40 protein-coding genes and 1 pseudogene are annotated in these 43,677 nt (G+C 48.6%); 11 read left to right on the forward strand and 30 right to left on the reverse strand.

The features are described from left to right. Window positions 1–33 precede the first annotated feature (33 nt). Window positions 34–774, forward strand: coding sequence for an alpha/beta hydrolase (locus AB4Z33_RS09750; protein ID WP_442049752.1), 741 nt, complete (start codon window positions 34–36; stop codon window positions 772–774). 305 nt (window positions 775–1,079) lie between these two features. Here AB4Z33_RS09750 and AB4Z33_RS09755 read toward each other — a convergent pair whose 3' ends face one another. Together AB4Z33_RS09755 and AB4Z33_RS09760 are read right to left on the reverse strand one after the other, a co-directional pair. Further along, window positions 1,080–1,571 carry a low molecular weight protein-tyrosine-phosphatase gene (locus AB4Z33_RS09755; RefSeq protein WP_442049753.1) on the reverse strand — a complete coding sequence of 164 codons (492 nt, stop codon included), beginning with the start codon at window positions 1,569–1,571 and terminating at the stop codon, window positions 1,080–1,082. Further along, complete coding sequence (locus tag AB4Z33_RS09760; RefSeq protein WP_337101497.1) at window positions 1,558–2,196, reverse strand: trimeric intracellular cation channel family protein; 639 nt, start codon at window positions 2,194–2,196, stop codon at window positions 1,558–1,560. Before AB4Z33_RS09760 ends, AB4Z33_RS09755 begins: the two co-directional genes overlap by 14 nt. 228 nt (window positions 2,197–2,424) lie before the next feature. On the opposite strand from AB4Z33_RS09760, the gene AB4Z33_RS09765 reads away from it, so the two are divergent. The 6 genes and pseudogenes from AB4Z33_RS09765 (at window position 2,425) to AB4Z33_RS09790 (ending at window position 7,007) form a co-directional block, all read left to right on the forward strand. Continuing rightward, entirely contained in the window at window positions 2,425–3,063 is a 639-nt protein-coding gene (locus AB4Z33_RS09765; protein ID WP_442049754.1) for a thiamine diphosphokinase, read from the forward strand. A 158-nt stretch (window positions 3,064–3,221) separates the two neighbouring features. Then, a complete protein-coding gene (locus AB4Z33_RS09770) occupies window positions 3,222–4,805 on the forward strand; it encodes a plastocyanin/azurin family copper-binding protein (protein WP_442049755.1) in 1,584 nt (527 codons plus the stop codon). Window positions 4,806–4,822: 17 nt separating this feature from the next. After that, window positions 4,823–5,509 (forward strand): plastocyanin/azurin family copper-binding protein, encoded by a 687-nt coding sequence (locus tag AB4Z33_RS09775; protein ID WP_442049756.1) that lies wholly within the window; start codon window positions 4,823–4,825, stop codon window positions 5,507–5,509. A gap of 183 nt (window positions 5,510–5,692) precedes the next feature. Continuing rightward, window positions 5,693–6,271, forward strand: coding sequence for a sigma-70 family RNA polymerase sigma factor (locus AB4Z33_RS09780; RefSeq protein ID WP_442049757.1), 579 nt, complete (start codon window positions 5,693–5,695; stop codon window positions 6,269–6,271). Between the two features lie 25 nt (window positions 6,272–6,296). Then, window positions 6,297–6,371, forward strand: a pseudogene (locus tag AB4Z33_RS09785) (zf-HC2 domain-containing protein); the annotation flags it as partial. Window positions 6,372–6,431: 60 nt separating this feature from the next. Then, window positions 6,432–7,007 (forward strand): anti-sigma factor, encoded by a 576-nt coding sequence (locus AB4Z33_RS09790; protein WP_442049788.1) that lies wholly within the window; start codon window positions 6,432–6,434, stop codon window positions 7,005–7,007. Between the two features lie 78 nt (window positions 7,008–7,085). On the opposite strand, the gene AB4Z33_RS09795 is transcribed toward AB4Z33_RS09790, so the two are convergent. The 20 genes from AB4Z33_RS09795 to AB4Z33_RS09890 form a co-directional block, all read right to left on the reverse strand. Continuing rightward, a complete protein-coding gene (locus AB4Z33_RS09795; RefSeq protein WP_442049758.1) occupies window positions 7,086–9,071 on the reverse strand; it encodes an endonuclease MutS2 in 1,986 nt (661 codons plus the stop codon). Between the two features lie 430 nt (window positions 9,072–9,501). Continuing rightward, the gene (locus tag AB4Z33_RS09800; RefSeq protein WP_442049759.1) at window positions 9,502–10,278 is read right to left on the reverse strand and encodes an MBL fold metallo-hydrolase; all 777 of its coding nucleotides are present in this window, start codon (window positions 10,276–10,278) and stop codon (window positions 9,502–9,504) included. Then, complete coding sequence (locus AB4Z33_RS09805; protein WP_442049760.1) at window positions 10,275–10,949, reverse strand: GNAT family N-acetyltransferase; 675 nt, start codon at window positions 10,947–10,949, stop codon at window positions 10,275–10,277. Before AB4Z33_RS09805 ends, AB4Z33_RS09800 begins: the two co-directional genes overlap by 4 nt. Window positions 10,950–10,970: 21 nt before the next feature. Further along, the gene (locus AB4Z33_RS09810) at window positions 10,971–11,606 is read right to left on the reverse strand and encodes a GNAT family N-acetyltransferase (protein ID WP_442049789.1); all 636 of its coding nucleotides are present in this window, start codon (window positions 11,604–11,606) and stop codon (window positions 10,971–10,973) included. 51 nt (window positions 11,607–11,657) lie between these two features. Then, on the reverse strand, window positions 11,658–12,518 hold the full coding sequence (locus AB4Z33_RS09815; protein ID WP_442049761.1) for a carbon-nitrogen hydrolase family protein: 861 nt from the start codon (window positions 12,516–12,518) through the stop codon (window positions 11,658–11,660). A 73-nt stretch (window positions 12,519–12,591) separates the two neighbouring features. Continuing rightward, window positions 12,592–13,947, reverse strand: a complete 1,356-nt coding sequence (locus AB4Z33_RS09820) for a sensor histidine kinase (protein WP_442049762.1) — start codon at window positions 13,945–13,947, stop codon at window positions 12,592–12,594. Next, window positions 13,944–14,642 (reverse strand): response regulator transcription factor, encoded by a 699-nt coding sequence (locus tag AB4Z33_RS09825; protein WP_337101403.1) that lies wholly within the window; start codon window positions 14,640–14,642, stop codon window positions 13,944–13,946. Before AB4Z33_RS09825 ends, AB4Z33_RS09820 begins: the two co-directional genes overlap by 4 nt. Before the next feature lie 81 nt (window positions 14,643–14,723). Further along, window positions 14,724–16,274, reverse strand: a complete 1,551-nt coding sequence (locus tag AB4Z33_RS09830; protein ID WP_337101404.1) for an ABC-F family ATP-binding cassette domain-containing protein — start codon at window positions 16,272–16,274, stop codon at window positions 14,724–14,726. Between the two features lie 88 nt (window positions 16,275–16,362). Beyond that, window positions 16,363–17,982: a serine/threonine protein kinase gene (locus AB4Z33_RS09835; protein ID WP_442049763.1), complete on the reverse strand. Its 1,620-nt coding sequence runs from the start codon at window positions 17,980–17,982 to the stop codon at window positions 16,363–16,365. A 158-nt stretch (window positions 17,983–18,140) separates the two neighbouring features. Beyond that, the gene (locus AB4Z33_RS09840) at window positions 18,141–18,977 is read right to left on the reverse strand and encodes a carbohydrate ABC transporter permease (RefSeq protein ID WP_442049764.1); all 837 of its coding nucleotides are present in this window, start codon (window positions 18,975–18,977) and stop codon (window positions 18,141–18,143) included. Between the two features lie 4 nt (window positions 18,978–18,981). Continuing rightward, window positions 18,982–19,881 carry a carbohydrate ABC transporter permease gene (locus AB4Z33_RS09845; RefSeq protein WP_442049765.1) on the reverse strand — a complete coding sequence of 300 codons (900 nt, stop codon included), beginning with the start codon at window positions 19,879–19,881 and terminating at the stop codon, window positions 18,982–18,984. A 115-nt stretch (window positions 19,882–19,996) separates the two neighbouring features. Then, window positions 19,997–21,340: an ABC transporter substrate-binding protein gene (locus tag AB4Z33_RS09850; protein ID WP_442049766.1), complete on the reverse strand. Its 1,344-nt coding sequence runs from the start codon at window positions 21,338–21,340 to the stop codon at window positions 19,997–19,999. A gap of 115 nt (window positions 21,341–21,455) precedes the next feature. Then, on the reverse strand, window positions 21,456–23,012 hold the full coding sequence (locus AB4Z33_RS09855; RefSeq protein ID WP_442049767.1) for a response regulator transcription factor: 1,557 nt from the start codon (window positions 23,010–23,012) through the stop codon (window positions 21,456–21,458). After that, window positions 23,005–24,771 (reverse strand): histidine kinase, encoded by a 1,767-nt coding sequence (locus AB4Z33_RS09860; RefSeq protein ID WP_442049768.1) that lies wholly within the window; start codon window positions 24,769–24,771, stop codon window positions 23,005–23,007. Before AB4Z33_RS09860 ends, AB4Z33_RS09855 begins: the two co-directional genes overlap by 8 nt. Before the next feature lie 78 nt (window positions 24,772–24,849). Next, complete coding sequence (locus AB4Z33_RS09865; protein ID WP_442049769.1) at window positions 24,850–25,866, reverse strand: SAM-dependent methyltransferase; 1,017 nt, start codon at window positions 25,864–25,866, stop codon at window positions 24,850–24,852. A gap of 126 nt (window positions 25,867–25,992) precedes the next feature. Then, window positions 25,993–26,325 carry a cyclic-phosphate processing receiver domain-containing protein gene (locus tag AB4Z33_RS09870; RefSeq protein ID WP_442049770.1) on the reverse strand — a complete coding sequence of 111 codons (333 nt, stop codon included), beginning with the start codon at window positions 26,323–26,325 and terminating at the stop codon, window positions 25,993–25,995. A 42-nt stretch (window positions 26,326–26,367) separates the two neighbouring features. Further along, complete coding sequence (locus AB4Z33_RS09875) at window positions 26,368–27,183, reverse strand: Fpg/Nei family DNA glycosylase (RefSeq protein WP_442049771.1); 816 nt, start codon at window positions 27,181–27,183, stop codon at window positions 26,368–26,370. 38 nt (window positions 27,184–27,221) lie between these two features. After that, window positions 27,222–28,034, reverse strand: a complete 813-nt coding sequence (locus AB4Z33_RS09880; protein WP_442049772.1) for a TIGR01457 family HAD-type hydrolase — start codon at window positions 28,032–28,034, stop codon at window positions 27,222–27,224. Window positions 28,035–28,085: 51 nt separating this feature from the next. Then, complete coding sequence (locus AB4Z33_RS09885; protein WP_442049773.1) at window positions 28,086–29,432, reverse strand: ribonuclease H-like domain-containing protein; 1,347 nt, start codon at window positions 29,430–29,432, stop codon at window positions 28,086–28,088. Further along, a complete protein-coding gene (locus AB4Z33_RS09890; RefSeq protein ID WP_442049774.1) occupies window positions 29,429–31,714 on the reverse strand; it encodes a DEAD/DEAH box helicase in 2,286 nt (761 codons plus the stop codon). Before AB4Z33_RS09890 ends, AB4Z33_RS09885 begins: the two co-directional genes overlap by 4 nt. A 200-nt stretch (window positions 31,715–31,914) precedes the next feature. Here AB4Z33_RS09890 and AB4Z33_RS09895 point away from each other — a divergent pair, with 200 nt between their 5' ends. Both AB4Z33_RS09895 and AB4Z33_RS09900 read left to right on the forward strand, forming a co-directional pair. After that, window positions 31,915–32,193, forward strand: a complete 279-nt coding sequence (locus AB4Z33_RS09895) for an autorepressor SdpR family transcription factor (protein ID WP_442049775.1) — start codon at window positions 31,915–31,917, stop codon at window positions 32,191–32,193. Window positions 32,194–32,198: 5 nt separating this feature from the next. Further along, a complete protein-coding gene (locus AB4Z33_RS09900; RefSeq protein WP_442049776.1) occupies window positions 32,199–32,837 on the forward strand; it encodes an SdpI family protein in 639 nt (212 codons plus the stop codon). 89 nt (window positions 32,838–32,926) lie between these two features. Here the strand turns inward: AB4Z33_RS09900 and rnz are convergent, their stop codons facing one another. Further along, a complete protein-coding gene (rnz, locus tag AB4Z33_RS09905; protein WP_442049777.1) occupies window positions 32,927–33,865 on the reverse strand; it encodes a ribonuclease Z in 939 nt (312 codons plus the stop codon). Between the two features lie 115 nt (window positions 33,866–33,980). Next, window positions 33,981–37,445, reverse strand: a complete 3,465-nt coding sequence (gene metH, locus AB4Z33_RS09910) for a methionine synthase (RefSeq protein WP_442049778.1) — start codon at window positions 37,443–37,445, stop codon at window positions 33,981–33,983. 116 nt (window positions 37,446–37,561) lie between these two features. On the opposite strand from metH, the gene AB4Z33_RS09915 reads away from it, so the two are divergent. Continuing rightward, window positions 37,562–38,110 (forward strand): 1,2-dihydroxy-3-keto-5-methylthiopentene dioxygenase, encoded by a 549-nt coding sequence (locus AB4Z33_RS09915; protein ID WP_442049779.1) that lies wholly within the window; start codon window positions 37,562–37,564, stop codon window positions 38,108–38,110. A 78-nt stretch (window positions 38,111–38,188) separates the two neighbouring features. Here AB4Z33_RS09915 and AB4Z33_RS09920 read toward each other — a convergent pair whose 3' ends face one another. The 5 genes from AB4Z33_RS09920 to AB4Z33_RS09940 form a co-directional block, all read right to left on the reverse strand. Continuing rightward, the gene (locus AB4Z33_RS09920) at window positions 38,189–38,977 is read right to left on the reverse strand and encodes an HAD family hydrolase (RefSeq protein ID WP_442049780.1); all 789 of its coding nucleotides are present in this window, start codon (window positions 38,975–38,977) and stop codon (window positions 38,189–38,191) included. A gap of 24 nt (window positions 38,978–39,001) precedes the next feature. Beyond that, window positions 39,002–39,508: a hypothetical protein gene (locus AB4Z33_RS09925; RefSeq protein ID WP_337101420.1), complete on the reverse strand. Its 507-nt coding sequence runs from the start codon at window positions 39,506–39,508 to the stop codon at window positions 39,002–39,004. Between the two features lie 60 nt (window positions 39,509–39,568). Beyond that, entirely contained in the window at window positions 39,569–40,558 is a 990-nt protein-coding gene (locus AB4Z33_RS09930) for an aldo/keto reductase (RefSeq protein ID WP_442049781.1), read from the reverse strand. Window positions 40,559–40,647: 89 nt separating this feature from the next. Beyond that, on the reverse strand, window positions 40,648–40,839 hold the full coding sequence (locus AB4Z33_RS09935; protein ID WP_442049782.1) for a DUF896 domain-containing protein: 192 nt from the start codon (window positions 40,837–40,839) through the stop codon (window positions 40,648–40,650). 177 nt (window positions 40,840–41,016) lie between these two features. After that, the gene (locus AB4Z33_RS09940) at window positions 41,017–41,304 is read right to left on the reverse strand and encodes a LysM peptidoglycan-binding domain-containing protein (protein WP_442049783.1); all 288 of its coding nucleotides are present in this window, start codon (window positions 41,302–41,304) and stop codon (window positions 41,017–41,019) included. A 246-nt stretch (window positions 41,305–41,550) separates the two neighbouring features. On the opposite strand from AB4Z33_RS09940, the gene lexA reads away from it, so the two are divergent. Next, window positions 41,551–42,171 carry a transcriptional repressor LexA gene (gene lexA, locus AB4Z33_RS09945; protein ID WP_307201327.1) on the forward strand — a complete coding sequence of 207 codons (621 nt, stop codon included), beginning with the start codon at window positions 41,551–41,553 and terminating at the stop codon, window positions 42,169–42,171. 559 nt (window positions 42,172–42,730) lie between these two features. On the opposite strand, the gene glnA is transcribed toward lexA, so the two are convergent. Beyond that, window positions 42,731–43,677: type I glutamate--ammonia ligase (glnA, locus tag AB4Z33_RS09950; protein ID WP_442049784.1), on the reverse strand; the 947-nt coding region annotated here is incomplete at its 5' end.

The following is a 43,677-nucleotide window of genomic DNA, read 5'->3' on the forward strand; positions in this document are numbered from 1 at the left end:
GCCAGGCGATTAAATAAGGAGGAATTTATTACGATGACTGATGAACGTTATTTGAAGAGAACGATAGTGAAAGAAACGGTGGCAAGCCGCTACTTGCCCGAGCAAGCGCGCAATTTGCGCGTTTTTCTCCCGCCAGGCTATAACGAGCTGCTCAGCTACCCCGTCGTCTATTGCCAGGACGGCGAAGACTTCTTCAATTTCGGACGCATTGCGACAACTTCGACGCAGCTCATTCTCGATGAAGGTCTTGAACCGTTCATTATTGTAGGTGTTGATGTAGATAAGAAACAGCGCACGGAGGAATATTCGCCGGATGGCGAACGGTTCGCCGCGTACACGACATTTTTCGCAGAGGAGCTTGTCCCTTTCATCGAAGAGCGGTTCGCAGCGAGAAGAGATCGGGAAGCACGCATTCTAGCAGGCGATTCGCTTGGAGGTACGGTGTCTCTTCACTTGGCACTAAACTATCCTCATCTGTTCAATAAAGTCATTTCATTGTCCGGCGCCTATTACCCCTATTCCCAAAGCCTAATTGCGAACGAGACCGATCTTCGCGGATTATCCATATACATGATTGTCGGCCTGCAGGAAACCGCTTATGAAACGACGGATCGCGGCGTTTACGATTTCGTTGCGCTGAACCGTAATGCAAAGGCATTGTTGGAATCCAAGCAGGCATCTATCTCCTATGAGGAGAAGGACGGCAAGCATCAATGGGGATTCTGGCAGAAGGAAGTCGGTCAGGCGCTTAGTTATTTTATCGAAGTGGAATAGCGGATTGTTACGCGAAAAATGCTCGCTGTCAGTTACGACAACGAGCATTTTCTGTATCTATGAGACAGTCGATTCATTGTTGATCGTTCAATTCCCAAGTCCGAAGCACCTGAACTCTCTCCTATTGAAATAACATTTTGCCTGTATTTCATACAGTCTAATTGGTCCCATTGGTCTGTTAACCCTGATATTTTCTCGCTCCTAGATTTTTGACTGCACAAAATCCATTCATAAGGCTAGGACATCTCTAAGAGAGTGTACGATTGGGTAAGATTCGGATGACGAATGAGTGGACAGTCTATCCCTTACAATGAAAGATCAGTCTTTATTTTAGTAAGCAACTGTCGGCAGCCTGCCTCCACTAATTCATAGACATAATCGAAGTTTCCGCTGTAATATGGATCAGGCACATCGGCGAAGCCGCGTTCCGGCAACAGCTCCATGAATGTGAATAACTCCTTGCGTTCTTCCCGCTTCACTTCTGAACGTTCCAGCAACGCTCTAACGTCCCGAATATTATTATTGTCCATACAGACGATATAATCGAATTGACCGAAATCGTTATCATTCACGAGTCGGGCCTTCATGCCTTCATACGAGATACGATGGGCATCCAGCTGTTTTCTCGTTCCTTCATGCGGCGGATGGCCGATATGCCAATCCCCGGTGCCGGCTGAGTCTACTTCAATCACGCCGTCCAGTCCCGCTTCCTTTACTTGATGTCTCATAACCGCTTCGGCCATTGGAGACCTGCAAATATTGCCTAAGCATACGAACAATACGTTAACCTTCGTCATAAGTTCCCTCCTCGATGATTCTTGCCTTAAGCGAACGTCGCGGCAGTTTCCACTTGAAGTATACGGATAACATTCGGAATCCAATAATTATAACGAATAAGATCAGCAGTTCGAGTGTAGACTTGAACCAGCCAAGACCTATTGCAAGGCCCGCCAGCATAGCCCATACGGCATATATTTCATCCTTTAATACAAGCGGCTTGCGTCCTGCGAGCACGTCCCTAATGATTCCGCCGCCGATCCCTGTCATCATAGCAGCGACAAGCACTGCGCTAAGCGGATGCTTCATTTGAGTTGCATATAGCGCACCTTGAATAGCGAACGCTGACAATCCAATTGCGTCGAAAAACGCTTCGCTTTTCCGCCAATGCTGAATCCACTTAACGGGCAATAGGAAAGCAATCGTCATCGCTATGATCGCTATCTTAAGCAATGAGCCTTGATTCCATATCGCCGTAACCGGCATGCCGATCAACAGATTGCGGACAACGCCCCCTCCGAAAGCGGTCACCAATCCAAGAACGAATACGCCTAAGATGTCGTATTCCTCCTCCATCGCAACAATCGCGCCGCTGACTGCGAACGCAATCGTACCGATGATGCTGAATATGCCGAAAATATCCATATCCACTGCTATACGCCCCTCTTCCCGTCCATTGCACCGAGCCAGCTCGGTAGTTTCCTTCCCCATTTTAGCCCCGACCATTCCGTTACGCAACGACAAATTTCGCCTTTTGTCTAACTTTATGGTACAACCTATGCAATTTTGAGTAGTTTTTGCCCAGCACATAGCGATATACTGGTAAACGGGCTTATAATGTACGTATTCAGGCTTACGGAAAGGAAGAGCGAGATGAGTCATCGAATCATCATTTTTACGGGCGGCTTGCTGGGAGATTGGGCGCTTGAACATATAACTGAAGGCGATTTATTGATCGGGGCAGATAGCGGAGCCAGGTTTCTCGTTCAACACGGACTTCGACCGGATATTGCAATTGGCGATTTCGATTCCGTCAGCGATTCGGACTTAGCAGCCATTCGTGAACAAAGCACGAAGACGATTGCTTGCGACCCGATCGACAAAGATTTCACCGACACCGAAATGGCCTTTCGACTGGCGCTTGACTTAAAGCCGCAAGAGATTGTCTTGCTTGGCGCGCTTGGCACCAGATTCGACCATTCGCTGGCGAATGTACACTTGCTGGCGCTGGCTGATGAGCTCGGCATTCATGCCTCGATTATTGATCAGCATAATATCATTTACCTTGCGTCCACGGTGACAACGGTTCATAAAAGGAACTTCGCCAATGTGTCATTGTTGCCGCTGTCGATGGAGGTAACCGGCATTACGCTTCGCGGTTTCCAATACCCGCTTGCGGAAGCGACACTTTCAATCGGCATGTCACTCGGGATTAGTAACGTGCTACTGGATGAAACCGGCATCCTTTCGTTCAGAGAGGGCAAGTTGCTCATCATACAGAGCCGTGATTAAGTACTTGGGAGATAATTACAATCCATTATCAGCTACATCTTTTCCTCAATAAAAATATCAAATAAATGAGCTGACGATCAAACCGATTTGTCTCCTCGTTCGTTATTACCTATGGAAACGACAGTATTGCGCACTTAAAAACCATAGGAGGTATATTAATGAACGCAAAAAAAATGACACTCGCTTTATTTGTTCTGATCCTATGTATGAGCTCAATTCTCGCTTTGGGCGCATCAGCCGAAGAACAAACTGCAGGAACCGTACAGACCGATGCCGATACCGCCGCTGAGCTTGGTTTGCTACTAGGTGACGGGAATGGCGTGAATGAAACGTATTTAGCCAAAAAATCAACCAGACTGCAAGCCGCCATCATATCTCTTCGCCTTCAAGGTCTATTGGATGAGGCCATGGCCTATACCGGTATCGGCAACTTCTCTGACGCAAGCCAGGTCAGTAACAAAAATCAGGCTGTACTCGCATACCTGAAGAACCATCCGGAACTCGGTTGGTCAGGTATCGGCAACGGGAAATTCGATCCGGCCGCCAGCATCAGCTCCCAACAGCTGTACAAAGTTTTGCTCGAGATCGCGGGCTTCAAGGCGCAGATGAACTTCCCTTATGCAGAGACGGAGCAATTCGCTTCAATGAAGGGCTTGCAGCAAATCGCGGGCACGGCCTCCCTCACGAATGCCCATATCGCAACCGCGCTTGTCGAGGCGCTTAACGTAACTGCGACCGGCGGAACATCGTTGTTCGCAGAATTGAAGGCCAAAGGCGTTATCGCGGCAACCGCTGCGCTGCCCGACAATCAAATTCTGCTTGAACGCAGCGATAAGCTGGGAACGTTCTTCACCGACCAGAATGGGCGTACACTTTATTTCTTTACAAAGGATGCCGAGGACCCGAACTCCTGCTTGGATCAATGCCTTGTAAACTGGCCGATATTTTACGCTGATGATCTGCAAATTCCGGGTCAATTGAATCCGGATGACTTCTCGGTACTTACCCGTTCCGATGGAGCCAAGCAAACGACTTATAAAGGATGGCCTCTCTACTACTTTGTTAAGGATTTGGCTGCAGGTGACGTGAACGGCGAAGCTGTCGGCGGTGTATGGTTCGTGGCAAAATCCGACTATGCCGTCATGCTCGGCACCTCCTCGAAGCTTGGCAATTACTTAACGGACGATGAAGGACACACGCTGTATTACTTTGATAAAGATACGAAACAAACGAGCGCATGCGAAGGCGGTTGCCTCGCGAACTGGCCTGCCTATGAGGCAACGGGAGCAAGTACGATATCAACCTTTCCCGCTTCCGATATCGGCTCCATTACCCGCCCGGACGGATCGAAGCAAACGACGTATAAAGGCTATCCGCTGTATTATTTCGTCAAGGACATCAAGCACGGCGATATGCTGGGACAAGATGTTAACAAAGTGTGGTTTGTCGTTGACCCTGCCAAGTTTACAGGCACGACGGCACCGCAAGTAAAAACATACCGCATCGATATTAAAGAGTTTTCGTTCGGAACGGAGCCTCTGACGGTTGAAGTCGGATCCCAAATCATCTTCACAAATTTCGATGACATGAAGCATAACGCTGTTGCGCTTGACGGCATCTTCAAAACCCCGTTGCTTGCCAAAGGGGAATCCTTTACGATTAAGCTGGATAAAGCCGGAACGTACAATTATGTTTGTGAGCCGCATATGAAATTTATGACAGGCCAGATCATCGTAAAATGAGCGGAGTGAATAACAACATGCCAAAACATACCCGGGTATTAGCGCTCATCCTTCTCGGCTTGTTCAGTCTCATTCTCTTGTCTGCTTGCGGTTCGAATGAGCATGAAGAGCAGCAAGCGAATATGGCGACCACATCCCCTGTTATTTCTACGGAGCCGACGCCGGAAACGACGGACGAAGCAGAGCCGGAGCAGAACAGCAATACGGATGCCCCGAAGGAAACCGAGGCCCCTGCAGAAACGCAAGAAGCAACGATCGCGCCCGCTACGGAAATAGCGCCTTCGCCGAAAACCAAACCGTCCGACGATGCCCATGAAAGCGGACACTCGTCCGGCAAGGAAGACAACGCGGACAATAACGGGACAACACCCAAGCAAACCGCAACCCCGAAGCCAAAGCCAACAGCGACACAGCCGGCGAAGGAAACGCCAACCGATAAGCCAGCAGGACAGGTGCATATCGTAGAAATCGTGAATTTCGCCTTCTCGCCCGTAGAGCTAACCGTCAAAGTGGGAGACAGCGTGAAGTTCATCAATAAGGATGAAGTCGGCCACACAGCTACGGCCGATGACAAAACCTTCGATACCGGAAAACTCGACCTGGATCAAGCCAAGGAAATTACCTTCGCCAAAGAGGGTGAGTTTTCGTATTATTGCCTGCCGCATCCGGCGATGAAGGGGACGATCATCGTCGAAGCCGAATAATTAAGCGTAAACGGCTGACACCGTCCTCTGGCGGCAAAAGCAATCGTTTCGCAGAGAATTCTAAGGGAATATAGTGGTAAGACTTATAAATTCTTAGAATTTGAGCTGAGGGAAACCGTAAACGGTTTCCCTCTATTTTGGTAAGATGAAATTTATTTAAGCCTGTTCTGGAGGCCACCTGATATGCGGAATCAATCCGATTATGAGATTATGCTGCTCATCAAGAGAAAACAGCATAAAGCGCTCGCCATCTTATACGACCGATACGCTTCACTCATCTATTCCTTCACCATGAAGGCGCTAAAAGATGAGCAGGCCGCTAGAGATATCGTCCAATCGGTGTTCATACGATTGTGGACGACCGAATCAGACTATAATCCCGATAAGGGGCGGTTTTCCAGCTGGCTGCTCACCATAACCCGGAATCTGACGATTGACTATCAGCGGAAGGAAAGGCGAGATAATGCGGGGCTTGTCCCTCTCGAGCCTGAGCAGTTGGAGCAAATACCGGACGAGTTTGCGGTATCACCGGAAGAAAACCTCATGAGAGGCTCGCAGAAGGAGCAAATTCGCAACGCTTACCGGCATTTGTCCAAGCAGCAAATTATGCTTCTTGAGCATTTTTATTGGCAGGGCTTCAGCTTAAGCGAACTGGCAAAGATTTATAATCAGCCGCTCGGAACGGTCAAGAACCGACTGCATCAGGCTTTGAAAATATTACGAAGGCATCTTCTTGCGGAAAGGGAAGGATATGATGCGTGACAACGGGCAAAAACTAATCTGCGACATGTGCCTGGATTATATATCCGGCGCGTGCACGGATGAAGATAAACGAGCATTCGAACGCCATCTTCCCAACTGTGCCGACTGCCGGGCCGAAATCGATGAACTTCGTTTAGTATGGGAGGCGTTCCCCGATAGCATGGAAAGAATCGAACCGCCGAAAGATTTGAAGAAACAAGTGATGGATGCAGCATTAGCCGCGGACGGGGATCGAAAGCCGGCAAGCAGTCGTCCCTCTGCGAAGCGTTGGATTACCCGCGCCCTTGTCTCGGTCGCCGCTCTTGTCTTTATTGCAGGCTCAGTCTGGAATTACGGCTTGTACCGGGAACGGATGGCTGCCCCGCTTACTTTGGAGCAAGCATTGGACATTCCTGCAATGCAAATTGAGCAATTGGTTTCATTGAAACCGGAGGATTCGCAGGCAGAGCGTGCTTATGGCGTCGCCTGCATCGTCAATAACGGTCAGAGCAAGCAGTTCATCGTCTATGTATTCGGAGCGCAGGCTACGGCCGGCTCGCAAGCTTATCAGGTGTGGCTGTTACAGGACGGTCAAAGGAGAAGCGCAGGCACATTCCGCGTTGATGAGCAGGGCATTGGCGTATTGGCACTGCCGATCGCGTCAGACAGCCTGACCTTCGATTCGATCGGCATCACCCTTGAACCGGACGACCGAGGCGACCAGCCCCGCGGCAACAAAAAGTTCGGCTCCATTTAAAGGATAAGCACCTAATCGAAGAAAGCAGCCCCTTCAGGTTTATGACCTTAGGGGCTGCTTCTCTTTAATCGGACCGCTCTATTCCTCTGCCTGGGTAATAATCTCAAGTCCTTCAACATGCTTGCGATTCATCTGATGTCTCGCTTTTCGATTCTCCTTCGTGTCGAACACGATATCCATATCGTATTGTTCACCTGGATACAGCTTCTCCTTCGCGATATAAAGCCGGAGTCTCTTATGATTGAAGGTATGTTTCTTCCCTTGTACCTGAACGATGACTTCTCCCTTCTCGTTCGCAGGACGGAAGACAACTCCAGCCCGCTTAAGGGGATAAATCCATACCGCGTCGCCTTGTTGGAACGGCTGCATGGAAGGTTTGCTAGACGCATCGGCATGTTTAGTCTCTTTCACTTTCTCTTTAGACGCCGCACTAGAAGCTGCACTCTGCCCTGCTGCGTCAGCTCTGTTGCTTGCTTCCATCTGCAGCTTCTCTCTTAGGCCTGGTATAAAGTCATCACCCTGCTTTTGTCTTGAAGTCTCTTTCGAAGAAAGCAGCACCTCGGCCCGTTTCATCACTTTCTCCGGCAATCCAAACCGTCTGGCAATGGCGAAGGCATGGCTGTCCCCGGACTCCCCGATTTCCAAGCGATACAGCGGCTGCAGCGTTTCGGCGTCAAACGCCATCTTCCCGTTTTGGCAACCCGGCGTAACGGAAGCAAAGGTTTTGATTTCGTTAAAATGCGTCGTCGCAGCCGCAAGCGCACCACTCGCAATAAGTTCCTCCAATACGGCAATCGACAGGGCAATGCCCTCAGTCGGATCTGTCCCTGCCGCCAATTCGTCGAGCAGTAATATTGACCGCGGCGCTGCACATTTGAGCATTTCACTAAGCACCGTAATATGAGAAGAGAACGTGCTCAGCGACTGCTCTAGGCTCTGACCGTCTCCAACATCGGCCACGACGTGCCGGAAGATGCCGATCTCGCTTCCTTCCTCCGCAGGAACGAGCAGACCGGATTGAACCATTAGTACGAACAGACCGATTGTCTTCAAAGTTACGGTCTTGCCGCCGGTATTCGGTCCTGTAATAATGAGCTGCTTCCAGCCGTAGCCAAGCTCTGCGGTTAACGGTACGGAATGTGCCCCGAGCAAAGGGTGCCGAGCGCCGACAAGTCGTATAACCGGCTTATCCGCCAGCTTGATTCGCTTGCCTGCGATCGATCTGGAATGCTTCGCTCTTGCAGTAATAAAGTCAAAGGAAGCCATTGCTTCGACGTTGCGCTTAAGCTCATAAGCATAGGCTTCCGCTTGCTCCGAAAGCGCGGACAACACGATTGTCCGTTCTCTATCCTCTTCAGCCTTCCATTGTCCCAGCTCCTGCTGCAGATCAGATACATCGTTAGGCTCAACGAACAACGTCTGGCCGCTCGAAGATTCATCCCATACCGTACCCGGTACCTGCTTCCTTAATTCTCGCTTTACAGGAATGACGTAACGATCCCGTCGTTTGCTCACAATCGGTTCTTGTAGCGCCGACTTATATTTGCTCAGCGTCTGCTCCAGTTTGCGTTGGATCTTATCTTCCGCCGCATAAATATGTCTGCGAATATAAGCGAGATCTGGACTGGCCTGATCGGTCAATTGACCGTAACGAATGCAGCGGGCGAGCTCCTCTCTAAGCTCCGGACAATCGAACATGGAATCGGCATAGGCAGCAATCGTCGGTGCGATATGTCGCTTGCTGTTCATATACTTCTTCATTTGAGCAACGGAAGTGAGCCATACGGCCAATTGATCGAGCTCCGCCTCGTTATAGATTCTTCCTTTGCCCAGTAATGCCATGAAAGGCTCTATCCCTTCCATTGCCGATAGCGGAATACTGGCGCCGCTCGCTAGAAGGTCGGTTGCCTCGGCTGTCTCTTGCAGCCATGCCTCCACTTGACGCTGATCCGAGCTAGGCTTCATTCGTTCTGCCAACACCTTGCCGGCTTCGGATACCGTATAACCGATAACCGATTCCTTGATTTTGTCGTACTCTAATCTTTTCAACGTTGCTTCATTCATTGCTTGTTAGCCTCCTTATAATAAAAAAAAGACAGGAACAGAACGCGGGCGCGTTCCATTCCTGTCTCCATTGACCGACATAGCCTTCATACAGAATACGAATCAGCTAACCATCGTAACGCAAACAACGCTACGAGTGCTTATTCGTAAAAATCCGTATAAAAAAAGCCGTGCTGCTAGAGCACGGCGATTGGCACCTGTCGAATGCATTCAGGCGGAAATCCTCATGTTCTTAACTCATGGCGGCGAATGACGAAATAGAGCCTTGCGCATACAGATTTACTGATATGCGTAACAAGACTTGTCGTACATCCGACCTTATCCAATTTAGGAGTTAAGAACACCGGTAATCATTAAAATTTCCCCTTTAGGCATGTAATACTTTTACTTTACAAAAAAACTAGCTTGTCTGTCAAGCGAATCCGATTGCTCACACTTCAACCACAAGACCTGTATACGCGAATGAAGCGTTATGAGGCAACGGATATGGATGCCGCAGATCAATATCATGAGACATATGCGTGAAATAGGTTGTCCCCGGCTTCCACTTCTGGATCAGTGCCAGCGCTTCCGTTACGTCGTATACGGAACGCGTATCATAGGCGTAAGGCTCTTCGTAGAAGCTCGTTCCGAAGATGAGCAAGTCCAGCCCCAATAACGGCTCTTGCTCCTGTTCGGACAAGCCAATCGAATCCGAGCAATAGGCCCATGCAGCTTCTGATTCCTTATGATCGAATCGAAATGCATACGAATAGCCATTTTTCCCATGATTGACGCGCCAGGAACGTGCAAGCCAATTGCCGATTGTGATCGGTTCATCGAATGGCCGAAATTCAATATGGGTCGCCAACCATGGAAAACGAGCTAATATCTCCGCTATCACTTCCGACGGTGAATAGGCGACTCCCCTCTTCCCAAGCCAACGGCAGGCATCCGCCCATTCGACAAGTCCGCCAATATGATCAAAGTGCGCATGCGTAATAAGGATGGCATCCACCTGACGTGCTCCAGCCTCTTCCATCTGCCTTGCCCAGTCCGGTCCGCAATCGATCCAAACATTACCTGCAATTTCATCCACGATTTGCAGAGAAGAGCGATATCGCTTATTCACCTGCGTCGACCTCGCTTCTTCGCAAACCGGACACCCGCAGTATACGCGCGGTACGCCCATTGCATCGCCCGTACCTCTGAAGATCAGCTTCGTCATAGCGGCAGAAGCTCAACTTTGTCCGCTTCGCGCAGCTTCGCCATCATATCGAGCCACTCCTGCGGTTTATTCGGAAGAGCAACATAGTAACCTTCAAGAAATTGTGCAATTAGTGCTGCATCAAGAGATTCCAATGTCTCATCCTGCGGCATGAAGCATAGATCCAGCTCAGACACCGCTTTTCCCTCATGATCCCAAGAAGGATGTACATATGGGAAGTTAATTCGCTTATATCCGATATGCGACAGCACCTCGCGTCTAACGATCGGATTCATTGGCGACACGCCTCCGAATTCATGGATGCCTGCTCGATAAGGATCATATACCTCGGCGAACATGCCGATCGGCGTTGTGCCGGATTGGTCTGCGAGTCGCTGCAAATCCACTTCACGCTTGCGATACAAGAAACGTCCAATACCCATCGATGGACGGCCGATTATTGTGAAATCAGTCATGGCAACCCGAAGCAACGGATAGTAACGGTATTCGGTCGAGCCTACAACGTCCTCTCCATGCAAGGCTGCATAGACATGAATGGACGGATCTTCGAGCGGCTCTCGCCAAAGCTCATATTCCAAAACCTCTTCAGGCGGAAAAATCGTTTGAAGCAGCTCGTGCAGCTTCTTAAAATAGGGATCCTCTATGGAAGTAATTCGATGATAAATAAGCATAGCGACAGCAACTCTCCTTAATCAGTGAAATGGATTGTGCCACTCCATAATGGCGGCGCAGTTATGAGACTGTTCGTCCTCCAAATAATGATGTGCGACGCCAACAGGCGTTCTTCCGCAGCGAAGCAGAAACGAAATGACCGGATCATTCCAATCGCCCTGAACAACACGTTCAACATATTGCTCAGGGGATGCTTCATGCGCTTTAGCCGCATAACCCGGCATCCTGCCTCCGCCAAGCAGTCTCGTTAGACCAAGCTGTACAACCGTCTCGTACATCGATTGCATCAGCCACTTGCCAATCCCCGACTTGCGGTATTCAGGGATGACGCCTATATCAACGACATATAGGGTATCGCCGTTCGGATTATGGTTGCGTATGTAGCCGTTATCGGTAATCGTTGCCCAATCGTGATGATCACCATAACTGGTCATATCGACGATCAGCCCGGTCATCGAAGCAATAATTCGACCATCAACTTCTGCGCATAAGGCCCCGTTCGGAAACCTTGCGATATGCTCGATGAGCTGATCGTTGCTCCACAATAACTCTTCGGGAAAGGGTGGCGGGAAGCATAGTCGCTGAACTTCGATTAGCGAATCGAAGTCAGCAACCTCATAATTACGAATCGTAGCTTGTTTCGGAATGCCATTCATGAAAATGTATAATTGCTTATTCAATGTATTGCCCCCATTTACCGATAACGATTACTTCCAGTCGGGATACAAATCGGTGCGGCGATCCCGCCAAGTCGTAACAGAGCCAGCCGTTCTAACATCCTCGAGAAGCGATAGGTCAAGATCGGCAACGATGAGCATATCCGCGTTGATAACTCCTTCGGATAGAATACCTGCTGGCGGGAATTGGATATCGTTAGGCGTAATGACCGCTGCCTGACCATAATTGGCACGCATAAAGTCGACTTTGCGCAGAGAACCGACAGTACCGGCCGCTACGATATAGATTTGATTCTCAACTGCTCTCGCGTGGCAGCAGTAGCGCACGCGATAGAAGCCGTGTCGATCGTCCGTACAGGACGGGCAGAAAATAACATCCGCGCCTTTGGCACGAGCCATCCGTACAATTTCGGGAAACTCGATATCATAACAAGTAAGCATCGCAATCGTGCCAAACTTTGTCTCGAATACTTCAAGTCCCTCTCCCGGAGACATACTCCATTCACTGACCTCCGTAGGCGTTAAATGGATTTTGTGCTGGACATCGATTTTGCCGTCCGGATGGAACAGATGCGCCGCATTGCGCAGCTTGCCGCCGCCTACTTCCACAACATGCGTTCCGCCAATGATATAGACATCGTATTCCGATGCAAGTGACCGAAACAATTCGACATACATATCAGTATAGGCTGGCAGTTGCTCGATAGATTGCGGCTTCCCGTCCGCGCCTGGAATGGATAACAGCTGCGTAGTCATAAATTCGGGAAATAAGATGAACTCCGCTCCGTATTCCGATGCATTGCGCACATAATGGGTTACTTGCTCCGAGAATTGCTCGAAGCTATTAATATCCTCAAGTTGATACTGAACAGCTGCTGTTCGAAATTTCAAGCGACTCCCGCCTCCCCCTCAAGTAATTTGCGAATCCCTTCGTATAAACTTACTAATGTAAATCTGCTGCAAACTATCTACGCTGTTTGAATTGAATCGTAATCGTCGTACCGAGATCAGGCAAGCTGAATACGTCTACCTTGCCTTCATGCAAGTCGACGATCCGCTTAGCGATGGACAACCCCAGTCCAACGCCGCCCGTCGTACGGCTCCTTGCTCCGTCTACACGGTAGAAACGCTCGAACAGATGCGGTATCTCATTTTCCGGAATGCCGATGCCTTTATCCTTCACTTCGATCTTCACAATATGCTTGACGAGGGTCACCGATACATCGATCGGATCCTTCGAATATTTGATCGCATTATCAAGTAAAATAACGAGCAATTGTCTAATCTTATCCTTATCTCCGACCATACGAACGACCTTAGACAGTGCCTTAACGCGAATCGGCCTTTGGAATGTCGTTTGCAGCATCGTCGCAAGTTCGTCTACCATTTGAACGACGTCGAAATTCTCCTGCTTCAGCCAATCCTCTTGCTCAGCCTCGGCAAGCATCAGCATCGACTTCGTTAACGTTTGGAGACGATTGGCCTCCTTATCGATCGCCTCTATCGCCTCGTTGCGAACATTCTCGTCATCACGGCCCCAGCGCTTGAGCATACCCGCGTAGCTGCTAATGACAGTAAGCGGCGTCTTCAGTTCATGAGAAGCATCGGCAACGAATTGTTTCTGTCTGGCAAACGTTCGATCCAGCCGTTCAATCATTTGATTAAATGCTCTTACAAGATGCAGAAGCTCGGCTGATTCCTCCCGATTGCTCAGCTCAATCTTCCTTAGCTTACCGCTTCGGTCGATTTCCCGCATCGTATTAACCATCTGCTGAATCGGAGCCGTCAATCTCGACGTGAACCAATACGTGCCGAAGATCGCGAACAGAATCGCACCGCCGCTCGTTACGCTAAGCGCAGCAACGAGTACTTGCAAATAGTTGTCCAGTTCATCCAATATTCGATTAACCTCAAGCATCGCAATAACCCGATTGCCATCATAGAGCGGTACGCGCATAAAGAGGATGCGCTCGCCGCCCTTAGAGATCATGCCGGTATGCGTGTACATTTCGAAGCTTGCCGGAAGCTCAAGAAGAACCTGATCGGAACCGGTAATATTAACGACGCGGTTGTTCGGCAAAATAATGCGGATCATTTCGTTCACATTATAATACTCATTAAGCAGGTCAGCCGAATTAAGTCCTCTGCCGCTCTGTATTCGGGGGTTTTCCAGCATGAGATTGACCTTGTTGGCGATCACTTCTTCTTCGCTCTCGGTCGTAATCTTAATGACATAGAAATAGACAAATATATTAAACAGAATAAGAATAAAGATTAACCAAAAAATAGTAAACAGCGTAAATCGTTTGCGCAGCGTCATGCATCGGGCTCCTTAATCATATAACCGACGCCCCGTACCGTATGAATCAGCTTGTGACGATACCCCTTGTCCAGCTTTTGCCGCAAGTAACGGATATAGACGTCAACGAGATTCGTTTCGCCGATAAAGTCGTAGCCCCATACTTCGGATAAAATATCTTCGCGTGATTTCTCTTCGTTTTTGTTCTCCACCAAATAAACGAGCAGCTCGAACTCGCGAGGTGTAAGCTCGATTACAATATCTTTACGGAACACTTTGCGAGTCCGCAGCTCAATCGTAAGATCGCCGACTTTAATCATATCGGAGCCTTCCGCTTCCTTCGGATACTGCTGGAATATACGCAAAATATTGCGCACGCGAGCCAGCAGCTCCTCCATTGCAAAAGGTTTCGTTATATAATCGTTAGCACCGTGCTCGAAGCCGCTTACTTTGTCCGGCACAGTATCACGAGCGGTAAGCAATATAATCGGTACCGGATTGCCGGCTTGTCTTACGAGCCTCAGCACTTCGATGCCGCTCATTTCGGGCAGCATGACATCAAGCAGAACAAGCTCCCATTCGCCCGATGACGCCATTTCATAGCCAGTTCGTCCATCGGCAGCCGTTCCAACCGTATAACCCTCATGTTCCAGTTCTAGCTGCAAAATACGGGCAATTCCCGCTTCGTCTTCAACGACAAGAATACGCTCTTTCATAATGTAGTTCACCTGCTTCCAGTGTTCGTTAATGAGCCTTGAAATTATCATAATGAAGCCGTTTCACAAAAGCAAGCGGCCTTAGCGCTCCATAGACCAAGCTTCGACATCCCAAGTTTTCGTTACCCAATCCTCGTAAAATTCAGGTTCATGGGATACGAGTACAACCGTTCCCTTATAAGCCTTAAGGGCACGCTTAAGCTCAGCCTTAGCTACGATGTCCAAATGGTTCGTCGGTTCATCGAACAAAATCCAGTTGCTCTCATGCATCAACAGCTTGCATAAACGAACCTTCGCCTGCTCGCCGCCGCTAAGTTGATTCAGCGCGCGCGTAATATGCTCGTTCTTAAGTCCGCATCTTGCAAGCGCAGCGCGTACTTCATGCTGATTCATGAACGAAAACTCATTCCACACATCATCGAGAGGCGTCATCGTAGGCGCCTTCGATTCCTGCTCGAAGTAGGCAGGGCTCAAGTAGTCGCCGCGATACAGCGTGCCTTCGAGCGGCTCGATCACGCCGAGAATCGTCTTCAGAAGCGTTGATTTACCGACGCCGTTACAACCGACGATCGCAATCTTGTCGCCGCGTTCAATGAGCATATCCATGCTCGGCAGAAGCGGCCGCGTATAGCCGATGACCATATTTGTCGCCTCGAAGACGACTTTGCCGCTTGTTCTTGCTTCCTTGAAGTTGAAAGTCGGCTTGCCGGCTTCCTCAGGTTTATCGATTCGTTCAATACGGTCAAGCTGCTTCTCGCGGCTCTTAGCCCGGCCCGAAGTGGACGCTCTTGCCTTATTGCGCTGAATAAAATCCTCTTGCTTCTTAATATATTCCTGCTGCTTCTCGTAAGCATCGATATGCTGCGCCTTGTTCAGATCAGCCATCTCGAGAAACTTATCGTAGTTGGCCGTATAACGCGTCAGCTTCGCAAATTCCAAATGATAAATGACATTGGTCACATTGTTCATGAAGCTTGTTTCATGAGAAATAAGAATAAAGGCGTAAGGATAGTTTCTCAAATAGTTCGTCAGCCAGCTAATATGCTCATCGTCCAAATAGTTCGTAGGCTCGTCGAGCAATAGTACCGTAGGCTTCTCAAGCAGCAGCTTCGCCAGCAGCACCTTCGTCCTTTGGCCGCCGCTTAGCGCAGCGACGTCACGATCAAGCCCGATCGCGCCAAGCCCAAGACCGTTCGCCATCTCCTCGACTTTAACGTCGATCAGATAGAAGTCGCCGAGCTCAAGCTCCTCTTGAATTTCGCCCATTCGATTAAGCAGCTGCTCAAGTGTGTCTTCGTCGGCATCCGCCATTTGCTCGGCAATTTGGTTCATCTCCTGCTCCAAGACGAGCATGGGAAGGAAGGCATCCTTCAAGACGTCACGAATCGTTTTGCCTGGGGTAAGCAGCGTATGCTGATCCAAGTAGCCATAGCGAACGCGAGGCGTCCACTCTACCTTGCCTTCGTCCTTCAGAAGCTTGCCGGTCAATATATTCATCATCGTTGACTTGCCCGTTCCGTTAGCGCCGACAAGTCCTACATGCTCGCCCGCCAGCAGTCTGAACGAAACGTTCTTGAACAACGTACGATCGCCGAAAGTATGGGATAATTGCTCTACCGTTAATAAGCTCATTTGTGTATTAACTCCATTCATGCTTGTTCGATCTTATCGGCAAACGCACTAGCCCTTGCTTCAAATAATCCGTACTAGTGTACCACAATTATCGCGATATTGCGTTATTTTCATTGGCAAGCAACTCTACAATAGGCTTCAGCGACCTTCTAAGCTGCTTGCCAATAGCCGAATGAGCGGTCATTCGCTTGCCGCTCCACATGAAATTCAGCAATGCGTCATTCGGCATTAAAGGAATCATCGCTGCCGGATATTTCGGAAACAGCCTAAGCCAGTCTTTGCGGCCATTAAACTTCGTATCCTTATTGCCAATCCATATGAGCTCATGCCCCTTATGCTCCAGCTCCTCATGGAGAAGTTCCAGTCGCCGCATGGATCCCGCTTGCCACTTCGCAACGAACGGATCTGCTATTACAATGACATATCGGGATTTCGCTAGCCAATAATTGCTATCCGCCTGCTCCCATTTGCTGGAGAAGTCGATCAGCGCAACCGACTCGTTGCTTTGCCTCAGCACATCTTCCAACGACTCTCCCGCATCTGCCTGTCCTTGTGCATCTGCGAACTCATGATTTACGGCATACCATTGTATCCCGCTACTTTCTTCCTTGCCATGCAAATATTGCTGCTGATTATGGCTGGTCAAGGTTTCGGCTATACGCCACTCAATGCCTTCATGCAAAGTTTGACGCCACTCTGGCACAAGTCGAACATACTCGATCGCGGTAACGCCCTTCCTTTGCTTTTCATGCAGCAGCTCCGCCAGCAGAGGTGTTAGGAAGGTCGCTCCGGCTCCGGCATGCAAAGAAATAACGCTTACAAGCATCCGCTGCCGCATTCCGCCAAGCGGCAGCGCGTGAGCATCCACAGCTAAGCGCACACCGCTAGGAACAGTAAACGATTTTAACTCATATTCAACCTCGGTCATCGATGAATATCGAATTGACGGATCACTCTGCAGCATTCGCTCAAGCATATTAACAAATGGAGCAGGGCATTTGCCTGACAGACCCTTGCGGATAGAAAGGTGATGCTGCGGCGCATATATCCGGCCGCCGCTAGCCATATAATAAAGCAGCATTCCGAGTCCGTAAATATCCGTGCGCACATCGCTTTGCTTCATCGCAAGCTGTTCCGGCGCGGCAAATTGGATTGTTCCGAGCTGTATCGTATCCTGCTGCTGACCCGCTTTGAACGTACGCGATATACCGAAGTCGATAACCTTTGCATTACCGCAGTAATCGATCATAATATTCGATGGCTTCAGATCACGGTGTATAATCGGTCGCGGTTGATTATGAAGGTAAGCAATTGCGGTGCATAGCTGAAGCCCAATTCGAATGACTTCTTCGAACGGGAAAACGGACAACGATTCTTCAAACATCTCCGATAACGTCTGTCCTTCAATAAAGTCCATGACGAATGCTTCTTCTCCTTCATCTTCAAGTCGGAAGCAATCGAAGATGACAGGCAGATGTTGATGACCCAGCTTCATCAGAGTTGCAGCTTCTTCTGTATACATCCCGTCACGAATTCCAGCTCCCTTGACCACTTTAAGCGCCCTTCTAACGCCGTTCAGCTTCCTATCCAACACGGAATAGACGACTCCCATGCCACCTTGACCAATCAACCGATCAATCTCATAACGATCGCCGATGACTTGACCTCGCTGCCACGTACGATACTGCGCTTCTGTTTGCTCCGACATCCATAATCCCCCTTTGATAAATAAAAAAGCATCCCGATCGATCCTGTTCACATACAGGAGGATCGGGATGCTTTCCCAATTTCAATTCAATATAATTACACCTAATTTAGCATAGAAGGTTACCGTTCATCAAGCGATGAGTATTCTCCAACTAATCGTTATTTAAGTCCGCTAGTGCTAATTCCTTCAACGATATACTTTTGGAAAGCGAAGAAGATCGCAAGTACAGGCAGCAAGCTTACGATTGACATGGCGAACATCGCGCCCCAGTTGGAGACGGTGTCGCTGTCGAGGAACATTTTCAGACCCATGGATACCGGATACAAGCTAGGACGATTCAAGTAAAGTACCGGACCAAGCAGATCCTCCCAGCGCCAGTAGAACGAGAAGATCGCAGCTGTAGCTAGCGCAGGCACGACTAGCGGCAGAATGATGCGGAAGAACAAACGGAACTTGCCGCAGCCGTCGATCGTTGCCGCCTCATCAAGCTCAGTCGGAATCGTCCGAATGAACTGAATAAGCAGGAAAATAAAGAACGGAATGCCGAAGTATTGCGGAACGACGATCGGTTTGATCGAGTTAAGCCAATCAATCTTAGCGAATAAAATGTATTGCGGCACAAGCACGACGTCATGCGGCAGCATCAGCGTAACCATCATAATGCCGAACCAGAACGACTTGCCGACAAAGTTCAACCGAGCAAAGCCGAAGGCAATGAATGCCGATGATAAAACGGCGCCAATCGTGGAAATGACGACAATCTTAAGCGAGTTCATGATAAAAGTTCCGAAGGATTGTCCGGCAATTCCGATCCAACCGATTTTGTAATTATCCCATATCCATGGCTGCGGAATAAGCGAATCTGCCGTTGCGAAGATCAGATTGCTTTCCTTGAAGGAGCTCATGAGCAGCCAAAGAACCGGATACACCATACCAATCGCTAACGCCGCTACAAACAGGTGATAGATCGGCCATTTCATTTTTTTGATTGTCATATTTTTAATGGCCACCTTTCGACTCGTAATGAACCCAGCGCTTAGACGTCCAGAACAGTAAACCAGTTAGGATTGCGATAATGATAAGCATAATCCATGCCATAGCGGACGCATAACCCATATCGAAGTAAACGAAAGCTTGGCGGAATAAGTACAGCGAGTAAAGCAGTGTACCGTCAAGCGGACCGCCTTCGCCCTTGGAAATAATGTAAGCTGGCACGAATGTCATGAACGCGCCGATCGTCTGCATAATCGTGTTGAACAGAATAATCGGGCTCAGCATTGGCAACGTGATTTTGAAGAAACGAATAACAGGTCCCGCACCGTCAACATTGGAAGCTTCGTACAGCTCCCCCGGGATATTTTTCAGGCCTGCCAAGAAAATAAGCATGGAAGAACCGAATTGCCATACCGACAACGTAATAAGCATCCAAAGTGCTGCTACAGGTTCTGCAAACCATCTGACGCTATCTAAACCGAGGAAATTCAGGAAATGGTTGATTACGCCTTCGTCGCCGAATAGATTGCGCCACATGATCGACACGGCTACGCTGCCGCCGATGATGGAAGGCAAATAATAAACCGTCCGATATAACCCGATTGCTTTCGAGGCTGTGTTCAGTATCATTGCAATGAATAAGGCGAATGCCAGCCGAAGCGGCACGCCGATGAATACATAAAGAAACGTAACTTTAAGCGATGCAAAAAACTTCGAATCATTGGTAAACATTTCTGTGTAATTTTCCATACCGATGAAGGATGGCGTCGATAACAGATCGTAATCCGTAACTGAGAAATATAACGAAGCAATAGCGGGCACTAAAGTGAATATCAAAAATCCGAATACGAACGGTCCGATAAAGGTATACCCGATAAGGTTATTTTTAAGTGACAGCGATTTCATAGTATCCAACTCCTATACGAAGACTTACGTACCTGACCGTGTAGAACCATGCTCCGAGAAGTAGAGAAGCGACGGCCGATCATGTCGACCAGCCATCGCTTCTACTCAGGCAATGTTACTTGTTTTTCTTAAGAATAGAGGTAGCTTCGTCTCTGAATTTCTTAGCTGCTTCTTCAGGCTTGATCTTGTTGTAGTTCATTTGCTCAGCAAGGCTAGTCAGCGATTTGAACACTTCAGCGGAACCGATCGGATCTGCTGGGTCCATTGGGGAGCTGTTCGACTCCGCCCATGCTACATAGTCGTAAACTTGGATTTGAGCTTCAGTGGATACTTCTTTTAACGCTTCTTTCACTTTCGACGATACGGGAACACCGCGATCGCCAAGGATCAATTTGTTCGCTTCGATGTCGTTAACGAAGAAGTTGATGAACTTCGCTGCTTCTTCCTTCACTTTCGAGTTCTCCGAGACGGAGAAGAACATCGACGGTTTCATGAACAAACCTTTTGCCATATCGGGGCCTACCATTGGCGCGAGCGCCAGTGGACGGTTAGCTACTTGCTGCAAGCCCACATATTGGTTGGACCATTGCCATACGCCGATTCCTTGGTTCAGAACGAGGTGGCTGTCTTCTGCGCCTTTGATCTGAGCAAGTACGTCTGGCGAAGGAACTGCGCCGTCGATTACGAGCTTGGACAACATACCGAAGAAGTCAACGAACAGTTGGTCGTCTTCGTAGCCAAGGCCTGTGCCTTCAGCGTTGAACAACGTTTTGCCAAGCGTACGGAGGTAGTAGCCGAAGAATACTTCAGGACGCATACCGTTGTCGAAGAACAATCCAGCATCCTTCGCTTTAGCAGCCATGCTTACGTAGTCGTCCCAAGTCCAGTTCTCAGGGATCGATTCGATGCCCGCTTTCTTAAGCAGCGCCGGGTCGTAGTTGAAGCCGAGTGCGTTAACGCCAAGGTTCATACCGTACAGCTTGTCCCCCAGCTTGCCGCCGTCAATCGCGTTTTGCGAGATGTCGGTAACATCGATTTGGTTGCCGATGTATGGAGTCAGATCAGCCAGTTGATTTCTTCCCGCGTATTGGGAATAGTTTTGCGTGTCGATTTGGATAATGTCTGGTAGCTCGTTCGCAGCCGCTTGAGGTGCTAGCTTCTTCCAGTAGTCATCGTAGTTCGCGTATTCCATTTCAATGGTTACGTGAGGATTTTTCGATTTGTACATTTCAATTACTTTCATTGTGTAATCGTGACGAGGCTGTCCGCCCCACCAAGCGATACGAATCGTAACCGGTTTAGCTTCTTCCGATCCATTCGCCTCTTCGCCGTTGCTTGCCGTGTTCGTAGCACCAGGCTTGTTCGTACTGTTGTTGCTCGTGTTGTTCCCGCCGCATGCGCTTACAAGTATAAGTGCGAAGGCCATGAGCAGTAGAAGCAGTTTTTTGCGAGCTTTCATTTTTGATACGCCCCTTCCAAACTCTTAATGTTGTCTACAACGTTATTATAGGTCGAATGTCGAAATGTCGGAATTTAAAAAACCGCTTTCTTTGTTAAAAAAACAGAGGTCGCCATCACGGCGACCTCTTATATTCCGATGGCGTAAAGCCGGTATGCTTCTTAAACACTTGGCTGAAATATTGCGGATTGTCGCCGAAGCCGAACTTCTCCGCGAGCTCGAACACTTTCACGTCTCCGGTCGTTTCGATTTCCTTAATCGCCAGCTCCATACGCAATCTAACGACGTAATTGGAGAACTTCTCCCCCGTCTCCTTCTTGAACAGCTTGCCGAGATAATCAGCATTCATATATAAAATCTCGCTCGATACCCAGTTCAGCGACAAATCCGGATTCGATATATGCTCTTCAATGACCTGTACCATTTTATGAATAATGGAGGAATGTTTCTTCGTATGCAGGCTATAATTGTTCATGCAAATGAGTTCAGCGTTCTCTGTCACGAAATGTTCAATCGTTCTAAGCGTGCTTAAGCTGTCGAAGCTTGCGATTTTTTGTAAAAATTCATTGATCTGGTCCGCCTGCCCTTGCCTTGTGATCGATACGTACAAAGGAATGACATACGATTTGGTTAATTGCATGTCCATACGATGCTCCGCCAACATGGCAAAGTAGTGAGTAAGCTCCTGCTTAGCTATCTCCCAATCCCCGGATTTAATGTGCATGCATAAATGCTCGTCATCATATATGAAGGTTGCCTGCGGCTTGCCTGCCGCATCAGCAATGTCATTACGCGTAATAATGCTGCCTTCCCCCAAGTAAAACTGGTAGTTCAAGCATTCCAGCGTCTCGCGATACATGCTGCGAGCTTCCGTAATACGTCCGGGAGTGCTGACTGCAATCGTAGCGTCAAGCTTGTAATAAGAAGCGAACGTTTGTTTAATCTGTTTCAGCCGATCGAACAGCTCCTCACTCTCGGAAGTGATTTTCGTTAGAAGCAGAACATGCTTGCCGATTGTTGTACTGAGCAGAACGGTTTCTTGGCTTAAGTAATCGCTTGCAATGTTCTTGATCGCAAACAGGTGCTCGAACTCGAATTTGCCTTCGATCTGGAAGAGCAACAGTTGAACGCTGTCGTTCTCGATCTCAATACGGAAAAGCTCGCCGTAATCATCCCAATCGCGCTGACCGTACGTCTTATTCGTGACGAGCTCCTTAAGGAACTGTTCCTTCGCATGCGGAAGAACCTTCTTAAGCTCTTTCTGAATGTTAGCCATGAAGTCTGCTTGCGAATGCTGTTCGTTAAGCTGTTCAATCACTTCCGTTAACGCTTGAATGATCGTATTTTCATTACAAGGCTTGAGCAGATAATGTTTGACGCCGAACTGCATAGCCGTACGAGCATAATCGAACTCACTGAAGCCTGACAGCAGTATAAATGCGATATGCGGATATAATTCATACACCTTCTCAACAAGCTGGAGTCCATCCATGCCAGGCATCTTAATATCCGAGATGATAATGTCTGGCTGATTGTCCTTAATGAAAGCAAGCGCTTCAAGACCGTTGCGCGCCGTCCCTGCCAACTCCATATGGTGAGCGTTCCAATCAATGGTGCGGGAGATGCCTTCAACGATAATGCGCTCGTCATCGACGAGCAGTACTTTATACATCGGATTCCCTCATTTCATACGGAAGCCTGAGCGTAACAGTCGTGCCTCCGTTTACTTTGCTCTCCACATGGATGCCGTAAGCGTCGCCGTATAAGAGCTTGATACGGTCCTCGATATTTTTCAGTCCAAGACCGGATCCCTTCGTTTTCACTTCGCCGCTGAACAGCTTGGACACTAACTGCTCTTCCATGCCGGGGCCGTTGTCCGTAACGGAAATATATAGGTTGTCATCTTCTTCATAAGCGCGAATACGGATGCTGCAGGTATCAATCATCTGCTCCAAACCGTAATTGACTGCATTCTCGACGATCGGCTGCAGCGACAGCTTCGGCAAGGTGCAATGCAACAATCGCTCCGGTATGTCGATGTCAAAATCCAACCGCTCCTCGAAGCGGAATTTCTGAATCGTGACGTAATGGCTTACAATCTCCAGTTCCTTGCTGATTGGAATGAGCGGTTCCTTCAGATTGATTGAGGTCCGTAGCAGCGAGCCGAGCGCTTCGACCATTTGAGAAATATGCGTCTGGTTGCTCAGCTTAGCCGACCAATTGATCGATTCCAGCGTATTGTACAGAAAATGCGGATTAATTTGCGCTTGCAACGCCTTGAACTCGGTGTCTCGAATCGTTAACTGCTTCACATAATTTTCATGAATCAGCTCATTAATCCGCTCGACCATAATCCGGAAGTTGCGGTGCATCTGACCGGCTTCGTCCATCGCGAGAGCTTGCTCATTGGGCTCATCCGCATATTCGAAGTTGCCGAGCTGCACCTTCTTCATCTTCGCGTTCAAGCGCTCGATCGGCTTCGTAATCCCATTGGCAAAACGGATCGAAAACAAAATAATACATAAGAACAGAACGGCAAAAATAACGATAATCGTCTGCTTGACCTTCACAATGCGCTCGAATATATCATCAAACGGTATTAGCGTGTAGTAGGTCCAATCGGTGTACGTACTCGCGATATAAGTGATGAAATATTGTTTGCCGTTCATCTTCATCGTCTCATAGCCGCTGTTTTGACCCATACCCGGCAGTCGAGTAATCGGTAAGTCGGTCGCTCCCTGATCCGGATAAATCAGATTATTGTCCTGCATAATAATAAGCTGCGCATCTGAGCTGTTCATCCGCATTCCTTTGGCAAAATCATTAAACAACGCCCTCATATCAATGCGAATGGCTAGCGTGCCGAGATTGTCGAGCTTAAGCTGCTCGAAGGATCGTATCTCTCGGGCTGCAACCAAAGCATGATCGTCGGAATCCGGAGCGATCCATGTATTGCCGCCCTGGTTCGGATTGGTCTCGGCTTTAATCAGGTCAAGCCGATTCTTGAACATGGTGATCGAGCTTGTCCCAACGGCATATTCATTGTCGAAAACATCGTATAGCTGAGATGAGAGCACATATTTATCGAGTGCGCCGATGTTGACCATCCGCTCGATGATTTTCGTGCGGACGACGTAATTATCGTAATCGGAACCGCCGGATTTGATCGATCTCAGATAATTTTGAAGCGTAGGATCCGTCATGATCATGAAGCTCAGCTTCTCCATCTTCTTGAGCTCGTTCTCGATGCTTAGCGAAGAAAGACTTAGCGCCTTGGAAGACTGCTGATAAACTTCTTCGTCGTAAAATTCAAAAGCGTATTGCTGAACAACGACTCCGATAACTGCAACGACACCCATGATGACCGAAATAAGCACGAACAGCTTATGCTTGATTCGCAAATTCGTATAAAGCGCTTTCAAATTAGGCATCGTTTCAAGCCTCCATCCATTACGAGTATAAGGCCCTTGCGGGAAGGGCCTTACGCTTGTCCACACTTCATAACTGCACTACTTTTTCTGCAAATACAATGTAATCTCTTCGCGGTTATGGAACAATTGCTTCGCCTTCTTAAGCTCGAACACCGATTCCAACTTAACGATGACTTCGCGGATTGTCTGCATAGGCTTGCGATGCATAAGCTTGATCGTAATGATCGCCGTTGCTTCTTCCGCAAGCGCTGCTTCTAGATCAAGCACGAGCCGCGACATGAGCATCGGACTCCAGCTCATATCGCATACGAATAGATCGAATGATCCCGGCTTCAGCTTAATTTCCGAAGCGTTCCGCTTCAAATAGGTGAGTGCCGGATGATCAACAATCGATGGATGCAGCTCAGCCGGATCGACAGCCGTAACGCGAAGACCTCTCTCCAGCAGCAGCGACGTCCAACCGCCAGGCGCTGCGCCAACGTCTAGCGCTCTGCGGAATTGCTCATAATGCAAGCCGAATGCCCGCTCTGCTTCCAGCAGCTTGAACTTCGCGCGAGACACTTGTCCTTCCTCCCGCTGGAACCGAACCGCGCCGCCAGGCCAGTCAGAGAGCATGTCCTGCGGTGAACCGAAACCGATATACAGCGTTGATGCTGCCGCATAGATTGCAATGATCGTTTCAGGTTGCTGAACGACCGGCTCCGCTCCAACTTCCGCTAAGACTGCATCGATTACCGCTTTTGTCTCGGATGCCGAATGGATGAAAGCCGTTCCGTGCGCTCTCCGAATATGAACGGCGGTGCGCTTACCAGCGAACTGCTGCGAGGCGCTGCGCACCACTGTCGAGAGCTGCTCCATATCTTCGGCATCGCCTGTTATTTCTACCGTTCTGTCCACAGCCTGTATATGTCGCAAAAAGATCGGTTCGCGCTGATGGACAGCTTGCAACGTTTCTTCCCGTTCAAGCGGGCTATTCATGAGGAACACTTCCCCAGCCGCTAGCTGTGAGAAGGTTACGCCATCAATAATGCGGCGCAGCTCCTCTATTGCGTATGGCGAATAACTCTGATTCGCCGTTCCGATCCATTCAGTCAATGTTTGTGCCTCTATTCTTAGGTTTAGGATAAACGACCAAATGTCTGCGTATTAACAGGAGGAAATCCAGTTAATGTCGCAGACTTCGATGTGAGTCGAACTACAAATGATCTCCATTAGCCGTGCCTAACTCGTTGCCATTTGCTGTAGAAGGGAATCTGGCATGGGACCATTATGGAGCTTAGTCGTTTCAGGTGCGTTTTGATACAGCTCATGATACATTTGCAAGCGACCTGACACGCTCGACGTATGCAAATAAATGTGCTCGGGATAACGTCCGGTTGCTACGATATGTCTCACAACCTCATAGCCCGTAGGCTGCGCCCAGCCTAAGTCATAATCGAGCGACAAGATGCCGATCGGTTCCTGATCAAGCAGAAGCTTGCATTCTTCGGCATCCTTGGCAAGCACGAACCCCTTCGGACATCCGCGATAATCGTCCAAATAGACATGAATCATGAATGAATCCCCCATTCAAACATTTGATTCAGAAGCAGCTTCCTACTTATCCTTCTGGCAGGTGCCGCAATAATAGGCTTTGCGACCTGACTGTTCCAGCTTGAGAATTGCGGCGCCGCAAGTCGGACACGGCTCGCCCTCCCGATTGTACACCTTAAACTTACTTATATAGCCGCCCGTTAACTGGTCGTCCGCTGCAAACGGATAGTCGCCCGCGCCTCCGTATGAAATCGCTTCCTGTAGCACATTATGCATCGCTTCGTAGAGTCGTTCCCAAGTTTCCTTCTCCAGTAACGGAATTTTGGCATCGGGCAGTAAACCCGCTCGGAATAAGATTTCATCCGCATATGCGGATCCAATCGCATTCAATATGCTCGTATCGAGCAAAGCTTGCCGAATCGAACTTCTTTTCTTGGCGAACCTATCGATAAAACGATTCAGCGTCAGCTTCTTATCCAGCGGATCCGCGCCAAGCTCGCTGAACATCTCTTCTACTTCTCGAACAGACAACAACTTAATGGACTCGGAGCGCAAGCCAACCGCATACACAAAGCGTTCGCCGAACTTGATTTGAACCTGTGCCGTCTTATCCGGCGCATCCTCTGCCGATCCGATATACAAGTATGCCGCCTGAGTCAAATGAAGAATCAGTCGTTTGCCGTTATCCAAGTGAAACAGCAAGTGCTTTCCTCTGCGTTCAATAAACCAAACGACAGCTCCGACGATATCCTTGCGCCATTCGTCAACGTTTACTTGAAAGGTTTTGCTGTTAGTTACCTCGATACCGGTAATTGGTGCGCCTGCGAATCGATTCGTCAGCGCTCCTCGAACATGGTCTAATTCCGGCAGTTCCAACATGAAAGCTATCTTCCTTCCTGTGCCTTCGTTTGTTTCTCTTATATCCCTCTATGTGTAGAAATATACGAGCGAAGCTCATCTAATTGTTCGCAAATGACGTCCGGCTTGCAGCCGGCTTTCTCTGCATAATAGTCGTAATTATCACGATTGGTTAAGCCTGTCAGGACGAGGATCGTACCGCAGTCCGAAGCATGGCCGGCTGCAATATCGGTAGCGATATTATCGCCGATTACCCATGTTTCCTCTGCCGATTGCCCTAATCGGTTCAACGAATAGTTCATTAAAATAGGCGATGGCTTTCCTATTATGACAGGTTGCTTGCCCCCAGCGGCGGCGAGCATGGCGCCAATCGAGCCTGCTCCCGGCTGCAACCCGTTCTCAGTAGGCAGCAGCAAATCGGGATTCGTCATAATAGATGTCGCGCCTTCCAAAATATAACGTACAGCCATTGCCAATCGAGTATAATTGAATGCCCGATCAATCCCTTGCAGCACATAATCCGGTTTGTCCTCGGTTATCGTGAGTCCAGCCTCGCTGACAGCCTCGCGAAGCCCTTTCTCTCCAATGACAAATACGGAGGCGCCGGGCGACTGCTCAGCAATATACGATGCAGCAGCTTGAGCGGAGGTGCATACATCATCCGCTTCTGCCAATATACCCATCGATCGCAGCCTATCGGCTACTTCCTCTGGCGTCGCGGACGAATTGTTCGTCACATACTTGTAAGCAAGGCCGCTGTCTCTCAATTCGGATATGAGCTTGTCAGCATGTTCAATCCGCTTCGAACCGTGATAGATTGTACCGTCCAGATCAATTAGTAGACCGCTCATCGTTCGCTGTTTGGTTGTCATTGCGGTATACCTCCTTAAGTCCTAAGAAAAAAATTGCATGTTATGCAACGGCTATTTGAGATAACCATAGCGTTCAGCCTTACCCGTCAGCCTTGATATCCGTTTGCGAAGCGCTTCCAGCTCCGCAGACTTCTTCTTATCCCTTCGCTGCAGCGGCTGGCTTCCCATATGCTCGAGCGCTTCCCGCGCATATTGCAACGCTGTTTGAAAGTCTTTCTGCTTATGCTCATAATACATGGCCAGTTCCGTGCAAGCTTCAATTGAGTAAATGCCGTATGCAAGCGATGAATGAATAATGACCTTCTGCCACAATAACACAGCGCGCCCCCAATTTCCAGCCTTCTTATCACGCGCGGCTAGCATAAGAAGCGCCGATGGCGCTGCGATTTCGGAGCGGACAACCTGCTCGAACAAGATGTCTGGCAGCTTATAGCTCCCCATTCTCTCGAGCCATAATCCTGTGCGTACCATTTCCTCCGGCTGATCGGGACGCAGGAACGTCGCAGCCTCCATATCGTCAAGCAAATGGCCGAATCGAATCGCTAAGCTCACAAGCGACAGCATATCGATCTCATTATGGCGGAATACGCCTTCCAGCGTATCGGGATCTCCCGTTGCAAGAAACTCGAAATAAAGCTGCGGAGCAAGAGAACCCGGCACATCATCTAGACGAGTAATGCCTAGCCGTTCCTCTTCGACATGGCTTAGCTTGCAAGACGCAAGCGTATTTCTCCATATCGACCTAGCCGGATGCAAAAAATCGAGATGCAACGGCTGCCACATCCCCCGATGAAATCCGTTCAAAATAAATCGATTTTGCATGACGGGCCAATCGAAGGTTTTGCCGTTATAGGTAGCCAAAAACGTATAATCGTTCAGCTTCTCTGCTAAATAAGCAAGCATGGCCCGTTCCTCAGCAGGATGCCTGATAACCGCTTGCTCTACAATGATCGAGTCTTCTCCTTGATACGCAAGTCCCACCATGAACGGAACATTGCCTGTTCCGACGCCAAGACCCGTCGTCTCCAGGTCAAGAAACATAATTTGATTCGCTTCCGCAGTCTTGTCATCGCCGGGATGAAAGGCCTTCAGCTTGCCGGCAACGAGTCCAAGCTCCGATAACGTATGTGTTCCGTGCTGATAATCAAGCGGATATACGATCTTGCGCAGCAGAAATTGTCCCGTCTCATTCGACTGCAGCTGTACGCCAAGCTTCTTCCACTTAGGCGACAGTACTTCTTCTGCCTCATCTATATGCTCTTCAGCTTCAACCATAGCTTCTGCTTCTGATACAGCTTCATTCTCGACTCGCTCGTTAACGATCTCCTCGAACATCTTCGTATCCTCGCTTGCGCTATTGCCGCGCAGCCGGTTCATCCGATCCCGAAGGCCGCTCATGGCGTACCTCCGGCTTCATTAAGAAGATCAAGCGCCTGCTGTTTGCCGAGCAGCCCTACCTCTTCAATCGGTCCTACACATGCCGGACAGCCGCTCAAGCAGGAACACGATTGAATCACTGACTTCGCCTGCTCGATCAGCGCGTCATGCACCTCGTACAATCGCTCGCTGAGGCCAATCCCGCCAGGGTACCGGTCGTAAAAGTATATCGTTGGCCGCTGCGTATGGACGGCTTTCACCTGCGGCACGACGCGAATATCGAACGGATCGCACATTAAGTAAAGCGGCGCGATATGCACGAGCACGTTCGCGATGCCGAGCAGCGCATATTGCATTTCGTTCTTGCTTTTGCGAGCCGCCGCCTCCTCGCTGAACGAGAACCAATAGCCGCTCGTATGAAGCTCCTCCTCCGGCAGATGAATCGGGCCTGAGCCGATGTTCTCATGCGTGCGAAGCTTAATCTTCTTGAAAATCGTAGCTTTCGCATTGACGGTCACCTCGCCGTACTGCCGGACGAGCTCGCCTACTTCACGTTCCTTATCGACATGGAGCACCTTAAGCTCCACAGCTAAGTTTGCATCGGTATAGTAGTCGACGTTAACCTCGCGAACATAAGCTTTTTTCTCCGGATAATCCAGCTTCTCGACTTGATATTGTACACCTTCATGAATATAAATCGCTTCCTCATGAATAAGCGTAGGAGCGCTGAACCGATCAACCTCGCCTAACACGCGGCTGCCGTTCGATATATCGATAATGACAAAATTCTCTTGCGCCGCCGAACGAAGCGAAATGTTATGAGCGGGAAACGACTGCTCCATCCAGTACCAGCGTCCGCCGGCCTTATGCAGCACCTTCTCCTCTACGAGAAATTCCATCATATCCTCAAGCGACTCGGAGCCAAACCTCTCCCCCGCCTCGAAAGGAAGCTCATATGCCGCGCATTTCACATGATCGATCAATATAAGTAAATTATCAGGATGAATGAGCGCTCGTTCAGGCGGCCGGTTGAAGAAGAAGTCCGGATTCTGAATCATGTATTGATCGAGCGGATTGCTGCTTGCGACCATGAATGTAACCGAGCTCTCTTGTCTTCTTCCTGCGCGTCCAGATTGCTGCCATGTGCTTGCGACCGTACCCGGATAACCGTTCAGCACGCATGCTTGAAGCTGACCGATGTCGATACCAAGCTCCAGCGCATTCGTGCTGACAACACCCCGAATTTCTCCTGTTCGCAATCCATGCTCGATCTCGCGCCGCAGCTTCGGCAAATAACCGCCCCGATAGCCCCGTATGGTCTTCGCTTCCAGCTTGTCTTTAATGATATCCTGCAAGTACGTGAGCAGCAGCTCTACCCTGACACGGCTGCGCGCGAAGACGATCGTCTGAACGCCTTGCTTCAATAACATGCCGGCCAGCTTCTGTGTCTCTAGCACACTGCTTCGACGGATGCCCAATTGCTTGTTGACGACTGGCGGATTATAAAAAACAAAATGTTTCTCGCCCATCGGAGCGCCGTTATTATCGATTAACGCAACGCTTTCTCCGATCAGCCTTTCCGCGTGATCACGCGGATTGTCGATCGTCGCTGAGGCGCAAATGAATTGCGGATTAGACCCGTAAAATTTGCTGATGCGCTTCAATCTGCGAATGACGTTAGCTACATGGCTGCCGAATACGCCGCGATAAGCATGTACCTCGTCAATGACAATGAACTTCAAATTCTCGAACAGCTTCACCCATTTCGTATGGTGCGGCAGAATCGCTGAATGAAGCATATCGGGGTTCGTTACTACAATATGCCCTGCATTACGAATTGCGGTTCTTACCGTCGGCGGGGTATCGCCGTCGTACGTATGCGTCTTAATATCAACTTCCATCAGATCTGCCAGCTTCTGCAGCTCCGTCACCTGGTCTTGAGCCAGTGCTTTCGTCGGGAACAAATATAGTGCCCTTCCCTCATCGTTGCCCAGTAATGATTGAAGGACAGGCAAGTTGTAGCACAGCGTCTTGCCCGACGCTGTCGGTGTGACCGTGACGACATGTCTGCCTTCGCTGACAGCCTGGAACGATCCCGCTTGATGCGTATATATTTCATTTATTCCCCTCGCTTGCAAAGCACCCTTGAGCGCAGGATGCAGACGATCCGGGAGAGGTACTGTTCGTGCTTGTTTCGGTTCAATGGTGCGCCAATGCGTCACATTGCCCATAATCTCGTCGTTTTGTCGTATATGCTGAAGCCATTCCTCAAGGCTTGATGCTCTGCCTGTCCAACGGTTCATGACCGTTCACTCCTCGTTAACCCCATGTTGCTTATTATTTTACAGAATACATGTTCGTGCTGCAATTTTATTTTTTGACAAATGGAACTTGAATCCGCTTGATCTTAGCCGTGTCATCTGCTATCATTCGATTAAACATTTAGATAATCATCTAAATATATACACCTATCATTTGTTTTCTTAAAGAGAAGAGGAAAGCGATGTCCATCAATCATGCATTCAAAGCTTTATCCGACCCCACTCGCCGCAAAATATTGGATCTGCTCCGCGAACGCGATATGACCGCAGGCGAGATTGCCGACCACTTCCAAATGACGAAGCCCAGCATCTCGCATCATCTAAGCTTGCTGAAGCAAGCGGAACTAGTATGGGATGAACGACAGGGGCAACATATTTATTATTCGCTGAATACGACCGTTTTCCATGAGTTAATGAAATGGATCGTTTCGTTTCAATCATCCAAACCAGAAGGGAAGTAATGCTGATGAACACCAAACGCTTTACGTGGTTAATTATTATCATCGCCCTCGTTGCAAGTGCCGTCGTCTATAGAGATATGCCAGATCAAATGCCGATCCACTGGAATGCCAAACATGAAATCGACAATTACGCCCATAAAGCAATTGCCCTATTTCTACTGCCTGCCGTTATGGTGCTCGTGAACGCATTCCAATCCATCTTGCCAAACATCGATCCGAGAAGGCGTAATTATGCGCAATTTGAATCAAGCCTCAATCTCATTCGTTTAATTATGACGATCGGATTATTGACGATTCATGGCTATACCATAGCTATTGGATATGGCTATAGTTTCAGCATCGCGTATGTCATTCTCCCGTTTCTAGGCATTCTCTTAATGGTCATAGGCAACTATATGCCAAGATTCCAATACAACAGCTATGTCGGCATTAAGACTACGCACACACTCGCGAATGAGGAAGTATGGCGCAAGACGCATCAATCAGGGGCTAAAATATTCGTCATAGCAGGCCTTACCATTTTGGCTTCTATGATGATTCCGACTCCGTTACAAAGCTATACCATTGCAGCGATCATTTTAGCAATGGTCGTCGTCACATATAGTCTCGGCTTCTATTATTCCCGAAGTTCGCTTAAGCAGTGAGTTCCCAACTATGCGCAACATACAAAAGACATACAGGCGAGCTGCCTATATGTCTTTTCTCACGGGATGCCATCACCTGCGGTCTGCGGCTATACCCGTCTCTTAATCTCTATGCACTTAAGATCAGTAGCTGCAACAATTTCCCCATCAAACAACCGCTTAGCTTCTTCTTCCAGCTTCGACAAATCTTCATTGTGATAGCGGCCGCTGAAATGAGTCATGACCAGCATGCTAGCTCCTGCCTCGGTAGCCGTACTTGCAGCCTCAATCGTCGTGCTATGGCCGAATAAATGAGCCTTTTCCTCGAGCCCTTCGGAGAAAGTAGCCTCGTGAACGAGAAGATCAGCGCCCATTGCCAGCTCGAGAGCATTCGGAGATGGCGTCGTGTCACCAAGTATAGTTACAATTCTACCGGGTAAAGCAGGCGCCGTAACTTCCTTCGCGTAAATAGTCGTTCCATCTTGCAGCGTAATATCATGCCCTTGCTTAAGCAATCCATATTGCGGACCGGCTGCAACGCCTAGCCGCACAAGCTTATCAACGAGCAGCTTCCCAGGCTGATCGTGCTCGACAACGCGATAGCCAAAGCATGGAACACGATGAATCAACGTAGATGCCACAACAGTGAATCGTTCATCTTCATAGACAAGCTGGCCGTCCTCTTCATCCAGCTCTATAAATTGCAGATCGTAGTCGAGTGTCGTTCCGCTAATCTCGAACACCGTCTCGATGTAACGTCTTAACCCGCGAGGCCCAATCAAACGAAGCGGAGTGATTCCTCCATCAAACGAGCGTGTGCTTATCAAGCCTGGCAATCCATAAATATGATCGCCATGAAGATGAGTTACGAAGATGGTAGTCAGCTTGCTTAATTTAAGCGGCGTCTTCATTAATTGATGCTGTGTAGCCTCGCCTGCATCGAACAGCCACCAATCACAGCACGGCTCAGGCAACTGCAGCGCTATCGAGCTAACATTACGATGCTTGTTAGGACGGCCTGCGCCAGTCCCAAGAAACCATATGTGCACTGCCAATTCACCTCGCTGCATAGCTTATGTATATTCGTTAATGCCTATGAATGAAGCCCGACAGATCGGTTATCGAACCGTTGCAGGGCTTCATTGCTGCTTATAAAGTTATCGTTTATACTTTCTCGACATTGAAGTATTGCGCCTCTGGATGCGCGAATACCATTGCAGATACCGATGCTTCAGGCTCCATCATGAAACCTTCCGTTAGCTGTACACCGATGTCCTCAGGCTTCATAAGATCAAATAATGGCTCTTGATCCTCCAAATTCGGACAAGCCGGATAACCGAACGATACCCGGATACCTTGATAGCGTGCGCCGTGGCGCTGCTTCATCGTCATCTCTGCAGGATCCGGATAGCCGCAAATGTCACGCATCATATGATGGACGCGTTCAGCCATTCCTTCCGCTACTTCAAGCGCTACGGATTGCAACGCATGGGAACGCAAGTAGTCGCCGTTATCCTTCCACTCATTCGCAAGATCTCGTATGCCTTCGCCAGCCGTAACGACGAGGAAGCCTACATAATCCATTACGCCGCTCTCAACCGACTTCAAGTAATCAGACAAGCAAAGGAACGGTTCAACCTGCTGACGCGGGAATGTGAAACGCTTAATCTCTTGCGTCTGATCCTCGGGATTATAAATAATAATATCGTTGCCCGACGATTGCGCTGGGAAGAAGCGGTACATGCCATGCGTGCGAATGATTCCTTCAGCGCTGCCTCGGCGTAAAATCTCGTCAACAGTAGCCTTCAGCTGTACAGCCTTCTCATTTCCTTCGGCAAGCAGATTGTCGACATTGCCTTTCAATCCAAGGTGATGGCCGAGCAGCATCTGCATGTTCACGTACGGAATAACATGCGGAATTGGCACATCACGCAATACATGACGTTCAAGATCAGGCGGAGCAAATACAGGAGCATCCGGCGATATTTTGGAACGAACCGCACGCGTAAGCTCAGGCATCTTTTTCTTCTCTTCTTCTACTTCGCCGCCCGAAGCTTTATATGCAGCCATCTCCTCTTCCATACGCGTACGATGCGTAGGGTCCATGAGCTTGTTCGCAATATCGAGCCCGTCCATTGCATCCTTCGCATAGAGAACAAGTCCGTCATACTCAGGACCGATTCTTGTTTTCGTAAATTTACGCGTGAGCGCGGCGCCGCCGACCAGAATCGGAGCATCGATGCCCGCATTGCGCAAATCTTGCGCTGTAATGACCATTTGCTGAGCCGACTTTACGAGCAGACCGGATAAGCCGATAGCATCGACCTTCTCATTGCGGTAAGCTTCGATAAGCTGTTCCGGCGGTACTTTAATGCCGAGATTTATAATTTTGTAGCCGTTATTCGATAAAATAATTTCAACCAGGTTTTTACCGATATCATGAACATCGCCCTTAACCGTTGCAAGAATGATCTTGCCTTTCACGGACGATTCGTTTTTCTCCATGAATTGCTCTAGGAAACTGACGGACGCCTTCATGACTTCAGCGCTTTGGAGCACCTCGGCCACAATGAGCTCATTGTTGTTGAAGAGACGGCCAACTTCCTCCATCCCTCTCATGAGAGGTCCATTGATAACGTCCATTGCCGAATATTTCTGCAGTGCTAATTCTAGGTCAGGAATTAAACCTTCCTTCGTCCCTTCAATTACGTATGAGCCAAGACGCTCTTCGAGGGAAAGATTCGATATTTTCTCCTTCTTCTCGACCTTCTTGTCACGGAAAGCAGCTACGAACGAAGCTAACGTCTCATCATTCGTATTATAGATCAGCTCTTCGGCTAAGCGGCGCTCTTCATCAGGAATAGAAGCGTAACGCTCCAGCTTCTCCGTATTCACGATGGCATAGTCAAGACCTGCCTTCGTCGCATGATACAAGTAAACCGAATTAAGTACTTCACGACCTGCATCCGGCAAGCCGAATGAGATGTTGCTTAGTCCCAGGATCGTTTTCGTACGAGGATACTTTTCTTTGATCAGCCGAATGCCTTCGAGCGTCTCAACAGCAGAGCCGATATATTGCGGGTCACCAGAGCCAACCGGGAACATGTTCGGGTCAAAAATAATATCAGCAGGGTTCATGCCGTATTTATTAACGAGCAAATCATACGAACGATCCGCCACTTCGAGCTTCGCTTCACGCGAAACAGCTTGTCCTCTTTCATCGATAAGAATCATGACGACAGCAGCGCCGTATCGGTGAATTAGCGGCAATATTTTCTCGAATTTGGACTCGCCGTCCTCTAAGTTAATCGAGTTGATAATGGCTTTGCCTTGCGAATATTTCAAGCCGAGCTCAATAATATGGTCATAGGTGGAATCGAGCATTAGCGGCGCTTTAATTTTCTTGACGACCTGCGGCAAAAACTGATGTACGGCATAAGCCTCATCAATATCCGTGTCCTGCAAGTTGATATCAATAACATGCGCTCCGCCCTTTACTTGCGCTCTTGCAATTTCGGAAGCTTCATCGAACTTCTCTTCTTTAAGAAGCCGTTTGAACTTGCGGGAACCGGAAATATTCGTACGCTCGCCGATCATAATCGGACGGTTATCCGCTTCGATAAACACGGTGTCGATACCCGATACCGCATCCGGGTGCTCGCCCATCTTCGTGCGCGGCGTATAGTTTGCCATTGTCTCCGTCAAAGCTCGAATATGCGCAGGCGTCGTGCCGCAGCAGCCGCCAGCAATATTAAGCCAGCCTTGTTCTGCAAATGCCGACATCTTCTTGGCAAGCGATTCCGGCGATTCATGATAATGGCCGTTCTCATCCGGTAATCCAGCGTTCGGATAACAGCTAATTGAAGCATTCGCGATTTCACTCAGCGTTCGGAGATGGTCACGCATAAATTCAGGTCCTGTCGCACAGTTTAAGCCAATCGAGATTGGCTTCAAGTGCTCCAAGGAAATATAGAACGACTCAATCGTTTGACCCGCGAGTGTGGTTCCCATTGGTTCGATCGTACCCGAGATCATAATTGGCAGCTCAACGCCAAGCGTATCAAACGCGTTACGTATGCCGATGCTTCCAGCCTTAACGTTAAGCGTATCCTGTGATGTCTCTAGAAGCAGAGCATCAACCTGTCCTTCGATAAGAGCTACCGCTTGCTCGTAATAGCTCTCTACCAGTTCATCGAACGTAACGCCGCCCGTAACGGAAAGCGTCTTCGTCGTTGGTCCGAGCGCTCCTGCAACATAACGCGGCTTGTCGGGCGTACTATACTTGTCTGCCGCATCGCGTGCCAGCTTAGCCGCAGCGAGGTTGATTTCTCTAGCTTTCTCCGGTATATCGTAATCGGCAAGCACGACGCTAGTCGCGCCGAACGTATTCGTCTCCAGAATGTCAGCTCCAGCCTCGAGGTATTGCTCGTGAATCAACTGAATCACGTCCGGACGAGTTAGAACGAGCATTTCGTTACAGCCATCTAGCTCTGGACCGCCAAAATCATTTTCATTCAGGTCTGCTTGTTGAATCATTGTACCCATAGCGCCATCCAAAATAAGTATGCGCTCTTGCAGCATTTGTTGTATGGTTGGTTTAGACAATTCGTACACCCTTCCCAAAATCATTAACAATTAGTTTATCAGAATCGCTTAGGACTGAAAAGCAAATCCATCGACATCCGTCATCATTTGTTTTATAATTATTATATCATTTAATTTCTATTGGAAAAGAGGGAATGATCATGGCTGAAATTAGAATTCGCAATACCGAACAACGTATCTCCGGCGAAGAAAACGTCCGTGCATTTCTAGAGCAACAGGAAGTTCTATATGAACATTGGAATACAAGCAAGCTTGCTCCCGAGCTGCAAGAAAAGTTCATTCTTTCTGATGAAGAGAAGCAGCAAGTGCTTGCTACTTATGCTGATGAAATTAAAGATCTCGCTGAACGCCGCGGGTACAAAACTTGGGACATCATTACATTGTCCGAAGCAACGCCTAATCTGGATGAGCTTCTGAAGAAATTCGAGAACGTCCATACACATACCGAAGATGAAGTTCGCGCGATTACAGCTGGTAAGGGCATATTCATCATCAAAGGCACTGACGATGTTGGTTACTTTGATGTTGAGCTTGAAGCAGGCGATGTCATTTCCGTACCGGAATACAAGCCGCATTTCTTCACGCTAATGGATAACCGTCAAATCGTGGCTGTTCGTTTGTTCATCGAAACAGAAGGCTGGATCGCTCATCCATTCGCTGATCCGGTATTCGAATCGGACAAAGCGTAACGGATCGAATTCAATAATGCAAGCCCCTCATGCTGCAGCTTTGCCGTAGCCGAGGGGCTTATTTTATTGCTTATTCTTTTATTGCTCGAGTATTTGCAGCAGCTCTTCCAGATGCTTAATTTCACAAGTAGGAATAATATCGTCATTACGTACCATATCGTGGCGATTAATCCATACGGATGTCATGCCAATCGTATTTGCTCCAAGAATATCGGTCGTAAGCTTGTCACCAACCATAATACCATGCTCCGGCTCGATGCCAAGACGCTCAAGGGCATGCTTGAAGATCGATGCGGCCGGCTTGCCTTCACCGAACTCGCCCGAAATAATAATATGATCAAAATAGGGAACGAGCTGAGGAACGCCTGCCAGCTTCTCGCGTTGCAAATCCGGCGAGCCGTTCGTTAGCAGCAGCAACTTATATTTCCCTTTTAGCGAGTCCAGCACGCGGAAAGTCTCATCATAAACGATCGGACGCGACCGACGTTCAGCCGGGAACTTCTCAGCTAGCTCAGCGCCAAGCTTCGGATCATCTATACCAAGCGCTAGCAGCCCCTTCGTCCATGCTTCTCTGCGATAGCCTGGCGCAAGACTTTCCAGCTTGCGGAATTCCTCTTGCTCTCCCTCACGGAAGTTCGCCCACAAGCCTTCGAAAGGATTGATGCCAATCATCTTCGTGAATGGGTACGTCTCATACGATTCGTACAGCGCCCGTGCTTCGCGGCGAACCGATTCTTCAAGTGCGTTAACGTCTACACCCGTTAGGTCAGCAGCTGCCTGGCAGGTTGCTTCGAATGCTTCTTTCACACTGCGGTCATCCCACAGCAAAGTGTCGTCTAAGTCAAATAATACAGCTTGCTTTGCCATAATAATCATTACTCTCCCATGCCTTTATTTTTGCTGAAATGAAATACCGTTCGCTTGCGCGAACAATTTAAGCTTCTCATTAATTTCATCCGTAGGGTAACGGTTAATCAAGCGCGAGAACACCCAATTACCGCCTTTTTGCGGCTCAATGACAACGTAACCAGGCTGCGTGCTGATGCCTTTAATGGAAGAAGCCGTCAGACGCTTGTCCCCCATCATTCTACGCGTCTGTACATAGTCCTTACCGATTTGGATATAAGGACGTCTTAAGAAGAATAGACCTGCTAAAACGACATAACATGCAATGGTTACATAAAACATCGTATCGATCTGATAGTCCTTCTGGCTCTGGATCAGAATAACGTACAATCCGATGAACAGGAGCAGTAGAATCGGCGCAATATAATTGCGGCCGACGATTTTTACCGCTTTCTCGCCGTTTAGTACGATAGAACCTTCACCATGTTTTTTGCGTTGTTTGTTAACTTGACTCATGTTTTTGCGCACCTTGCGCTCCCAAGAACGTGACAAGCTTATTCCTCCTACTTCGGCCTACATCCGCAAGCCTGTCTATTATGCGAACAATCTCAATTATCCTAGTGAACGCTGGAACTTCGTAATGAACCGGTTCGGATAATCATCAGGCAATGCGCTTATTTCGTTCAACTTGTCCCAAATATCGACAGGCATCTCCCAGTCCGCCGCGCCCATATTTTCCTCGAATTGCTCTAAGGAACGAGCGCCGAATATTGGAGAAGTAATACCTTCCTTCTGCAGCAGCCAGCGTAATGACACCTCGGCTGGCGCTTTGTCCAATAGCTTCGCTGCCTCAACCACGGCATCTAGAATAGCAAAGTTATGGTCCGATGCACGGTTCACCCATGCGCTTTCGCCAACCTTCGAGGTCAGACGACCCTCCGTCGGTATGTCGCGATTGTATCGTCCTGTCAGGAAACCGCCACCGAGAGGCGCCCAAGGGATGATCGCTACCTTCTCTTCTAGACATAACGATAACATTTCCCTATCCATCTGCCTGCTTACAAGACTGTACTGAGGCTGAATAGAGACGAAGCGTACGTATCGATTCACATCGCTAAGAGCAAGCGACTTCATCAATTGCCAAGCAAAAAAATTAGAACAGCCTATGTATCGTACTTTGCCCGACGTAACAAGATCGTCAAGCGCCCGAAGCGTCTCTTCAATTGGCGTAGCCTGATCCCACACATGGACCTGATAAAGATCAATGTAATCGGTCTGAAGACGCTTCAAGCTCGCCTCTATGCCGTCCATAATATGTTTGCGGGATAGTCCTACCCCATTAATGTCGCCAGAAGTCGCCATTCTTACTTTCGTTGCAAGTACCGTCTCCGAACGTTTGCCGCGTATTGCCTTACCCACAATCTCTTCCGATCGACCACTAACATATACATCAGCCGTGTCGATAAAATTTCCGCCTTTGTCATAGAAACGGCCGATCATTTCAATCGAATCCTGTTCGCTTGTCGTGTTACCGAACGTCATCGTTCCTAGACATAATTCAGAGACGGCAAGCCCGCTTCTGCCAAGCAACCGATACTTCATAGATGAATTCCCCCATTGCTTCAGAAATGGTTCTCGTACACAAGACTTTATGGAAGAAAGGCCAAGCGGAACTCGGCCATAACAGACGCTTAATGCTTAACGTTATCCTGGTCCTCGTCCTCAACATACTTAATCGTATCGAGCTGCTGTCTGAAGTTGCTCTTAAAGTTGTTCAAATACTGCCTTCGAAGCTCATCACGCTCGGACGTTTCCTCGTCGGTCAAGCCTACCGTTTTATTTTTCCGAGAAAGCTCGTTGATCCGAGCTATTAACTTATCCATATCCATATTGAACGTTAAACTCCCCTCATGCTGTAAATGTTCTATCCTTTACTTTGACATTTTCAAAGCGTAATTGTCAAGGCGGCACTTACATTATGTCCGCAAAAAGATAAGCTGAAATAACGAAAAAAAGCATCAAACCGTCTCCGGTTCAGATGCTCTCTGCGTACAAGTTCATTATATAGAAGGAATAACAAGCTTCTGCCCCGGATACAGGTCCGTCGACTCTAATCCGTTACGCTCCTTAATCAAATAGATGACGTAGCGAATATCTTCCTTCTCACTGGCAAAACGATTAGCGATCCCCCACAATGTATCGCCTGTAAATACGGTCACAAGTTCCTCGTTGACCGCAGCAACAGCGTTCTTGCTGCCAGATGCCTTCGTACCGATCAATAGAAAGCTCGTAAACAAAAGTACGAACAGCATTGCGCATACGATCAGCTTAAGTGCATGACGTCTCACTGCAACCGTATATCGTTTATATATAGGACTAACCTTCATTTCTGGTTGCGTATGTATTGTTCTGTAAAAACTTGGACTCATCATCATCTCTCAGCACCCCAAACGTTTGTTCTGTTCTGAGAATAACACGAACAAACGTTTGTAGTCAACACAAAAATACGAACCTTTGTGCTTAAGAACTTATGTTTGTGCGAACCCGGGTTCTGTGCTATACTTTTGTACAAACATACTAATGGAGTGATCGCAGTGTCGAAGATTTCCAGCCGACAACAATCTATTCTTGATTTCATTAAGAATGAGGTCCGGGAGAAAGGCTACCCGCCTTCCGTCAGGGAAATCGGCGAAGCCGTCGGATTATTATCCAGCTCGACTGTACACGGTCACCTCGACCGTTTAGAGAAGAAGGGCCTTATCCGCCGCGACCCTACCAAACCTCGCGCTATTGAAATTTTGGATACGGAAGGCGTGGACGGTATTATCCCGCTTGCCGTCGCTAAAGTGCCAATCGTCGGTAAAGTAACAGCAGGCGTGCCGATTACAGCTACTGAGAATATTGAGGACTACTTCCCTCTTCCATCACATTTTGTTGGCGACAGCAGCGTCTTCATCCTGAACGTTGAGGGAGAGAGCATGATCGAAGCCGGCATTCACGACGGAGACTACGTCATCGTTCGCCAGCAGCGTACTGCCAACAATGGCGATATCGTCGTAGCCATGAACGAGGATGATGAAGCTACCGTTAAGACGTTCTACAAGGAGAAGAACTACATACGTCTCCAACCGGAGAATTCCTCCATGCAGCCTATTCTACTCCAGAACGTGACGATCCTCGGTAAAGTCATTGGATTGTTCAGAGATATTCACTAATCATTGAGCTACGAACAAGAAGAGGAAGAACGATAGCCTAGCGCATCGTTCCTCCTCTTCTTTATATTGATTTACTGATATTAGAAAGTTGCATTTCAACCCACAGAAGTCCTCCCCCCGTCCATCTGACTGCATAAGTTCCTATCAAAGACTACTATTGTCTCATTATTAGTCTTTTGACTGTAAGAAAGCGGCAGTCGATTAATTGTGACTAACTAATAGTTATACGATTTATCGTATAACCAACCTTACAGAGAGGCCAAATCAAGGGTTTTGATCGAAAAATCGTACAAAATCATCGGCTGCGTGGATGAATTAACCACTTTTGTATGATAAATCGTATAAGTATTTTCAGTTTACGTCTTGTTTTACTAACGTTGTGTGAAAAATCATATAAATTGAAATCATATCTAAATTGGTAAACAGTTAATCGACAGTCTCAGAAATCCAATTAATAATTCTAAATTCATCTTTATAAAGATCCAAAATATTTACAGAAAAACCCGCTAAGATTTCTGCATTCGCAGAAGCCTTAGCGGGTTATAGTTGATCCTATTGATTAGTAAAGCGTCAAGTACTGATCGCGTTCCCATTGGTGAACTTGCGTGCGGTACATGTCCCACTCGATTTCTTTGAGCTCGTAGAAGTGAGCAAGCGCGTGCTCGCCTAGCGCGTCGCATACGACATCGCTGCGAAGCATTTCGTCAAGCGCTTCCTTCAGATCGCCTGGCAAGCTCGGTATACCCGCGTCCAGACGCTCTTCCTCTGTCATAATGTAGATGTTACGGTCTGTCGGAGGAGGAAGCTCCGTTCTGTTGTTAATACCGTCAAGGCCCGCTTTCAGCATTACCGCAAGTACGAGGTAAGGGTTAGCCGCAGGATCTGGGTTACGTACTTCAACGCGTGTGCTGAGACCGCGCGAAGCCGGAATACGGATCATTGGCGAACGGTTGCTCGCCGACCATGCTACGTATACTGGAGCTTCATAGCCCGGTACGAGACGTTTGTAAGAGTTAACTGTTGGGTTCGTAATCGCAGCCATTGCTCGCGCATGCTGCAGGACGCCTGCCATATAATAACGAGCAGTTGCGCTTAGACCAAGCTTGTCCTTCTCATCATAAAATACGTTCGTATTCCCTTGGAACAACGATTGGTGACAGTGCATGCCGGAACCGTTAACGCCGAACAGCGGTTTTGGCATAAAGGATGCATGAAGACCATGCTCGCGTGCAATCGTCTTAACGACGAGCTTGAAGGTTTGGATTTGATCCGCTGCGCGAATCGCATCCGCGTATTTGAAGTCGATCTCATGTTGTCCTGGAGCAACCTCATGGTGAGAAGCTTCGATCTCGAAGCCCATCTCTTCAAGCGTCAATACGATTTCACGGCGGCAGTTCTCGCCCATATCCATTGGCGCAAGATCGAAATAACCGCCTTGGTCGTTCAATTCCGTTGTAGGCTCGCCTTTTTCATCGGTTTTGAATAAGAAAAATTCCGGTTCAGGAC

The sequence above is a fragment of the Paenibacillus sp. 2TAB19 genome (assembly GCF_052115185.1).
GTDB lineage: Bacteria > Bacillota > Bacilli > Paenibacillales > Paenibacillaceae > Pristimantibacillus.

Coding starts and splice junctions, on each gene's coding strand:
- AB4Z33_RS09895 (WP_442049775.1), top strand. CDS start 31,915: ATGTCCATCAATCATGCATTCAAAGCTTTATCCGACCCCACTCGCCGC.
- AB4Z33_RS09820 (WP_442049762.1), bottom strand. CDS start 13,947: ATGACGCTGCGCAAACGATTTACGCTGTTTACTATTTTTTGGTTAATC.
- AB4Z33_RS09770 (WP_442049755.1), top strand. CDS start 3,222: ATGAACGCAAAAAAAATGACACTCGCTTTATTTGTTCTGATCCTATGT.
- AB4Z33_RS09860 (WP_442049768.1), bottom strand. CDS start 24,771: ATGCCTAATTTGAAAGCGCTTTATACGAATTTGCGAATCAAGCATAAG.
- AB4Z33_RS09805 (WP_442049760.1), bottom strand. CDS start 10,949: ATGCTTATTTATCATCGAATTACTTCCATAGAGGATCCCTATTTTAAG.
- AB4Z33_RS09825 (WP_337101403.1), bottom strand. CDS start 14,642: ATGAAAGAGCGTATTCTTGTCGTTGAAGACGAAGCGGGAATTGCCCGT.
- AB4Z33_RS09920 (WP_442049780.1), bottom strand. CDS start 38,977: ATGGCAAAGCAAGCTGTATTATTTGACTTAGACGACACTTTGCTGTGG.
- AB4Z33_RS09790 (WP_442049788.1), top strand. CDS start 6,432: ATGGAAAGAATCGAACCGCCGAAAGATTTGAAGAAACAAGTGATGGAT.
- AB4Z33_RS09935 (WP_442049782.1), bottom strand. CDS start 40,839: ATGGATAAGTTAATAGCTCGGATCAACGAGCTTTCTCGGAAAAATAAA.
- AB4Z33_RS09845 (WP_442049765.1), bottom strand. CDS start 19,881: ATGAAATCGCTGTCACTTAAAAATAACCTTATCGGGTATACCTTTATC.
- AB4Z33_RS09830 (WP_337101404.1), bottom strand. CDS start 16,274: ATGAGCTTATTAACGGTAGAGCAATTATCCCATACTTTCGGCGATCGT.
- AB4Z33_RS09880 (WP_442049772.1), bottom strand. CDS start 28,034: ATGACAACCAAACAGCGAACGATGAGCGGTCTACTAATTGATCTGGAC.
- AB4Z33_RS09765 (WP_442049754.1), top strand. CDS start 2,425: ATGAGTCATCGAATCATCATTTTTACGGGCGGCTTGCTGGGAGATTGG.
- AB4Z33_RS09750 (WP_442049752.1), top strand. CDS start 34: ATGACTGATGAACGTTATTTGAAGAGAACGATAGTGAAAGAAACGGTG.
- AB4Z33_RS09855 (WP_442049767.1), bottom strand. CDS start 23,012: ATGTATAAAGTACTGCTCGTCGATGACGAGCGCATTATCGTTGAAGGC.
- AB4Z33_RS09840 (WP_442049764.1), bottom strand. CDS start 18,977: ATGACAATCAAAAAAATGAAATGGCCGATCTATCACCTGTTTGTAGCG.
- AB4Z33_RS09810 (WP_442049789.1), bottom strand. CDS start 11,606: ATGAATGGCATTCCGAAACAAGCTACGATTCGTAATTATGAGGTTGCT.
- AB4Z33_RS09890 (WP_442049774.1), bottom strand. CDS start 31,714: ATGAACCGTTGGACAGGCAGAGCATCAAGCCTTGAGGAATGGCTTCAG.
- AB4Z33_RS09875 (WP_442049771.1), bottom strand. CDS start 27,183: ATGTTGGAACTGCCGGAATTAGACCATGTTCGAGGAGCGCTGACGAAT.
- AB4Z33_RS09835 (WP_442049763.1), bottom strand. CDS start 17,982: ATGTCGGAGCAAACAGAAGCGCAGTATCGTACGTGGCAGCGAGGTCAA.
- AB4Z33_RS09870 (WP_442049770.1), bottom strand. CDS start 26,325: ATGATTCATGTCTATTTGGACGATTATCGCGGATGTCCGAAGGGGTTC.
- AB4Z33_RS09775 (WP_442049756.1), top strand. CDS start 4,823: ATGCCAAAACATACCCGGGTATTAGCGCTCATCCTTCTCGGCTTGTTC.
- AB4Z33_RS09915 (WP_442049779.1), top strand. CDS start 37,562: ATGGCTGAAATTAGAATTCGCAATACCGAACAACGTATCTCCGGCGAA.
- AB4Z33_RS09900 (WP_442049776.1), top strand. CDS start 32,199: ATGAACACCAAACGCTTTACGTGGTTAATTATTATCATCGCCCTCGTT.
- AB4Z33_RS09885 (WP_442049773.1), bottom strand. CDS start 29,432: ATGAGCGGCCTTCGGGATCGGATGAACCGGCTGCGCGGCAATAGCGCA.
- AB4Z33_RS09795 (WP_442049758.1), bottom strand. CDS start 9,071: ATGAATGAAGCAACGTTGAAAAGATTAGAGTACGACAAAATCAAGGAA.
- metH (WP_442049778.1), bottom strand. CDS start 37,445: ATGATTTTGGGAAGGGTGTACGAATTGTCTAAACCAACCATACAACAA.
- AB4Z33_RS09930 (WP_442049781.1), bottom strand. CDS start 40,558: ATGAAGTATCGGTTGCTTGGCAGAAGCGGGCTTGCCGTCTCTGAATTA.
- AB4Z33_RS09755 (WP_442049753.1), bottom strand. CDS start 1,571: ATGACGAAGGTTAACGTATTGTTCGTATGCTTAGGCAATATTTGCAGG.
- AB4Z33_RS09800 (WP_442049759.1), bottom strand. CDS start 10,278: ATGACGAAGCTGATCTTCAGAGGTACGGGCGATGCAATGGGCGTACCG.
- AB4Z33_RS09760 (WP_337101497.1), bottom strand. CDS start 2,196: ATGGATATTTTCGGCATATTCAGCATCATCGGTACGATTGCGTTCGCA.
- AB4Z33_RS09850 (WP_442049766.1), bottom strand. CDS start 21,340: ATGAAAGCTCGCAAAAAACTGCTTCTACTGCTCATGGCCTTCGCACTT.
- AB4Z33_RS09780 (WP_442049757.1), top strand. CDS start 5,693: ATGCGGAATCAATCCGATTATGAGATTATGCTGCTCATCAAGAGAAAA.